The organism is Aminobacter niigataensis, from assembly GCF_014200015.1.
GTDB lineage: Bacteria > Pseudomonadota > Alphaproteobacteria > Rhizobiales > Rhizobiaceae > Aminobacter > Aminobacter niigataensis.
Window position 1 is genome coordinate 501,404 of sequence record NZ_JACHOT010000001.1, and the last position, 55,363, is coordinate 556,766.

55 protein-coding genes, 1 tRNA gene and 1 riboswitch (2 of these 57 cut by a window edge) are annotated in these 55,363 nt (G+C 64.5%); of the genes, 31 read left to right on the plus strand and 25 right to left on the minus strand.

Translation table 11 applies throughout. The features are described from left to right. The 4 genes from GGQ99_RS02500 to ilvC form a co-directional block, all read left to right on the plus strand. Positions 1-786, plus strand: the 3' portion of a protein-coding gene (locus GGQ99_RS02500) for an FAD-dependent oxidoreductase (protein WP_183260462.1). It extends 477 nt beyond the left edge of the window; only the last 786 of its 1,263 coding nucleotides appear in the window; its start codon lies beyond the left edge, outside the window; it ends in the stop codon at positions 784-786. 52 nt (positions 787-838) lie between these two features. Then, entirely contained in the window at positions 839-1,942 is a 1,104-nt protein-coding gene (locus tag GGQ99_RS02505) for an OmpA family protein (RefSeq protein ID WP_246389385.1), read from the plus strand. A gap of 243 nt (positions 1,943-2,185) precedes the next feature. Further along, positions 2,186-2,839, plus strand: a complete 654-nt coding sequence (locus GGQ99_RS02510; RefSeq protein WP_183260465.1) for a TetR/AcrR family transcriptional regulator — start codon at positions 2,186-2,188, stop codon at positions 2,837-2,839. 25 nt (positions 2,840-2,864) lie between these two features. Beyond that, the gene (gene ilvC, locus GGQ99_RS02515) at positions 2,865-3,884 is read left to right on the plus strand and encodes a ketol-acid reductoisomerase (RefSeq protein WP_108607697.1); all 1,020 of its coding nucleotides are present in this window, start codon (positions 2,865-2,867) and stop codon (positions 3,882-3,884) included. An 87-nt stretch (positions 3,885-3,971) separates the two neighbouring features. Here ilvC and GGQ99_RS02520 read toward each other — a convergent pair whose 3' ends face one another. Further along, complete coding sequence (locus GGQ99_RS02520) at positions 3,972-4,265, minus strand: PilZ domain-containing protein (protein ID WP_183260466.1); 294 nt, start codon at positions 4,263-4,265, stop codon at positions 3,972-3,974. A 115-nt stretch (positions 4,266-4,380) separates the two neighbouring features. Then, positions 4,381-4,896, minus strand: coding sequence for a BA14K family protein (locus tag GGQ99_RS02525; RefSeq protein ID WP_183260468.1), 516 nt, complete (start codon positions 4,894-4,896; stop codon positions 4,381-4,383). Between the two features lie 168 nt (positions 4,897-5,064). On the opposite strand from GGQ99_RS02525, the gene GGQ99_RS02530 reads away from it, so the two are divergent. The 3 genes from GGQ99_RS02530 to GGQ99_RS02540 are packed head-to-tail and all read left to right on the plus strand — an operon-like array spanning position 5,065 to position 7,430. Further along, positions 5,065-6,177, plus strand: a complete 1,113-nt coding sequence (locus GGQ99_RS02530) for an endonuclease/exonuclease/phosphatase family protein (RefSeq protein ID WP_108609843.1) — start codon at positions 5,065-5,067, stop codon at positions 6,175-6,177. A gap of 11 nt (positions 6,178-6,188) precedes the next feature. After that, positions 6,189-6,917 carry an NUDIX hydrolase gene (locus tag GGQ99_RS02535; RefSeq protein WP_183260470.1) on the plus strand — a complete coding sequence of 243 codons (729 nt, stop codon included), beginning with the start codon at positions 6,189-6,191 and terminating at the stop codon, positions 6,915-6,917. A gap of 60 nt (positions 6,918-6,977) precedes the next feature. Further along, the gene (locus tag GGQ99_RS02540) at positions 6,978-7,430 is read left to right on the plus strand and encodes a cupin domain-containing protein (protein WP_183260472.1); all 453 of its coding nucleotides are present in this window, start codon (positions 6,978-6,980) and stop codon (positions 7,428-7,430) included. A 2-nt stretch (positions 7,431-7,432) separates the two neighbouring features. Here the strand turns inward: GGQ99_RS02540 and GGQ99_RS02545 are convergent, their stop codons facing one another. Genes GGQ99_RS02545 through GGQ99_RS02555 form a run of 3 tightly spaced genes read right to left on the minus strand, consistent with a single transcriptional unit; the run spans position 7,433 to position 10,659 of the window. Beyond that, positions 7,433-8,644, minus strand: a complete 1,212-nt coding sequence (locus GGQ99_RS02545; protein ID WP_183260474.1) for an ABC transporter permease — start codon at positions 8,642-8,644, stop codon at positions 7,433-7,435. 3 nt (positions 8,645-8,647) lie between these two features. Next, the gene (locus GGQ99_RS02550) at positions 8,648-9,352 is read right to left on the minus strand and encodes an ABC transporter ATP-binding protein (protein ID WP_108607702.1); all 705 of its coding nucleotides are present in this window, start codon (positions 9,350-9,352) and stop codon (positions 8,648-8,650) included. Between the two features lie 8 nt (positions 9,353-9,360). Continuing rightward, positions 9,361-10,659: an efflux RND transporter periplasmic adaptor subunit gene (locus GGQ99_RS02555; RefSeq protein ID WP_183260476.1), complete on the minus strand. Its 1,299-nt coding sequence runs from the start codon at positions 10,657-10,659 to the stop codon at positions 9,361-9,363. A gap of 173 nt (positions 10,660-10,832) precedes the next feature. Here GGQ99_RS02555 and GGQ99_RS02560 point away from each other — a divergent pair, with 173 nt between their 5' ends. The 7 genes from GGQ99_RS02560 to GGQ99_RS02590 all read left to right on the plus strand — a co-directional run bounded on the left by GGQ99_RS02560 (position 10,833) and on the right by GGQ99_RS02590 (position 17,173). Further along, the gene (locus tag GGQ99_RS02560; protein WP_183260478.1) at positions 10,833-11,747 is read left to right on the plus strand and encodes a PhzF family phenazine biosynthesis protein; all 915 of its coding nucleotides are present in this window, start codon (positions 10,833-10,835) and stop codon (positions 11,745-11,747) included. Between the two features lie 102 nt (positions 11,748-11,849). Beyond that, positions 11,850-11,925: transfer RNA gene (locus tag GGQ99_RS02565), tRNA-Lys, on the plus strand. 208 nt (positions 11,926-12,133) lie between these two features. Then, positions 12,134-13,072 carry a glutaminase gene (locus GGQ99_RS02570; protein WP_183260480.1) on the plus strand — a complete coding sequence of 313 codons (939 nt, stop codon included), beginning with the start codon at positions 12,134-12,136 and terminating at the stop codon, positions 13,070-13,072. 119 nt (positions 13,073-13,191) lie between these two features. Further along, the gene (locus GGQ99_RS02575; RefSeq protein WP_183260481.1) at positions 13,192-15,180 is read left to right on the plus strand and encodes an AI-2E family transporter; all 1,989 of its coding nucleotides are present in this window, start codon (positions 13,192-13,194) and stop codon (positions 15,178-15,180) included. A gap of 209 nt (positions 15,181-15,389) precedes the next feature. After that, entirely contained in the window at positions 15,390-15,662 is a 273-nt protein-coding gene (locus tag GGQ99_RS02580) for a glycine zipper domain-containing protein (protein WP_108609844.1), read from the plus strand. A gap of 308 nt (positions 15,663-15,970) precedes the next feature. Then, entirely contained in the window at positions 15,971-16,123 is a 153-nt protein-coding gene (locus GGQ99_RS02585; protein ID WP_183260483.1) for a hypothetical protein, read from the plus strand. Between the two features lie 132 nt (positions 16,124-16,255). Next, positions 16,256-17,173: an LLM class flavin-dependent oxidoreductase gene (locus tag GGQ99_RS02590; protein WP_183260485.1), complete on the plus strand. Its 918-nt coding sequence runs from the start codon at positions 16,256-16,258 to the stop codon at positions 17,171-17,173. Positions 17,174-17,191: 18 nt separating this feature from the next. Here GGQ99_RS02590 and GGQ99_RS02595 read toward each other — a convergent pair whose 3' ends face one another. The 9 genes from GGQ99_RS02595 to cobA form a co-directional block, all read right to left on the minus strand. Continuing rightward, the gene (locus GGQ99_RS02595; protein ID WP_108607708.1) at positions 17,192-17,641 is read right to left on the minus strand and encodes an RrF2 family transcriptional regulator; all 450 of its coding nucleotides are present in this window, start codon (positions 17,639-17,641) and stop codon (positions 17,192-17,194) included. Positions 17,642-17,813: 172 nt separating this feature from the next. Further along, the gene (locus GGQ99_RS02600; protein WP_183260487.1) at positions 17,814-18,836 is read right to left on the minus strand and encodes a sulfate/molybdate ABC transporter ATP-binding protein; all 1,023 of its coding nucleotides are present in this window, start codon (positions 18,834-18,836) and stop codon (positions 17,814-17,816) included. Beyond that, a complete protein-coding gene (cysW, locus tag GGQ99_RS02605; protein ID WP_183260489.1) occupies positions 18,833-19,741 on the minus strand; it encodes a sulfate ABC transporter permease subunit CysW in 909 nt (302 codons plus the stop codon). Before cysW ends, GGQ99_RS02600 begins: the two co-directional genes overlap by 4 nt. Before the next feature lies 1 nt (position 19,742). Continuing rightward, entirely contained in the window at positions 19,743-20,564 is an 822-nt protein-coding gene (gene cysT / locus GGQ99_RS02610) for a sulfate ABC transporter permease subunit CysT (RefSeq protein ID WP_183260491.1), read from the minus strand. An 82-nt stretch (positions 20,565-20,646) separates the two neighbouring features. Beyond that, positions 20,647-21,633: a thiosulfate ABC transporter substrate-binding protein CysP gene (cysP, locus tag GGQ99_RS02615; protein ID WP_183260493.1), complete on the minus strand. Its 987-nt coding sequence runs from the start codon at positions 21,631-21,633 to the stop codon at positions 20,647-20,649. Positions 21,634-21,822: 189 nt separating this feature from the next. Then, positions 21,823-22,833, minus strand: coding sequence for a nicotinate-nucleotide--dimethylbenzimidazole phosphoribosyltransferase (gene cobT / locus GGQ99_RS02620; RefSeq protein WP_183260495.1), 1,011 nt, complete (start codon positions 22,831-22,833; stop codon positions 21,823-21,825). Positions 22,834-22,857: 24 nt separating this feature from the next. Beyond that, positions 22,858-23,616 (minus strand): adenosylcobinamide-GDP ribazoletransferase, encoded by a 759-nt coding sequence (cobS, locus tag GGQ99_RS02625; protein ID WP_183260498.1) that lies wholly within the window; start codon positions 23,614-23,616, stop codon positions 22,858-22,860. Positions 23,617-23,619: 3 nt separating this feature from the next. After that, positions 23,620-24,933 carry a cobyrinic acid a,c-diamide synthase CobB gene (locus GGQ99_RS02630; protein WP_108607715.1) on the minus strand — a complete coding sequence of 438 codons (1,314 nt, stop codon included), beginning with the start codon at positions 24,931-24,933 and terminating at the stop codon, positions 23,620-23,622. Then, the gene (cobA, locus tag GGQ99_RS02635; RefSeq protein WP_108607716.1) at positions 24,930-25,715 is read right to left on the minus strand and encodes a uroporphyrinogen-III C-methyltransferase; all 786 of its coding nucleotides are present in this window, start codon (positions 25,713-25,715) and stop codon (positions 24,930-24,932) included. Before cobA ends, GGQ99_RS02630 begins: the two co-directional genes overlap by 4 nt. A gap of 53 nt (positions 25,716-25,768) precedes the next feature. Here cobA and GGQ99_RS02640 point away from each other — a divergent pair, with 53 nt between their 5' ends. Beyond that, complete coding sequence (locus tag GGQ99_RS02640) at positions 25,769-26,884, plus strand: cobalt-precorrin-5B (C(1))-methyltransferase (protein WP_246389387.1); 1,116 nt, start codon at positions 25,769-25,771, stop codon at positions 26,882-26,884. Here GGQ99_RS02640 and cobM read toward each other — a convergent pair. From cobM to cbiE, 3 genes are read right to left on the minus strand one after another with little or no spacing between them, the layout of a single operon-like run. Continuing rightward, positions 26,851-27,615, minus strand: coding sequence for a precorrin-4 C(11)-methyltransferase (gene cobM, locus GGQ99_RS02645; RefSeq protein WP_108607717.1), 765 nt, complete (start codon positions 27,613-27,615; stop codon positions 26,851-26,853). The two genes, GGQ99_RS02640 and cobM, sit on opposite strands and share 34 nt — an antisense overlap. Beyond that, positions 27,612-27,998, minus strand: coding sequence for a cobalamin biosynthesis protein (locus tag GGQ99_RS02650; RefSeq protein ID WP_108607718.1), 387 nt, complete (start codon positions 27,996-27,998; stop codon positions 27,612-27,614). The genes cobM and GGQ99_RS02650 overlap by 4 nt, the downstream gene beginning before the upstream one ends. Further along, positions 27,995-29,227 (minus strand): precorrin-6y C5,15-methyltransferase (decarboxylating) subunit CbiE, encoded by a 1,233-nt coding sequence (cbiE, locus tag GGQ99_RS02655; RefSeq protein WP_183260499.1) that lies wholly within the window; start codon positions 29,225-29,227, stop codon positions 27,995-27,997. Before cbiE ends, GGQ99_RS02650 begins: the two co-directional genes overlap by 4 nt. A gap of 1 nt (position 29,228) precedes the next feature. Between cbiE and GGQ99_RS02660 the strand changes: the two genes are divergently transcribed. Continuing rightward, positions 29,229-29,996, plus strand: a complete 768-nt coding sequence (locus tag GGQ99_RS02660; RefSeq protein ID WP_183260501.1) for a cobalt-precorrin-6A reductase — start codon at positions 29,229-29,231, stop codon at positions 29,994-29,996. Here the strand turns inward: GGQ99_RS02660 and GGQ99_RS02665 are convergent. The 8 genes from GGQ99_RS02665 to GGQ99_RS02700 all read right to left on the minus strand — a co-directional run bounded on the left by GGQ99_RS02665 (position 29,960) and on the right by GGQ99_RS02700 (position 40,399). After that, complete coding sequence (locus tag GGQ99_RS02665) at positions 29,960-30,724, minus strand: precorrin-3B C(17)-methyltransferase (RefSeq protein WP_183260503.1); 765 nt, start codon at positions 30,722-30,724, stop codon at positions 29,960-29,962. The genes GGQ99_RS02660 and GGQ99_RS02665 overlap by 37 nt on opposite strands. Continuing rightward, entirely contained in the window at positions 30,721-31,473 is a 753-nt protein-coding gene (locus GGQ99_RS02670; RefSeq protein ID WP_108607722.1) for a precorrin-2 C(20)-methyltransferase, read from the minus strand. Before GGQ99_RS02670 ends, GGQ99_RS02665 begins: the two co-directional genes overlap by 4 nt. Continuing rightward, positions 31,470-32,102: a precorrin-8X methylmutase gene (locus GGQ99_RS02675; RefSeq protein ID WP_108607723.1), complete on the minus strand. Its 633-nt coding sequence runs from the start codon at positions 32,100-32,102 to the stop codon at positions 31,470-31,472. Before GGQ99_RS02675 ends, GGQ99_RS02670 begins: the two co-directional genes overlap by 4 nt. Positions 32,103-32,104: 2 nt before the next feature. Next, a complete protein-coding gene (gene cobG / locus GGQ99_RS02680) occupies positions 32,105-33,640 on the minus strand; it encodes a precorrin-3B synthase (RefSeq protein WP_425486773.1) in 1,536 nt (511 codons plus the stop codon). Positions 33,641-33,684: 44 nt separating this feature from the next. Next, entirely contained in the window at positions 33,685-37,443 is a 3,759-nt protein-coding gene (locus GGQ99_RS02685) for a cobaltochelatase subunit CobN (protein ID WP_183260508.1), read from the minus strand. A gap of 14 nt (positions 37,444-37,457) precedes the next feature. Then, positions 37,458-38,495, minus strand: coding sequence for a cobalamin biosynthesis protein CobW (cobW, locus tag GGQ99_RS02690; protein ID WP_108607726.1), 1,038 nt, complete (start codon positions 38,493-38,495; stop codon positions 37,458-37,460). Next, positions 38,492-38,902, minus strand: coding sequence for a DUF1636 family protein (locus tag GGQ99_RS02695; RefSeq protein WP_425486787.1), 411 nt, complete (start codon positions 38,900-38,902; stop codon positions 38,492-38,494). The genes cobW and GGQ99_RS02695 overlap by 4 nt, the downstream gene beginning before the upstream one ends. A gap of 69 nt (positions 38,903-38,971) precedes the next feature. After that, a riboswitch (cobalamin riboswitch) is annotated at positions 38,972-39,177 on the minus strand. Beyond that, a complete protein-coding gene (locus GGQ99_RS02700) occupies positions 39,173-40,399 on the minus strand; it encodes a winged helix-turn-helix domain-containing protein (RefSeq protein WP_183260510.1) in 1,227 nt (408 codons plus the stop codon). It overlaps the preceding riboswitch by 5 nt. A gap of 342 nt (positions 40,400-40,741) precedes the next feature. On the opposite strand from GGQ99_RS02700, the gene GGQ99_RS02705 reads away from it, so the two are divergent. The 15 genes from GGQ99_RS02705 to GGQ99_RS02775 form a co-directional block, all read left to right on the plus strand. Then, positions 40,742-41,107 carry an NADH-quinone oxidoreductase subunit A gene (locus GGQ99_RS02705; RefSeq protein ID WP_108607728.1) on the plus strand — a complete coding sequence of 122 codons (366 nt, stop codon included), beginning with the start codon at positions 40,742-40,744 and terminating at the stop codon, positions 41,105-41,107. After that, positions 41,098-41,679, plus strand: a complete 582-nt coding sequence (locus GGQ99_RS02710) for a NuoB/complex I 20 kDa subunit family protein (RefSeq protein ID WP_108607729.1) — start codon at positions 41,098-41,100, stop codon at positions 41,677-41,679. The genes GGQ99_RS02705 and GGQ99_RS02710 overlap by 10 nt, the downstream gene beginning before the upstream one ends. A gap of 6 nt (positions 41,680-41,685) precedes the next feature. Beyond that, complete coding sequence (locus GGQ99_RS02715; protein WP_108607730.1) at positions 41,686-42,291, plus strand: NADH-quinone oxidoreductase subunit C; 606 nt, start codon at positions 41,686-41,688, stop codon at positions 42,289-42,291. Positions 42,292-42,300: 9 nt separating this feature from the next. Then, a complete protein-coding gene (locus GGQ99_RS02720; protein ID WP_183260512.1) occupies positions 42,301-43,491 on the plus strand; it encodes an NADH-quinone oxidoreductase subunit D in 1,191 nt (396 codons plus the stop codon). Positions 43,492-43,520: 29 nt separating this feature from the next. Further along, positions 43,521-43,865: a hypothetical protein gene (locus tag GGQ99_RS02725; protein WP_183260514.1), complete on the plus strand. Its 345-nt coding sequence runs from the start codon at positions 43,521-43,523 to the stop codon at positions 43,863-43,865. Between the two features lie 21 nt (positions 43,866-43,886). After that, entirely contained in the window at positions 43,887-45,011 is a 1,125-nt protein-coding gene (locus GGQ99_RS02730; RefSeq protein WP_183260516.1) for an NADH-quinone oxidoreductase subunit E, read from the plus strand. Positions 45,012-45,022: 11 nt separating this feature from the next. After that, entirely contained in the window at positions 45,023-46,330 is a 1,308-nt protein-coding gene (gene nuoF, locus GGQ99_RS02735; protein ID WP_108607733.1) for an NADH-quinone oxidoreductase subunit NuoF, read from the plus strand. A gap of 86 nt (positions 46,331-46,416) precedes the next feature. Beyond that, positions 46,417-47,124 carry an NADH-quinone oxidoreductase subunit E gene (locus GGQ99_RS02740; RefSeq protein ID WP_246389389.1) on the plus strand — a complete coding sequence of 236 codons (708 nt, stop codon included), beginning with the start codon at positions 46,417-46,419 and terminating at the stop codon, positions 47,122-47,124. A gap of 78 nt (positions 47,125-47,202) precedes the next feature. Then, positions 47,203-49,284 carry an NADH-quinone oxidoreductase subunit NuoG gene (gene nuoG, locus GGQ99_RS02745; protein WP_183260518.1) on the plus strand — a complete coding sequence of 694 codons (2,082 nt, stop codon included), beginning with the start codon at positions 47,203-47,205 and terminating at the stop codon, positions 49,282-49,284. 8 nt (positions 49,285-49,292) lie between these two features. Further along, entirely contained in the window at positions 49,293-50,336 is a 1,044-nt protein-coding gene (gene nuoH / locus GGQ99_RS02750; protein ID WP_108607736.1) for an NADH-quinone oxidoreductase subunit NuoH, read from the plus strand. Next, positions 50,336-50,827 carry an NADH-quinone oxidoreductase subunit NuoI gene (gene nuoI / locus GGQ99_RS02755; protein ID WP_108609847.1) on the plus strand — a complete coding sequence of 164 codons (492 nt, stop codon included), beginning with the start codon at positions 50,336-50,338 and terminating at the stop codon, positions 50,825-50,827. The genes nuoH and nuoI overlap by 1 nt, the downstream gene beginning before the upstream one ends. 128 nt (positions 50,828-50,955) lie before the next feature. Continuing rightward, positions 50,956-51,576, plus strand: a complete 621-nt coding sequence (locus tag GGQ99_RS02760) for an NADH-quinone oxidoreductase subunit J (RefSeq protein ID WP_108607737.1) — start codon at positions 50,956-50,958, stop codon at positions 51,574-51,576. A 2-nt stretch (positions 51,577-51,578) separates the two neighbouring features. Beyond that, positions 51,579-51,887: an NADH-quinone oxidoreductase subunit NuoK gene (gene nuoK / locus GGQ99_RS02765; protein ID WP_108607738.1), complete on the plus strand. Its 309-nt coding sequence runs from the start codon at positions 51,579-51,581 to the stop codon at positions 51,885-51,887. Positions 51,888-51,897: 10 nt separating this feature from the next. After that, positions 51,898-53,886, plus strand: a complete 1,989-nt coding sequence (gene nuoL / locus GGQ99_RS02770; protein WP_183260520.1) for an NADH-quinone oxidoreductase subunit L — start codon at positions 51,898-51,900, stop codon at positions 53,884-53,886. Then, a protein-coding gene (locus GGQ99_RS02775) for an NADH-quinone oxidoreductase subunit M (protein WP_108607740.1) crosses the window boundary here: on the plus strand, positions 53,886-55,363 show its 5' portion. Its footprint extends 28 nt past the window's final position; only the first 1,478 of its 1,506 coding nucleotides appear in the window; the start codon lies at positions 53,886-53,888; the stop codon falls past the right edge of the window. Before nuoL ends, GGQ99_RS02775 begins: the two co-directional genes overlap by 1 nt.

Below are 55,363 nucleotides of genomic sequence, written 5' to 3' on the forward strand. Positions count from 1 at the left end.
GGCTCGCGCTCCAAGTTGCGCCGCAGCGCGGGCCTCGAAGGCGAGCCGAAACCGCTCGCCTATGGCGCGTTCTGGGCGTCGCTCGACTGGTGTGGCGAAGGATTCGACGAAAACGCACTGACGCAGCGCTATCGTCGCGCCAGCGTGATGATCGGTGTCTTGCCCATCGGCCGCGCGGAACCGGACGGGCGCAAGATGGCGGCGTTCTTCTGGAGCCTGAAGCCGGCTGAGTCCGAACGCGTGCAAGCCCAAGGACTGGCTGCCTGGAAGGCCGAGGTGGCAAGGCTGTGGCCTGAGTGCCAGGCCTATCTCGACCAGATCGAGGATTTCGATCAGCTGACGCTGGCCCGCTATGGCCACCACACGTTGGCACAACCTGCGGCACGCGGCTTTGCCGTCATTGGCGATGCCGCGCATTCGACCAGCCCGCAACTGGGGCAGGGCGCGAACATGGCTCTGCTCGATGCGGCGGCACTCGCCCATGCATTGAGGCAGGCAGGCGACATGGATGCGGCGCTTGCGTTCTATGTTCGGGCGCGACGCTGGCACGTCAGGCTGTTCCAGGCGCTGTCCTTGGCCTTCACGCCTTTCTACCAGTCGGACTTGCTGCTGTTGCCACTCCTGCGCGATCGGCTGGTGGCGACAGTTGCCAGGATCCCGCCGGCGCCGCAGCTTCTGGCTTCGATCGTTGCCGGCACGCTGATCGACCCGTTTGGCCCCGCCGGCCTCAAGGAGACGGATTGGATGAATAGCGGCGAAGAAAGAGCTGTCCGGATCCCGGCTTGAGCCGCGCTGCGGTTGTGGTTACGTTGCGTCACATTCAACCGAGGGGGCTGTGATGTCGGGACTCATGCTGCGTGGAATTCGAAAGGCGGTGGCGGCCATGGCTCTGCTCGCCCTGGGCTGCATGCCGGTGCTGGCGGATGCGACGGTTCCCACCGCCGACATCGAGGGAGCCGCCGACAATGCGCTTGCCAAACGCTATGAAGGCTCGTTCATCGTCTACCACCAGAAGCTCGACTATACGGATTTCAGCGTGCCGCTGGCGCCGCTGAAGGCGGACCCAGATCCGGAAAAGCGCGACAAGAACAACAACCGGGTGTTCAAGCCGGAGAAGGCGGAAGAGGTCGAGGGATCGCTCACCCGCCTGTTCTATGTGCTGCCGGACGGCCGTTCGCCGCTCGAGGTGCTGCGCAACTACCAAGACGTGGTGCAGGCCGCCGGCGGCGAGGTGGTGTTCGAATGCAAGAAGGAGGAATGCGGTGGCGACGCCTCGCGCTCGGCTTCCAGCGGCGGCGGCGACATGAGCCTGATGATGAACTTCTTCTACGACAGCGACCTCGGCGTCGACGCGTTCTCGAACGCCGCCTGTGTGGCGTCGTCAGGGGTCGCCGACCAGCGCTATTTCACCGCCAAGGTTCCGCGCGACGGCGGCGACGCTTATGTCACGGTGCAGACCTTCCAGCTGCTCGATGACCTCTACTGCAAGGAGCTGAATGCGCGAACGGTTGCCATTGTCCACGTGCTGGAGCCCAAGGCGCGCGACAAGAAGATGGTGCTGGTGGAAGCCGCCAAGATGGCGGACTCATTGTCGACCAGCGGCGGAATTGCGCTCTACGGCATCTTTTTCGACACCGACAAGGCCGACATCAAGCCCGAGTCGGAGCCGACGCTGAAGGAGATCGCCAAGCTGCTGGGCGACGATCCGGCACTTGCGGTGGCCGTGGTCGGCCACACCGACAACCAGGGCAAGTTCGACTACAACATCGACCTGTCCAATCGCCGCGCCGCTGCGGTGAAAGCGGCTCTTGTTTCGCAATTCGGCATCGACGGCGGACGTCTGACGGCGGCAGGCGCCGGCATGATGGCGCCGGTCGCCAGCAACGACAATGACGAAGGACGGGCCAAGAACCGCCGCGTGGCGCTGGTCAAGCTGAACTAGTTTTCGGCACTGCTGAGCAACGTCGGATAGAGGCTGGCGCATAAACGCAGCGTTGTGCGATTGCGCTGTCACCCGTCTTGCTGGTGGCGGACGGGTGTATCCAAATTTCGTGGCCGACGACAAAATTCGGACATGGGCGAACTTGCCCATTGCGAGGCCATGAAATTTACGGCATAAGCCGAACCGTAACGTACGGTACGGCTCTTGTGAGGATAGCCGGACCGAGATCCACGGCAGGCGAAGATGCTGCAGGCAGTCACCGAGATGATGGAAGGCGAGGGGCCGACGGCGCGTCAGCAGGACGTGCTCGATGCGGTGCTGCGCCTGCTCGTCGAAGAGGGTGACCGGCTGACCATGACCGCCGTTGCCCGGCGTGCCAGCTGCTCCAAGGAAACGCTCTACAAATGGTTCGGCGACCGTGACGGACTGCTGACGGCCACCGTGCAATGGCAGGCCTCGAAGGTGCGCGTGCCGCCGGTGGACCGCAAGGGCCTTGACCTCGTCTCACTGACCGCCAGCCTCGAGCGCTTTGCCTCCGATTGGCTTAGGGTGATTTCAAGCGACACGTCGGTCGCGCTCAATCGCGTTGCGGTCGTGCATGCGGGCTCGGACAAGCGCGACCTTGGCGCCATCGTGCTCGAGCGCGGCCGTTTTGCGCTTGGCCGCAGGCTCAAGCCGGTGTTGGAAGCCGGCCGCGAGGCGGGGCTTCTCGAATTCGACGACGCCGAAGAGGCGTTCCGGACCTTTTTCGGGCTGGTTGCGCGGGACGTGCAGATACGTCTGTTGCTCGGCGACCGGCTGGAATTGACTGATGCGGGGATCGACGGCGATGCCGCGCGCGCAACGCAGCAGTTTCTTGCTCTCCACGGAGCGAAAACCGGGCCCAAGGCCCTCTAATCTAAACCGGGAAGGAACCCACCCAATGCGTGTCTATTACGATCGTGATGCCGATCTCAATCTGATCAAGGGCAAGAAGGTCGCCATCATCGGCTATGGCAGCCAGGGCCGCGCGCACGCGCTGAACCTCAAGGATTCGGGCGCCAAGGAACTCGTCGTCGGCCTCAAGGCCGGCTCGGCGACCGCCAAGAAGGTCGAGGCCGACGGCCTCAAGGTGATGACGGTCGCGGAAGCCGCCAAGTGGGCCGACCTGATGATGATGGCGACGCCTGACGAACTGCAGGCCGACATCTATCGCGACGAGATCGCTCCGAACATCCGTGACGGCGCTGCGATCGCTTTCGCCCACGGCCTCAACGTGCATTTCGGCCTGATCGAGCCGAAGAAGACCGTCGACGTGCTGATGGTCGCGCCGAAGGGCCCGGGTCACACCGTGCGCGGCGAATACCAGAAGGGCGGCGGCGTGCCGTGCCTGGTTGCCGTTCACCAGGACGCTTCGGGCAATGCGCTCGACCTCGGCCTCAGCTACGCCTGCGGCGTCGGCGGCGGCCGCTCGGGCATCATCGAGACCAACTTCAAGGAAGAGTGCGAGACCGATCTGTTCGGTGAGCAGGTCGTGCTCTGCGGCGGCCTGGTCGAGCTGATCCGCGCCGGCTTCGAGACGCTGGTCGAGGGCGGCTATGCCCCCGAGATGGCCTATTTCGAGTGCCTGCACGAAGTGAAGCTGATCGTCGACCTGATCTATGAAGGCGGCATCGCCAACATGAACTACTCGATCTCGAACACCGCCGAGTGGGGCGAGTACGTGACCGGTCCGCGCATCATCACCGACGAGACCAAGGCCGAGATGAAGCGCGTCCTCAAGGACATCCAGACCGGCAAGTTCACCTCGGAGTGGATGCAGGAATACCGTTCGGGTGCTGCCCGCTTCAAGGGCATCCGCCGCAACAACGACAGCCACCAGATCGAGGAAGTCGGCGCCAAGCTGCGCGCGATGATGCCCTGGATCGCCAAGAACCAGCTGGTCGACAAGGCCAAGAACTAAGAAGCCCTGCAGCGACAGCTGCAAGGAAAAGGCCGGCGGAGCGATCCGCCGGCCTTTTTTTATTGCTGGTGCCCATGAATTGGTTGTTCAGCCGTAGTGCCAGGCCGGTTTCGGCTCGGTGCCCTCGAACTGCACGCCGACGCGGTCGTTCTTGCGCCAGCGCACGACGGCGCGGTAGCCGATGCCGTCCACCGGAACATAGAGCAGGAAGCGCTCGGGGACGCGTGCGTCGGCACTGATGCGCAACTCGGCGCCGTTCTGGTGCATGTTGCGCACCGTGACGCTGATTTCGGAATTGGCGACACCGGTAATGATGGTGGCGCCCTTGAGCACGCGATTGCGATGCTCGCGCCGGTTGTTGTTTTCTGCGTCGTCGCTCATTCGTCAGGTCCATGCGTGTGCGGTCAACGACCGCGCGCTGCGGACGCCGTAGCACGGACGTGTAAATATGAGGTTTGCCGCGGCGCCGATCTGGCTGGCGCCGCAGCCGAGTGCGTCAGCTGTAGGGCGACCAGCACTGCTGGCGTGGCCCGTTATAGGGCTGGAACGTGTTGTCCCAGGCGCGGTACGAGCGGTAGCGGTCGTAGCACCACCGGACATGCACCGAAGACAGTCCGCCGCGATAGACACGGCGCGGCTGGACATAACGTGGCTGGTAGTAGCGCGGCTCGTAGTAACGGTAGGCCGGAATGCCGAAATTCAGATAGATCCCGGTGCCGCCGCGCCAATGGCGCCTGTGCGGACGATTCCGCCAGCGCCAGTCATCACGCCAACGATCACCGCGCCAGTTGCCGTGGCGTCCCCTGTCTCCGCGCCAGCCGTCGCGGCGCGCGTAGCAGCCAGTGCCGGGCGGGCAGAAATGGCTCTGGGCGGGGATGACATTCGGCACGGCCTGCGGGGCGGTCGAATGCACCTGGCCGAAGTTGATGGGGCCGGCCGAAGCCGCCAAGGGCAGGCCGGTGACGAGCCCGAGTGCCACAAGCCCTGAACGTGCGAAGGATGAGAGTTTCATGGTGGTCTCCTGATATCCGAATCCCAAAGGCTCCATGCCCCCAAATTTCGATGGAGATAGGGCATTTTCTGCCTTTCAGCCTGAACGGGAAATGAACAATGCAGCTTCCCTGTGGGCTTGTGATTGGGCTCTTGTGTTTGACCCGACATGAAGGCAATGCTCGCGGTCATGTCGCTGCGCCTTGCCACCTTCAATGTCGAGAACCTGATGAACAGGTTCGATTATTCCGGCTACCGCAACCAGCTCAACGAGGATCGGACGCTCGCCCTGTTCGAGATACGCAGCGAGGCCGAGTACCGGCTGCTGGAGCAGGCGCGGGCCATCGCGCATGCCGACGACATGCGCCAGCTGACTGCGCTGGCGATCGCCGAGACCCGCGCCGATATCATCTGCCTGCAGGAGGTCGACAACATCGAAGCGCTGAAGGCGTTCGAATACGGCTATCTCTTCAAGATGGTGGGGCAGGGCTACCAGCACAAATACACGACCTCGGGCAATGATTCGCGCGGCATCGACGTGGCGGTGATGATGCGGGCGGAGACCGCGCATGGGCAGCCGATCGAATTCGTGCGCATGACCAGCCATGCCCATGTCACCTTCGAGGAATTCGGGCTGCACACGCCGGAACTGGCAAGCCTCGGCCAGGAGCCCTTCGAACGGATCTTCCGGCGCGACTGCCTGGAGATCGACGTCAAGATCGGCGGCAAGCCGCTGACCATCTACTCGGTGCATTTCAAGTCGATGGGCTCGCCGCGGAACGGGCTGAACGGCCGCGATGCGACGATGCCGATCCGCGTTGCCGAGGCCAAGGCGGTGCGGCGGATCATCGAGGACCGTTTCGGCAAGGACCATGTCGGCGAGCGACGCTGGGTGATCTGCGGCGACATGAACGACTATCGTGAGCGGCTGGTCATCGGCGGCGATGCCTATCAGGGCTACAGTTTCACGCCGGTCCACGAGACGGCCTCATGCCTCGACGTGTTCCTGGCCGACGGTTTTGCCGAGAACGTCGTCGAAAGGCGGCCCGAAATGGAGCGCTGGACGCTCTACCATACGCGCGGACCGCTGGAGCGGCACCTGTGCCAGCTCGACTACATCCTGTTGTCGCCGGCGCTGGCGAAGACAAACGCCCAAGTCGTGCCCGACATCGTCCGCCGCGGCCAGCCCTGGCGCACCATCTTCCCGCCCGGGCAGGAGGTGGAACGCTATCCGCGTGCCGGCTGGGACAGGCCGAAGGCCTCGGACCATTGCCCGGTGGCCGTGACCCTCGACATCACCTGAGAGGCCAAGCCTTGGCATTCGACATTCCGCGCAACCAAATCCTGCCGGTCGACGTGGTCGACGTGCGCCTCGATCCGGAGCCTCATCCGTTCGAGCGCGACAATGCCGAAGCCATCGTGGCAAACTGGGCAGAGGAGAAGGCAGCGCGGCCAGCCCTTTTCGACGGCACGGTGATGCTGTTGTCGGAACTCGCCTATGGCGACAACCGGCTGACCGGCCGCTGCCATGCCATCCGCTACTCGACCTTCATGCTGTGGCGCAAGCTGAAGCCGGTGACGAGCGCCGAGCACGCCTTCGCGCATGCCATGCTGATCTCGAGCGACAACGCGCTGGTGGCGATCCGCATGGGCGCGCACACGGCCAATGCCGGCAAGGTCTATTTCGCCGCTGGTTCCTTCGAGCCGGAGGATTTTCGCGACGGTCTGGTCGACCTCGACTACAACATGGCGCGCGAGGTGCGCGAGGAAACCGGACTCGACCTTGGCACGGCCAGCCGCGAGGCGCGCTGCCATGCGCTTTCGGTAGAAAGCGGCACGGCGATCGTGCGGTGCTACCGTGCCGCCGAGACAGCCGACGAACTGGCTGCTCAGATAACGAGGTTCGTCGCGGACGATCCCGATCCTGAGATCGAAGGTCCGGTGATCATTCGTGGCATGGACGACCTGCCCGAAGGCCTGATGCCGCATATGCGCCCGCTGGCGGAATGGCATTTCTCCAATGGCCAAGTCCGTCTCGCCTAGAACCCCTTGATGCCGGCTTGCCCCAGGCGCACTGTCGGCGCAATTTCAGGGGGAGATTTCATGATCAGATCTATTGTCCGCAATGGCCTGTTGGCGGCCGTTTGTACGGTCGTGCTGTTTTCAAGCAGCAGTTCGGAGGCGCTCGACAGCAGTCCTGCCGCCGCAAAGGTTGTGGTGACGCCCTTAGCGTCGGTTACCACCACGGCGAGCGGCCAACCGATCGTGCTGCCGCAGAAGAACGTGCAGGTGCTGGTCTCTTCCTTCGAGATACCGCCGGGCGCCACGCTGCCGGTGCACAAGCACCCGTCCGCGCGCTACGCCTATGTACTCGAAGGGCAATTGCAGGTGACCAATGTCGATACCGGCAAAGGCACCAGCTACAAGGCCGGCGACTTCATCGTCGAAATGATCGGCGAGTGGCACCAGGGCGCAAATGTCGGCGCGGAGCCGGTCAAGCTTCTGGTCATCGACCAGGTGGAGGAAGGCACCTCAAACACCGTGCTGAAGGAATAGCCCTATTCGTGGCGCAGTGCCTCGATCGGATCGAGGCGGGCGCCACGCAGTGCCGGGAAGAAGCCGAACACCATGCCGATCAGTGCCGAGAAGCCGACTGCGAGCAGCACCACAGCCAGGCTGGGCACGAACGGAATGGACAGCGCCAGGGATGCAGCACCCGCCAGAGCCAAGCCGATGGCGATGCCGATCAGCCCGCCGAGCAGCGACAGTACCGTGGCTTCGACCAGGAACTGGATCAGGATATGCTTTTCATGCGCGCCGATGGCGAGGCGGATGCCGATCTCGCGAGTACGCTCGGTGACCGACACCAGCATGATGTTCATGATGCCGATGCCGCCGACAAGCAGGCTGACACCGGCGACGGCACCCAGCATGCCGGTCATGGTGGCGGTGGCGCTGGCCATGGCGTCGGCGATCTGGGTCATGTCACGGACCGAGAAATCGTCCTCCCGGTCGGCGGTGACGCGCCTGACGTCGCGCATGATGTCTTCGATGCGGGTCTGCACCACCTGGGTCGGCGTGGCGTCGTCGGCGGCGACATAGATCGTTTCGATGTCGCGATTGCCGGCGATGCGGCGCTGGAAGGCGGAAAGCGGCATCAATACGACATTGTCCTGGTCCTGGCCGAACCCGGAATAACCCTTGGGTTCGAGCAGGCCGACGACCTTGCAACTCATGCGGCCGATGCGGATGCTGGCGCCATCGGGATCGCCCGCACCGAAGAACTGGCGGCGCACGGTTTCACCGATCAGGCAGGCATTGATGCCGCCACGCACCTCTGATTCGCTGAACGATCGGCCCGAGGTCACCTTCCAGTCGCGTGCGTCGAGATAGGCATTGTCGGTGCCGGTGATCGAGGAGGTCAGGCTCTCCGTGCCGAACACGACGCGCACCTGCTTCTGCGACGCCGGCGAGACCGCGCGGACGCCTTCGAGATGGGCTGCGAGGGCCGCGACTTCTTTTTCGCCGAGCGGCCGGATTGTCTGCTGCGGTCCCGAGCCGGGGGCGGCGGGGCGGCCGGAGCGGACGATGAGCAGGTTGCTGCCGAGTTGCGAGATGTCCGCCTTGACCTTTTGCGTCGTACCGCTGCCGATGGTCAGCATGGCGATGACGGCGGCGACGCCGATGACGATGCCGAGCAGGGTCAGGAACGAACGCAGCGCGTTGCGGCGGACCGAACGAAGGGCGAGGCGGACGGTTTCCCAGATCATCGCCTATGCCGCCTCGAGCTTCTTGGTGTCGGAGGCGACATGGCCGTCGCGGAAGGAGATGGTGCGGCCGGCATAGGCGGCGATGTCGGCCTCGTGGGTGACCATGACGATGGTCAGCCCGTATTCCTCGTTGAGGCGGGTGAGCAATTGCATGATCTCGTGGCTGCGGGCGGTGTCAAGATTGCCGGTGGGTTCGTCGGCGACAAGCAGCGTCGGCCGCGTGACGATGGCGCGGGCGATCGCGACGCGCTGCTGCTGGCCGCCGGACAGTTCGGCCGGGGTGTGGTGTTCGCGGTCTTCGAGGCCGACTTCGGCAAGCGCCTTCATGGCCAGCGCGCGCCGGTCCTGGGCCGGCACACCACGATAGATCAGCGGCAGCTCGACATTTTCCACCGCTGTTGTGCGCGGCAACAGATTGTAGCCCTGGAAAACGAAGCCGATGTAGAGATTGCGCAGTTCCGCACGGCGGTTGCGGTCGAGCCGGCCGGCGTCGACGCCCATGAAGCCGTAGCGCCCGGAGGTCGGCGTATCGAGGCAGCCGACGATGTTCATTGCAGTTGACTTGCCTGAGCCGGACGGGCCCATGATGGCGACGAACTCGCCCTGGCCGATGGCAAGATCGATGCCGGCGAGCGCGCGCACCTCGGCCTCGCCCTGGCCGTAGGTCTTCCAGACCTTGTCGAAGACGATGAGCGGAGCCGGGCTCATATCAGTTCTCAGTTCGCCCGGGATGAGGTCGAGGCGGTGATGACCTTGTCGCCGGCGCTGAGCCCGGAGATGACCTCCGTGCGGTCGCCGTCAGTGGCTCCGGTCTTGACCCTGACTGCAACCGGGGCGCCGTCCTTGAGCACATAAAGCGTGCGCGAGCCGTCGGCAGGCGTCGAAGCAGGGCGGCTGCGATCGGTCGGCCCGCGCGAAGGCCGGCCCAGGAACACGTTCTGCAGGCTGAAGCCGGCGTTGCGCGCAGTCGGGGTCGGCCGGTAGCGGAATGCGGTCGCCGGAACGGTGAGTACACCCTTGGCCTCGCGCGTGACGATCGACACGGTGGCGGTCATGCCTGGACGCAGCAACAACTCGTCGTTGCCGACATCGAGCCACGCATTGTAGGTGACCACGCCGTCGGTGGTGACCGAGGCATAGGCGATGTCGCGGATCGAGGCATCGAAACTGCGGTTGGGGAAGGCATCGACGGTGAAGCGCGCGTGCTGGCCCTTGGCCACCGTGCCGATATCGGCCTCATCTACGGCCGCCTTGAGCTCCATCTTGGACAGGTCGGCGGCGAGCACGAACAGCACCGGCGCCTGCATGGAGGACGCGACCGTCTGGCCCGGGTTGACCGAGCGTGTCAGCACGACGCCGTCGATGGGGGCATAGATGCTGCTCTTGGCGAGGTCAGCCTGCTGCAGCTTGAGGTCGGCCTCGGCGATGGCAAGGTTGGCCTCTGCCATATCGAGCGCGCTCTGGGCGCGGTCGCGCTCGGCGGTGGCGGCTTCGAGCGCCTGGGTGGTGGCCATGCCGCGCCGTGTCAATTCCTGCGCCCGGGTCAACGCCTGCGTGTTCTGCGACAGTGTCGTGCGGGTGTCTTCGACCTTGGCGGCAGCGGCTTTTGCCGAAGCTTGGGCACGCTCGATCTGGGCGGAAAGCCGGGTAGTGTCGAGTGCGGCCAGCACGTCGCCTTTCTTGACCTGCTGGTTCTCGACGACGGCGACCGAACGGACGACGCCTGAAAGCTCGCTCGAGATGTCGACCTGGGTCAGGGGCTGCAGATTGCCTGTCGCCGAGACCTCGACGGTGATGTCGCCGACCTCGGCCGGCTGGCTGGTGTAGATGACGCGCTCGGAAGGTGCGCCGAGCCAGGAGTAGCCGGCATAGGCGCAGCCGGCGGCAATCAAAGCCAGAATCAGCCAAAGCCAGCCCTTGCGCCGGCGCGTGGTTCGGCCCTTGCCGTCGAGGCCGAGTGCCGTCTCGATGGATGGCGCGGTTGCCTGATCCTGACGATTTACCAACTGGTCCAAGCCAGACCCCTTTGATGGCTCGAGAAAACCCACTTAGAGCCTGTTGCTCGAGCACGATCTCTCCGAAACCGGTTCCCACCGTTCGGGGTCATGCTCTAGGATCACAGATCGGCCGTGTTGTCCCGGAATTCAAATTAAATTTCGCTCATGTTGCCGGCGCAGAAGGAGCAAACATGACGATCGGACGCAAGTATTTTATTTACGACGTCTTCACGCAGGACAGACTGGCAGGCAATCCGCTGGCGGTCGTTGTCGATTCGAAGGGGCTCGATTCCGCCGCGATGCAGGCGATAGCCCGGCAATTCAACCTGTCAGAGACGGCGTTCGTGCTGCCACCCGACAATCCCAAGCACAAGGCGCGGGTGCGCATCTTCACGCCCGACTACGAGATGCCCTTTGCCGGGCATCCGACGGTCGGTACGGCCATCGCCTTGTCGGAGATGGGGCAGAGCAGCGATCTGGCCGGCATTTTCGTGCTTGAAGAGAACATCGGCCTGGTGCGTTGCGCCGTCGACAAGGTCGGCAGCGGGCTGTTCGCCGAATTCGACCTGCCCAAGCTGCCACAACAACTGCCACTGTCGGCCGATGCCGAGGCGATCGGTGCAGCACTCGGGCTCGGGCCGCATGAAATCGGCTTCGAGAATCACCGCGTCTCGCTGTGGTCGGCTGGCGTGCCCTACATCACCGTGCCGGTCGCAGACATCAAGGCAGCATCAAGGGTACGGTTCAACAACGAGGCCTGGTTCGAGTTTTCGCCGAAGAAAAGCGAATCCGCGGTGGCCAGCGCCTATGTCTACTGCCGCGAGACGATCGACCATACCAGCGCCTTCCATGCCCGAATGATCGTGCCGGGCAGCCCGTCCTACGAGGATCCGGCTACGGGTTCGGCTGCGGCGGCCTTTGCCGGAGCGATCATGCTGTTCGACAAGCCGACCGACGGCGGGCAGCGATTCTGGATCGAACAGGGAATCGAAATGGGCCGACCGTCGAGAATCAGGCTCGAACTGGACGTATCGGGTGGAAATCTTGTCGCCGCGCGCATCGGCGGGCATGCCGTAAGGACCGCGGAAGGCGTTCTTCTGGTCTGAAGCGAAGGAATTTTTGCCGACTTGAAGAAAAAGCGACCGGTGGGGTGGACAGCGCAAAAGGGCTTGGCTATATGCCGGCCACGGTCGGTTCACCGGTCGTGTGGGTGCGTAGCTCAGTTGGTAGAGCAGCTGACTCTTAATCAGCGGGTCACAGGTTCGATCCCTGTCGCACCCACCAAGTCTTCTCAAAGACTTCCGCTGAATTCTTCATGCAAGACGAGGCGAAATCCTTATGCCGGTTCCCGGCAAGAGGCTGTTTCTTTCCCGAATGCCGTAAACGCAATTCCAGCCTTGTCCGCTGGCGCCGGCAAGCTTGTCTTGCTTTCGCGGAGCGCCGATTGTCGAACACGAGCGCGATTCGGGCCGGGAAGATTTCGGGATAAAAGATGCCTAGTTTGAGAGAGGTCCTCGACGAGATCGTCGCGGAGATGGCCGGACATCCGGACCGCGGCGAGGTCGCATCCTACATTCCGCAACTCGGCAAGGTCGATCCGAACAAGTTCGGCATAGCCGTCACCTTGACCGACGGCGAAGTGTTGGTGGCGGGTGACGCCGACGAGCCTTTCTCTGTCCAGAGCATTTCCAAGGTATTCACGCTGGCGCTGGCCCTGGGGCGTGTCGGCGACACCTTGTGGAAGCGCGTCGGAAGGGAGCCCTCCGGCACGCCCTTCAACTCCATCGTCCAGTTGGAGCGGGAGGAGGGCATTCCGCGCAACCCGTTCATAAATGCCGGGGCAATCGTCGTATCCGACGTGCTCCTGGCCGGGCATCAGCCGCGCGAGGCGATCGGCGAGATCGTGAGTTTCGTACGCTCGCTTGCCGACGACGATTCGATCGTGGTCGATGGCGATGTCGCCAGTTCCGAGCGTGCCACCGGCTACCGCAACTTTGCCCTGGCAAACTACCTCAAGGGTTTTGGCAACCTCAATCACGCGCCGGAATTGACCCTGGGCGTCTATTTCCACCACTGCGCCATCGCGATGAGCTGCCAGCAACTGGCGAATGCGGGCCGTTTCCTGGCAAATGCCGGCCGTATTCCCTCGTCGGGGCACACGGTCATTTCGAGCGAGCGCGCCAAGCGCATCAATGCCCTGATGCTGACCTGCGGCCATTATGACGGTTCTGGCGAATTCGCCTTCCGCGTCGGCATTCCGGGCAAGAGCGGCGTCGGCGGCGGCATCTTGGCGATCGTACCCGGCGTGGCGTCGATTGCTGTCTGGTCGCCGGGATTGAATGCACGCGGCAATTCGATGCTTGGCTCGATCGCCCTGGAGCAACTGACCAAAAGGATGAACTGGTCGATCTTTTCGCCTAAACCGGCCTGACCCACGGTTTGGCTGTTGCGGCGAGGCCTCCGACTAAGGGGTATCTGCGCCTCTGATAAGGGCGAACCTCCAAGGGTAGGTTTGCTGCCCATTGCAAAAGCCGCCGCTCTTCCGCGACTATGGGGTGCGCGTCGTCGGTACGCGGCAACTCAGGGCCAAGGAGATCGCAGGTGGTCGAGGCAATTCCGAAGGGCCGAAGCCTGAGTTCCCGAAACCAGGTTTCGCTGCAGCCCAATTCCCGGACGGCCCTGCCGACCTTTGCCGCGACGGCCGCCGTCGTCGCAATCCTCTACTTCGCCCGCGACGTGTTCCTGCCGCTGGCGATCGCCGTGCTGCTGACATTCGCCCTGGCGCCGATCGTCGCCTGGCTGAGGCGGATCGGCGTTCCCAGGCTGGTCTCGGTGATCGCCTGCGTCCTGGCCGCGTTCGGGCTGGTCGCCGTGTTCAGCTTCGTGGTGGTTTCCCAGGTCGGCGAGGTTGCCCGGAACGTTCCGACCTATCAGGCCAACATCCTGGAAAAGGTGCGCTCGCTCAAGGAAAGCGGCAGCGGGGGCGGGATCATCGACAGGCTGAGCGGCGTCATCGAGCGCGTCGGCCAGGAGCTCGACAAGCCGGAATCGGTGACAGTGCCAGCGGCGCAGCCATCGCGGCCGGACCCGTTGCTGGTCGAGATCTTCACGCCGCAGAGGCCGATCGAGACGCTGAAGAACCTGATCGGACCGCTGATCGGACCACTCGCCACGGCTGGCCTGGTCATCGTGGTCGTCATCTTCATGCTTCTCGAGCGCGAGGACCTGCGCGACCGGTTCATCCGCCTTGTCGGCTATGGCGACCTGCACCGAACGACCGAAGCACTGCAGGATGCCGGCCGAAGGGTGGGGCAGTACCTGTTGATGCAACTGGTGGTGAATGTCGCCTATGGCGTCCCCATCGGCATGGGCCTGTGGCTGCTGGGCATACCGAACGCGATCCTGTGGGGCCTGTTGGCCATCGTGCTGCGCTTTGTGCCCTATATCGGCCCGGCAATAGCGATGATCCTGCCGTTGTTCCTGGCGCTCGCCGTGGCGCCCGGCTGGTCGCTGGTGCTGTGGGCGGCAGCGCTGTTCATCGCGATGGAACTGGTCATCAACAACGTCATCGAGCCTTGGCTGTACGGCTCGCGGACCGGACTCTCGCCGCTCGCCATCATCGTTGCCGCGATCTTCTGGACCTGGCTGTGGGGGCCGGTGGGCCTGGTGCTGTCGACGCCGCTGACGGTGTGTCTTGTGGTACTCGGCAAACATGTACCGCAGTTCGAGTTCCTGGAGGTGCTGTTCGGCAACGAACCGGTGCTCGATCCCAAGGAGCGTCTGTACCAGCGCCTGCTGGCGGGCGACCCGGACGAGGCGACCGATCATGCCGAAGAGATGCTGGAGTCCGAATATCTGGTCGACTTCTACGGCAAGGTGGCAATCCCCGCTTTGCTGCTGGGCGAACTGGACCGGGCGCGAGGTGCCCTGACCGACGAACAGCGGACACGGGTTGCGGCAAGTGCCGTGACGCTGGTGGCCAATTTGAACGAGATCGCCGACGAAGAGGCCGATGAAGAGGACGACGCGACCGAAGACGCTGCGCAGGACGATGACGCGCAGGAGGAGGAACTGCCGGATGGAGCCGGCAAGACGGTTTTGTGCATTGGCGGTCGTGGCGACCTCGACAATGCGGCCGCGGCGATGCTGGCGCAGGTGCTGACGGTGCAGGGAGCAACTGCCTCGACGGCGAGCCACGCCGACGTGGAGCCGTCCAGCATCAGGAGCCTGCCACTGGAGGGCGTCCAGACAGCCGTGGTGGGGTTCCTGAATGCCGATTCCCTGAACCACGGCCGTTTCCTGGTGCGACGCCTGAAGCGCGCTAGGCCATCGCTCAGGGTGGGCGTCGTCTTGTGGACCGACACCGCCGCTGGGGATGCCGGGAAACTCGCAGGCGACCTGAATGCCGATTTCGCGGCCTTCGGCATGACCGGTGCCGCAATCGGCGCATTGACCGATGCGCCCGCAGTTCCCCTCAAGGCTGCCAAAAGAAAGGTTCGCCGTCCGTCGCAGGCCGGTCGGAAGAGCAAGGCTGCCTAGGTCGGCAGGTTCGATGAACCGGAACAGGCCGACGTCGAGGCCTTGGGTGGGTGGTTGGCTACGTCGCCCGATTGCTGCCGCAGTGCGTGTGCATCTCAGGAGTTGAAGGGATTCGAGCGATCCGCCGTCCAGAAGGCGATGGATCGATTCTGCTCGTTGCGCATTGTTAGATTCGGACGGGCGTTTAAACCTTTTTCGGAGTGATGTTGATGAAGAAACTGCTCTCGTGTCTGGCACTGCTGGTGACGCTGGCGGCATGCTCGCAGACGGAACAGGGTGCCGCGATCGGCGGTCTCGGCGGCGCGGCGATCGGCAGTGCGGTCGCCGCACCCGGAAATCGCGCGGAAGGCGCGCTTGTCGGCGGTGCCGTGGGTGCCGTCGCCGGTGCCCTGATCGGCCGGGCGAATGAGCCGAATCGTTGCCGCTATCGCGACCGCTATGGCCGCACCTATCTCGCAGCGTGCCCGCGCGGTTATTACTGAGCCGGCTATCTTGAATACGATGTCCTGAGGGTGCTGATGCGCCCTCGGGACATTCTTTCTTGCAGGAGTCGTGCGGCCCATTCGGGCGCGCAGGCAACGGCGTGGCGCTTCTATCCAATTGTAATTGTTTGTTTTTCCCCGAAGGATCGATGTCCTCGGGCTCCCTCGGTTGCCGGTCCGGAGAACTCCGAGGGGAAAATATGCTCTCTCCGGCGGAGTTGTCGGCAAAGCCGTTCCACAATCTTGCCAAAATTAGCAATCGACAAAGTCTATTAGTTTTATAGACTAAGGGCATGATGGAGATTGCGATGGCACAGACCCAGTATCTCTCGAACGGCCGCATTGCGCAGGCTGCGGCTTCGACCGTACGGCCTGGAGCATTGGCCAGGCTCGGCTCCTACCTCGTCTTTGCGGTTTCGTTCGGCTTCACCGCAGCCGTTGTGGTCGGCCTGGTCCACTAGGCCTTTCCCAAATGGGCGCCCGGGGGCGGTGCCATTTCCTTTCAACCCAGATGATGAAGGTTTTCCCGAGTAGCGCGTGAACCGGCGCGGGCGGCGCCAAAGACTGTTCCTGACAAGATGAAGGAGTTTGCAATGCAGATCGACTTCACCCATTGCCCGGGCGGCGTTGCCGACAAGGACGAACTTCACACTTCCTTCTTTTCCGACACGGCACTGGCCGTACAGAGGCTGCGGCAGCTTGAAAAGGCGAGCTTCAGCCGCGTGTTGATCGACGATGCCGGCGGGCTGCTCGCCAACATGGATCTGGCGTCGCTGACGTTGCGCAGCACGCAATCGATCGGCGTCCTGGTGTCCCACTGGCCGGGCATTGTCGCGCCTGTGGTGGCAGCACGGCAATTCGCGGCTCTCGATCAGCTTGGCGCTGGCCGACTGGCGCTACGCGTGCCGCCGAGCCGCGACCTGCGCGAGACGAATGACGATAGCGGCCTGGTCGCCACGCTGGGGCGGACGGACGAGTACCTGACGCTGCTCAAGCGACTCTGGAGCAATGCACAACCCTTCGAGCATGAGGGCTTGTTCTATCGCATCCATGGCGGCTTCGTGCCGATGAAAGCCGCCGACGGCGCCGATATTTCGCTGCAACTCGGCGGATTGTCGGGCACTGCGCTCAAGGTCGCTGGCCGGCATGCCAACCAGTTCGAGCTGCCGGTCGGCAGCTTCGACGATACGCGACGGCTGATCGAACGCGTCAAGGCGGCAGCGGAGCCATTCGGCCGGGCGCAGCGCATCCGCTTTTCTCTGCCGGTGCTTGTTGGAGAAGGCGAACAGGCCTGGCAACTCGGCGGTGCATCGGAAAGGGCCGTCGCTGCGCTGGCCGGCTTCGTCGAACTCGGCGTCACCGACTTCATCGTTCACGGCTTGGACGATGCCGACGCGATCGCAGCGTTCGGACGCGAGGTGATCGCCGTGGTGCGCAAGGCATTCAGACGGCATGAGCCGACGGTCGCGCAGCGACGGAACCAGAAGGTGGTGCTTCGCCAGGTCGTGTGAAGTCGTATGCATCACGCCTCAGGCGTGATGCATAGCCTCAGCCAGGATGTCGTCATTGGCGGCATCCCGGACCTGCGCGAGGCTGCGGTTGTCGAGCACGCCGGCAATGGCCTGGCGTACTTCGAGCATCATGTGCCTGATCTGGCAGGTCGCCTCGTCGCAGTCGTCGCAAGGCTGGTACTGGGTGCGGCTGGCGCAGGGGATGGGCGCCAAGGGCCCGTCGAGCACGCGCACGACATGGCCGATCTTGATCTCCGACGCCGGCTTGGCGAGCCGGTAGCCGCCGTCCTTGCCCTTGCGGCTCTGGACGAAGCCGGCATTGCGCAGCTCGCCCAGGATGGCGTCGAGGAACTTTTTCGGGATCTTGTTGGCGGTGGCTATGTCGCCGACGAAGGCGAGCTGGCCTGCGGGGAGTTGGGACAGATGGACGAGGGCCTTGAGCCCGTATTTGCCTTTTTTAGTCAGCATGGCGAACGCGTGTCATCGGCTTCCGCTGCCTGTCGCAGCATGAGGTTGCATGCCGAGGATAACGATTCGTCCCCATCGCATTCCGGCTCTCCTCAGAGATAAATTCCAGCGACTTGATATACAAGCCGAAACGCGTTGATTTTCCGTAAGTTTCGCGTGTTTTGGGCCAGAATCAGGCTGCGGCGTAGACCCTGGCCCGTTCGATGGTGATCACGCCCTTCTGCTGGGCACTGACCACCGTCTCCGGGGCGACGTCGAGCTCCACCGCTTCGCCTGTTGCCGTCAGCGCCAGGATGCGCCGTCCCGCCGGCCTGTCGATGACACGGGCGACGGTTGCCGCGATGCCTTCGCCCGCATGGCTCCAGCCGAGATCGCTGGGGCGCAGGAAGATCTCGACCGGCCCGTCGGCAAAACCGGGGGCAGGAATTTTAGCGTCGCCAAGGCGGGCGACGCCGCCGGAGACCGCGGCGGAGAAGCGGTTGGTGTCGCCCAGGAAGTTCATGACGAAGGCCGATGCCGGGTTGCGGCAGACCTCCTCGGGCGTGCCTTGCTGGACGATACGGCCCTTGTCGAGGATGACGACGCGGTCGGCGAGATCGAGCGCCTCTTCCTGGTCGTGAGTGACGAACAGCGTGGTGATGCCGAGTTCCTGGTGGATCTCGCGCAGCCAGCGGCGCAGGTCGCGGCGGACATTGGCATCGAGTGCGCCGAACGGCTCGTCGAGCAGCAGAACCTTGGGGTCTACGGCAAGCGCGCGGGCAAGCGCGACACGCTGGCGCTGGCCGCCGGAGATCTGGCCGGGGAAGCGCTGACCCAGGCCATCGAGCTGGACGAGGCGCAAAAGTTCGGTGACGCGCGTGTCGATGGCGGCCTTGTCGCGGCGGACCTTCGATACCTTCATGCCGAAAGCGATGTTTTCGGCCACCGTCATGTGCGGGAACAGCGCGTAGTGCTGGAAGACGAAACCGACGCTACGGTCGCGCACCGGAATGTCGGTGGCATCTTCCGCGCCGAAATAGATGTGGCCGGCATCGGCATATTCGAGGCCGGCGACCATGCGCAGGATGGTGGTCTTGCCCGAGCCGGACGGCCCGAGCAGGGCTACCAGTTCGCCGCTTTCGATCTCCAGCGACACGCCATGGACGGCACGGAAGGTCTCGAAGGTCTTCATGACATTGTCGAGGCGGATTTTCATGACGAAACCTCAGCGGAAGCGGTTTTGGGGGCGGCACGTGGTGCGGCGAGGGCCGGGCTGCGGCGCGCGCGCCCGGCACCCTGGCGTTCAAGCAGGACCTTCGCCACCAGCGTGACGACGGCAAGCAGCGCCAGAATGGAGGCGGCGGCAAAGGCGCCGGCGGTCTGGTAGTCGTGGTAGAGCAGTTCGATGTGCAGCGGCAGCGTGTTGGTCTGACCGCGGATGTTGCCCGAGACGACCGAGACAGCACCGAATTCGCCCATGACGCGGGCATTGCACAGCACCACGCCGTAGAGCAGCGCCCAGCGGATGTTGGGCAGAGTGACCGAGAAGAAGGTGCGCCAGCCCGAAGCGCCGAGCGAGGTGGCGGCCTCCTCGAGGTCGCGTCCCTGTGCCTGCATCAGCGGGATCAGTTCGCGGGCAACGAAGGGCGCGGTGACGAACATCGAGGCGAGCACGATGCCGGGCAGGGCGAACAGGATCTTGATGTCGGCCGATTCAAGCGCCGGGCCGAACAGGCCCTGCAGTCCGTAGACGAAGAGATAGGCGACGCCGGCGACGATGGGCGAGATCGAGAACGGGATCTCGATGACGACGAGCAGGAAGCGGCGGCCCCAGAAGTCGAATTTTGTGATCGCCCAGGCGGCAGCGACGCCGAAGGCTGTGTTGATCGGCACGGCGATGAGCGCGGTGACCACCGTCAGCCCGATGGCGTGCAGCGTATCGGGATGGGCGATCGCCGCGGCGTAGACCTGCAGTCCCTGCGAAAAGGCCTGGTAGCCGATGATGGCCAATGGCGCGATGATGACGATGGCCACCAGCGACAACACGATGCCGATCAGGGCACGGCGGAAGGCTGGAGCGTCGCCGACGCGGGGCGGGCGGCCATTGACATGAGCGCTCATCTCAGCCCCTCGCCGTGTAGCGCAGGGCGCGTGCCTGCAGGATGTTGGTGACGGCCAGCATCAGGAAGGCGGCGATGAGCAGCACCGAGGCTATGGCTGCCGCAGCCTGGTAGTCGTATTCCTCGAGCCGGATGAAGGTGAGCAGTGCGGTGATCTCGGTGGACATCGGCTGGTTGCCGGCAATGAAGATGATGGCGCCGAACTCGCCGAGGCTGCGGGCGAAGGACAACGACAGGCCGGCGAGCAAGGCGGGCGCCAGAAGCGGCAGGATGACACGCAGGAAGATCGAGCGGTCGCTGCCGCCAAGCGTCTGAGCGGCTTCCTCCAGGGCTGGGTCCAGGTCCTCCAGCACCGGCTGCACCGTGCGCACGATGAAGGGCAGGCTGGTGAAGGCCATGGCGACCATGATGCCGAGCGGCGTATAGGCGACCTTGATGCCGGCCTGGGCGAGCACCGAGCCGAACCAGCCGTTTTCGGCAAACAGAGTGGTCAGCGCGATACCGGCGACGGCTGTCGGCAATGCAAAGGGCAGGTCGACGAGCGCGTCGATGAAGCGGCGGCCGGGAAAGCGGTAGCGCACCAGCACCCAGGCGAGCGCCATGCCGAAGACGAGGTTGAAGACGGTTGCTGCAAGTGCCGAAAGTGCCGTGACGCGGTAACTGGCGACGGCGCGCGGCGAGGAGACGATGCGCCAATAGTCCTCGAAACCGAGGCTGGCCGCCTTGAAGACCAGCGCGCCGAGCGGCAGCACGACGATGATCGAGACGTAGACGAGGGTTATCCCCAGCGCCAGGGGGAACCCTGGCAGAATGCGGCGCGCCACTGAAATGCCTTCCTGGATACGTCAATGCGGAAAGCCGGCATCGACCGGCTTTCCAATTCTCAACAGCAATGGGGGCTTGCGGTCAACGCTCGCCGTAGATCTCTTCGAGAAGGCCGCCCGAACCGAAATGTTCCTTCTGGACCTTGTCCCAGCCGCCGAAGACGTCCTCGACGGTGACGAGGCGAACCTCGGGGAACTGTTCCTTGAATTCGGCAGCGACCGACGGCTCGTGGACGCGGTTGCCGTGCTCGGCGGCAATGCGCTGGCCTTCCGGTGTGTAGATGAAATCGAGATAGGACTTGGCGAGATCGCGCGAGCCGCGCTTGTCGACCACCTTGTCGACGATGGCGACCGGGAATTCGGCGAGCAGGCTGACCGAGGGGATGACGCTCTCGACCTTGTCTGCGCCGTATTCCCTGGCGATCGAGCGGGTTTCGGCTTCGAAAGTGATCAGAACGTCGCCGATGTTGCGCTCGACGAAGGTGGTGGTGGCGGCGCGGCCGCCGGTGTCGAACACCGGCACGTTGTCGAACAGTTTTGTCACGAACTCCTTCACCTTGGCCTCGTCGCCCTTGAAGACTTCCTTGGCATAGGCGGTTGCCGCGAGATAGGTGTAGCGCGCATTGCCAGAGGTCTTGGGGTTGGGGAAGATCACCTTGACGTCGTCGCGGACGAGATCGGACCAGTCCTTGATGCCCTTGGGGTTGCCGGCGCGGACGAGGAAGGACGGTAGCGAATAGAAGGGTGAGGCCTGGTTGGCGAAATCCTGCTTCCAGTCGTCGGAAACGAAGCCGTTCTTGACCAGGAATTCGATGTCGGTGACCTGGTTGAAGGTGACGATGTCGGCTTCAAGACCCTCGACGATGGCGCGCGCCTGCTTGGAGGTGCCGGCATGTGACTGGTCGACGGTGATACCGGCATTCTTGGCGATGAACGCAGCGTTCTCGGCGGCGAACAGTTCACGGGCGACGTCGTAGGAGGCGTTGAGCAGCTTGTCGGCGGCGGAAGCCTGCAGCGGGCCGGCGAGGATCGCGGCCAGCGCTGCACCGACGAGAAGGAAACGTTTCATGGGGCATTCTCCTGAGACAAGCGGCAAATTGCTGAAGTAGGCCGCAAGATAGTCGGGAGGCTGTGCCAGGAGGAGGCAGAGGCTGGTTGCCTCTGCGTGCGTGGTGAGAATTTTCTTCTATCTTGCACTCAATCGAAGAAATCGTTTTCCGAAGCCAAGTTTTTGAACCGTTGCTAGGGGAATGGCCGACTATTTGTCGGTGACGCCGGCCTCGGCGAAGCTCGCCATACGGGCATGGCATTCGAGGGCAGAGCGAACAATGTTGACGGCAAGGCAAGCGCCGGAGCCTTCACCCAACCGCATGCCGAGATCGAGCAGCGGTGCGAGCTTCAGCGCTTCGAGAAGCTGGCGGTGGCCCGCCTCAGCAGAGACATGGGCGGAGAGCGTGTGGGCGAGGCCTTCGGGGTGAAGTTTCGCCAATGGCGCAGCGGCGGCCGTGACGACAAAACCGTCGAGCAGCACCGGAACGTTGCGATGCCTTGCGGCGAGCGTGGCGCCGAGGATGGCGGCGAGTTCGCGGCCGCCGAGATTGGCGGCGACGGCCAGCGGATCTGCAAGGGTGGCTGCGTGACGGGCGAGGCCGGCATCGATGGCGGCAAATTTCCGCGACAGGCCCGAATCGTCGACGCCGGTGCCGCGGCCGGCCCAGTCGCGCCCGGTGCCGCCGAACAAGCCCGCGGCGATAGCTGCAGCCGGGGTGGTGTTGCCGATGCCCATCTCGCCGAAGCAGATCAGGTCGAGGTCCTCGTCGACCGATTCATAGCCCGTGGACACGGCGGCGAGGAACTCTGCTTCGTTCATCGCCACGGTCTGAGTGAAGTCGCCGGTGGGGTGGTTGAGGTCGAGCGGGATCACCGAAAGCTCTGCGCCGGCAAGGCGGGCGAGTTGGTTGATGGCAGCCCCGCCACCGGCGAAATTTGCCACCATCTGCACCGTAACCTCCGAGGGGTAGGCCGACACGCCTTGCGCGGTAACGCCGTGATTGCCGGCGAAGACGATGACCTTGACACGATCGAGCCTGGGCATGTCGCGGCCTTGCCAGCGCGCCAGCCAGGCGGCGATGGATTCGAGCTTGCCGAGGCTGCCGCGTGGCTTGGTCAACGTGTCCTGGCGACGCGAGACGGCGTCGGCGGCGGGGTCGCTGCCGACCGGAAGATCGAGGCAGACTGCACGCAATTCATCAAGCGATTTGAAGGCCATGGCTGCGAATACTCCAGAACTGAATCATGCGAGGATGGCGGATGCGGCGAAGAGGAGTGTGATCTCGGCAAGTTGCTGCAGGGCGCCGATGGTGTCGCCGCTCTGGCCGCCGATCTGGGCGAGGCAGAGTTTCCGAAATGCGACAAACAGCAACACGAGGCAGAGCGCCGCAACGACGGCACCCTTGAGCCCGAGCAGCAGCAGCGCCACAGCGCCGATAGCGAGCGCCGTCAGGACAACGTTGTCGGACACGGTGCCGACACCGGCCGACAGGCCGTCGATGCGCGCTTGCGGCAACATCTGCATGAAAGCCGGGATCAGCGCTCGCGAAGCGATGTGGGCGACGACCAGGCCGACAAGCACGTGGCCGGGCGAAGCCAGATCGGCAATCGCGCTCCAGCGCGCGAGTATCGACAGTGCCAGGGCGCAGGCGCCATAGGTGCCGATGCGGCTGTCGCGCATGATCTCGAGTTTTTTCTCACGCGTTCGCCCGCCGCCGAAACCGTCGGCGGTATCCGACAGGCCGTCCTCATGCAGGCAACCCGTGACCAGCATAGCGGCCGCCAGGGCGAGGGCCGCGGCGAGGTTGGGCGAAAGTCCAAGCAACGTGGCTATGGCGTAGGCGGCCCAGGCAACAACAGCCACGACCAGCCCGACCAGTGGCGCCGTCCAGATGGCGTCGGCGAGCGACCGGTCCTTGACCTCGAAATGCCGCAGCGGCAGGCGCGTGAAAAAGACGAGGCCGAGGCGTATGTCGTCGAAGATGCGGCTCGACGCATTCATCGCTCAGCCCTTCGCAATGGCGTGGAAGAAGGTGCCGGTGACATGGCCGCGTCGGCCGCCGAAGCTGCCGAGCGGATTGCCCTGGCCATCTGATATCTCGCCCAGCGGCGTGTCGTCGCCACGCTCGATGGTCTGGGCGTAGTGGAACTCGTGGCCACGGATGACGCTGCCTTCGGCTCCAAGCGGGCAGGGAGCCGCAAGCCGTGCCTGGCGGTAACCGAGGTTCATCTTGCGCCTGGCGAAGCTGGTGGCATGGCCGAGCAGGCCGAGCATTTCGTGGGTGACGCCGTCGGCGTCCTCGATGGAGCGGCCGAGCACCATGAACCCGCCGCACTCGCCATGGACCGGCTTGGTTTCGCCGAAACGACGGGTGCCCGCAAGGAAGTTTGCGGCAGCCGCGAGGCGGCCGGGATGCAGCTCGGGATAGCCGCCCGGCAGCCAGCAGACATCGCAGGTGGTGTCGGGCGCCTGGTCGGCGAGCGGCGAGAACGGCACAAGCTCTGCCCCCTTGGTGCGCCAGTGGGCGGCGACATGCGGGTAGAGGAAGGTGAAGGCGGCGTCCCGGGCAAGGGCGATGCGCTGTCCCGGTGGCGGCAAGGCGGAGGATTGGTCGCCAGCCGTGGGCGCCAGCGGTGTCGCCAGCTCGATGATGGCGTCGAGGTCGAGCGATCGCTCGACCATGTCGGCGAGCCTGTTGATATGGGCGAAGAGGTCGGCGTGTTCCTCGGCCTGGACCAAGCCAAGATGGCGTTCGGGGATGGACAGCGTCGGGTCGCGCAGAATGCCCCCGACGACGGGCAGGCCGAGCGCTTCGATGGCGTCGCCGGCAAGCTTGCGGTGACGGTCACTGCCGAGCCTGTTGAGCACCACGCCGGCGATACGAACGTCGGGGTCATAGGTGGCAAAACCCTTGGCGATGGCCGCCGATGTCTGCGACTGGCCTGAAACGTCGAGCACCAGTAGCACCGGCAGGCCGTAGAGCCGGGCCAGGTCGGCGGCGGCGCCGGAGCGGCCTTTCTCGGCTGGGATGCCGTCAAACAGACCCATGGCGCTTTCGACGATGACCAGATCGGTGTCGCTTGCCGCGTCCGCTGCGAGGCGGTTGAGCAGCGACGGCGGCATCGCCCAGCTGTCGAGATTGACCCCGGGCAGGCCGGTGGCCGCTTTGTGGAAGCCGGGATCGATGTAATCAGGGCCGGATTTCGCGCCGCGAACGCGCAGGCCGCGGCGGGCAAGTGCGCGCAGCAGGCCGATGGTGACGCTGGTCTTGCCCGAGCCGGAGCGCGGCGCGCCGATGATTAGCCCACGCGCCGTCATTTTTGCCCCAAAAGTTCAGCGCGCAGCGAAACGATGCCGCCGACAACGATGAGGGCGGGCGAAATTACCTTTTCGCGCTCGGCGGTGGCAACCAGCGTGCCGAGCGTCGCGGTGATCGTGCGTTCCTCGGGCGTCGAGGCGTTCTCGACGAATGCGGCCGGCGTGTCCGCCAACAGTCCGCCGCGCAGAAGCTCGGCGACTGTTTCGGGCATGTGCGTCAGACCCATATAGATGACGATGGGCTGGCCAGTGCGGGCAAGGGCTGCCCAGTCGGGCCGGTCGTCGCTGACAGCCGCAAAGCCCGTGGCCAGGATGATCGCGCCGTTGACGCCGCGCATGGTCGCGGGAATGCCGGCCGAGGACAGGCCGCCGAAGGCCGAGGTGATGCCCGAGAGCACACGCCAGGGAATGTTCTCGCGGGTCAGAACCAGCGCTTCCTCGGCACCACGCCCGAAGACGAAGGGATGGCCGCCCTTGAGCCGCACGACCTTGCGGCCCTCGCGCGCCAGCTTCACAAGCAGCGCGTTGATGTCGCCCTGCGGGATCGACAGCCGGCCGCCGCGCTTGCCGACGAAGAACTTTTCGGCCTGCTCGGCAACCGCGACGATCTCGGGCGACACCAGCGCATCATGCACCAACGCATCGGCCTGCGCGAGCGCCGAGAGCACATCGAGCGTCAGCAGGCCCGGGTCTCCCGGCCCAGCGCCCGCAAGCCAGACTTGGCCGGGCTCAAGCACGCGCTGCTTGTAGTTCAAACGTGCGATAGCGTTTTCGAGTGTCATGCGTGTCGCTTTCGCCGATGACGCACAGGCTCGGCAAGCCTATAGATCGCGTCATGAATGAAGAAGATCGTCCGCTCAAGCGCGGCTGGACCACCGGCGCCTGCGCCACCGCCGCCACCAAGGCGGCGTGCCTGGCGTTGAAGACGGGGCAGTTTCCCGATCCGGTGGAAATCACCTTGCCGGGCGGCCTGAACGTGGCCTTTGCGCTCGCGAAAAGCGAGCGCGGCGACGGCTGGGCCATGGCTGGCATCGTCAAGGACGCCGGCGACGACCCTGACGTCACGCACGGCGCGCTCGTGATGAGCACGGTGCGGCCAAGCGCTGTCGGCAGCGGTATTGTCTTCAAGGCGGGCAAGGGCGTCGGCACGGTGACGCGGCCGGGCCTGCCGATCCCGCCGGGAGAAGCCTCGATCAACCCGGTGCCGCGCAAGATGATCGCCGGCGTCGTGACTGAAGTTCTCGGCGAGGGCGCCGATGTCGAGGTCGAGATTTCCGTCGCCGGCGGCGAGGAGATGGCGCTGAAGACGCTCAATCCGCGTCTCGGCATCCTCGGCGGCATCTCGATCCTGGGAACGACGGGGATCGTCATTCCCTATTCCTGCTCGGCCTGGATCCATTCCATCCATCGTGGCGTCGACGTGGCGCGCGCCATGGGCTTCGAGCATGTCGCGGGCTCCACCGGCAACGCCTCCGAGATTGCGGTCCAGAAATTCCATGGCCTGCACGAGGTGCAACTGATCGACATGGGTGACTTCGTCGGCGGCATGCTGAAATACGTCCGCGCCCATCCGGTGCCGAAGGTCACCATTGCCGGGGGCGTCGCCAAGATGACCAAGCTGGCGCAAGGTCTGCTCGACCTGCATTCGAGCCGTGGCTCGGCCGATCTCGACGGGTTGGCTGCGGTCGCTGTCGAGGCCGGGGCGGACGCCGCGCTCGAGGCTCGCATCAAAGGTGCCAACACCGTCGCGGAAGCCTTCATCGAGGCCAATAAGGCGGGCATCGCCATCGGTGACGCGGTGGGAAGCGCTGCCTGGCGCACGGCAGCGGCGGTATTCGACAATCCCGATATCGCCGTCGAGATCCTGGTCTTCAACCGTGAGGGTGAACTGATGGGGCATGCGCCCTTCGCCGCCTCTCATAGCCCGTCGCGGCCCCTGAAGCGGCGCTGATAATAGGCGTCGTAGAGCGAGCTTTCGCGAAAGTCCTCCGCCGCCAGCGACTGGCCGACGAAGATGATGGCGGTGCGCTCGATCGGGTCCTTGGCCAGTTCGGCCGCAATCGTCGACAGTGTGCCCCTGACGATGCGCTCGTCCGGCCAGGAGGCGCGGAAGACGACCGCGACCGGGCAATCCGGACCGTAATGTGGTGTCAGCTCCGTCACGACCTGGTCGATGGCGTGGATGGACAGATGGACGGCCAGCGTCGCGCCGGTGCGAGCAAAGCCCGAGAGGGTTTCGCCAGGCGGCATCTTCGAGGCGCGGCCGGACGTGCGGGTCAGCACCAGACTCTGGGCGATTTCCGGGATGGTCAGCTCGCGCTTCAGCGCTGCCGCGGCCGCGGCGAAGGAGGGAACGCCGGGGGTGAGCGTGTAGGGGATACCGTTTCTGTCCAGCCGGCGGATCTGCTCGGCGACTGCGCTCCATACCGAAAGATCGCCCGAATGCAGGCGCGCCACGTCATGGCCCGCCTTGTGGGCGGCGACATATTCGGCCTCGATCTCGTCGAGCGACATCGGCGCGGTGTCGACCAGCCGCGCTTCGGCGGGGCAATAAGTCAAAAGCTCCGGCGAGACGATGGAGCCGGCATAGAGGCAGACCGGGCAGGAGCCGAGCAGGCGGCTGCCGCGCACGGTGATGAGGTCTGCCGCGCCCGGGCCGGCGCCGATGAAATGGACGGTCAAGCAGGGGCTCCAGAGGTAGCGATGGCGCAGGTGGCGGGGCCGACGATTATGCGCGGGCCGAGCAGGCTCGAGCCTTCACCGGCGGCGGCGAGGGCTGACGCTTCCGAAACGGACGGCGTGCCTGCGGCCTGCTGCGAGGCCTGCGAATGGCTGAGCGTACGTGGCGCCGCGGAGCCGAGCGCCGCGTCGTCGATGACAAGCAGAGGAAGGTCGAGCCGCCGGGCGGCGGCCAAAATGCCCAGTTCGTCGCGCTTCAGTGTTGCGGTGGCGAGCGCAGTCAGTGCTGTAACCGCGAGGCCATGCGCTTCGAGCGCGGTTTCGATTGCCGAAAGGATGTCTTCGTGCGCCGCGCCTTTGCGGCAGCCGATGCCTGCGACCATCATGGCTTGACCCAGCTCCACTGCGTGACCGGCATCGCCGGCCGCCAGCCGGTCATCGTGCCAACAGGGGCGGCGCGGGAGACTTGAAGGCGCAGAAGCTCACCGCCGAGCGCGGCATGGCGGGCGAGCAGCAGCGTTTCCATTTCGAGCGTGACGGCGTTGGCGACGAGGCGGCCGCCGGAACGAAGGGCTGCGATGGCCGTATCGAAGACGCCTGCATTCGAACCGCCGCCGCCGATGAAGATGACGTCAGGCGTCGGCAGGCGGGTCAAGGCGTCCGGTGCAGCACCCCGGACAACCTTCAGGCCCGGCACGCCGCAGGCACTGGCGTTGCGCTCGATGCGGTCGGCGCGCTCGGCATTGTGCTCGATGGCGATGGCGCGCAGCGAGGGATGGCAAAGCATCCACTCGATGGAGATCGAGCCCGAGCCGGCGCCTATGTCCCACAACAGCTCGCCACGGCGCGGGGCGAGGGCCGACAGCGTCATGGCGCGGATATCGCGCTTGGTGATCTGGCCGTCATGCTCGAACAGATCGTCTGCAAGGCCCGAGGCCAACGGCAGGGTTCGTGCCTGCGGACTTGATTCAAGCTCCAGCGCCAGGACGTTGAGCGGGTTGATGTTTTCGAGATCGAAGCCACCGGCGGTCGTGACACGGATGCGCTCATTTTCACCGCCCAGCGCTTCGAGCACTGTCAGGCGCGATGCGCCGAAGCCGCTGTCGGCGATGAGTGCTGCGATCTGTGCGGGCGCTTCGCCGTCGGAGGTCAGCGCGATGACGCGCCCGCTCGGTTGCAGCAGCGGTCGGATCAGGTCGATAGCGTGGCCATGAAGCGACACCGTCTCGATGTCCTGCAGGGCCCAGCCAAGCCGCGACGCCGCCAGCGAGAAGGCCGACGGGGCGGGCAAGACACGCATCTCGGTTGATGGCACGACACGCGAGAGCGTGACGCCGACGCCATGGAGGAACGGATCACCCGAGGCCAGCACGCAGATTTTTTGGCCGCGCAGGGCAACGACATCGCGCATTTCGCTGTCGAAGGGCGTCGGCCAAAGCCGCGCTGCGCCGCGGATCAGTTCGGCGGCGAGCGTCAGATGGCGCTTGCCGCCGAAGACGTGGGCAGCGCCTGATATCGCGCGCTTGGCCTCGTCGCCGAGACCCGCTACACCGTCCTCGCCGATGCCGACGACGGTGAGCCATTTTTGCGTCGGTGCGTCGAACTCAGCAGGCATGATGACCCACCGCATTCTGATCCTGGGCGGAACCACCGAAGCGCGACAGCTGGCGGCGAAGCTTGCTATGCGTGGCGATCTCGACATCACCCTTTCGTTGGCGGGCCGGACTGAAAAGCCGGTCGAGCAACCTGTGCCCGTGCGCGTGGGCGGGTTTGGCGGCGCGCAGGGGCTGACAGACTGGCTGGCCGAGCACAAGACCGACCTTCTGATCGATGCCACGCATCCCTATGCGGCGCGCATCTCGGCCAATGCGGCGGAGGCGGCGCGGATTGCCAGTGTGCCGATTTTCGCCCTGCGCCGCGCGGGCTGGGAGCCCGTCGAAGGCGATCTCTGGACGCTGGTCGACAATGCCGAAGAGGCCGTAGGTGCGCTGGGCAACAAGCCGTGCCGGGTTTTCCTGGCGCTCGGCCGGCAGGAAGTCGCGGCCTTCGAGACCGCCCCCCAGCATGCCTATGTCATTCGCAGCGTCGATCCGATCGAGCCGCCGCTCGGCGTGCCTGAAGCGACCTATATCCTGGCGCGCGGGCCGTTTCGCGAAGCGGATGAAAGGGCACTGCTCGAGGCGCAAAAGATCGACGTCATCGTCGCCAAGAACAGCGGCGGGCAGGCGACCTACGGCAAGATCGCGGCGGCCAGGCAGCTCGGCATCGAGGTGATCCTGTTTTGCCGGCCGCAGCTGCCCGAGGTGCCGTCGGCTCCCAGCGTCTCTGCGATGGCCGAGATGGTCGATCATTTCGCTGCCCCGGCGGAAAAGCGCGGTGTGTAGACCAGCGGTGGCTTGCCGTCGCGCTCGATCAGGCGCGTCTCGGGCGAGCCGATGATGACGCAGGTCGCCATGTCGGCATTTTCCGCAGCGGCTTCGCCGAGCGTGAAAATCTGGATGCGCTCGTCGGGCCGGCCGGCGGCGCGGCCGAAGATGATGGGCGTCGCGGCTGGCAGGTGAGCGCGCAGCGTCTCCAACGCGCTACCGAGCTGCCAGGGACGAGCCTTGCTGATCGGGTTATAGAGCGAAATGACGAAGCCGGCCTGGGCGACCGCCGCCAGGCGGCGCTCTATCAGTTCCCACGGCTTCAGATTGTCCGACAGGTTGATGGCGCAGAAGTCGTGGCCGAGCGGCGCGCCGACACGAGCCGCGACGGCCAGCATCGCAGTGACGCCGGGAACGACCGCCAGATCGATGTCGCGCCATTCCCTGGGGCCGGCTTCAATCGCCTCGCAGACCGCAGCTGCCATGGCGAAAACGCCGGGGTCGCCGCCGGAGACGACAGCCACATTGTGACCGGCGGCGGCCATTTCGAGGGCGGCGTTGGAGCGGGAGATCTCCTCGCGGTTGTCGGAGGCGACGCGCGTATGGTCGGGGCGCAGGTCGAGCCGGTCGAGATAAGGCTTGTAGCCGAAGAAATGGCTGGCCTCTGATACCGCGCGGCTGGCTTCCGGCGTGACCTGGTCCGGATTGCCGGGGCCGAGGCCGATGACGACGAGGCGGCCGCTCAATTGTCCGCTCCCGGCTTGCCGGCCCAGCCGGGCACCAGCACGATGGCGAAGTAGGGCGCCTTGTCATCGGTCTTGTCGACCAGCTTCATGTGCTGCGTGTTCGGCATGGTGCCGCGCTCGACATAAAGGGCGCGGCCGAGCTTGCCGGTCGCTTCCAGGGCCTTGCGGATCTTGGGCAGGTTGCGGCCGACCTTCATGATGACGGCGGCGTCGGTGTCGGCGAGGCGGCGGGTGAGCTCGAACTCGCTCATCGTGCCCGGCAGCACCGACAGAACGTCGTCGCCCTGGACGATGGGCACGCCGGTCTGCGACCAGCAGCCGGACATGGCGGTGACGCCCGGGATGACCTCGGTCGGATAGAGATGCGACAGGCGCGCATGCAGATGCATGTAGGAGCCGTAGAACAAGGGGTCGCCCTCCGACAGGATCGCCACGGTGCGGCCTTCGTCGAGATGGGCGGCCACGGTCTGGGCCGACTCTTCGTAGAAGCCAGTGATCGCTGAGCGGTAGTCGTCGTGATCCTTGTCGATCTCGGTGGTAACGGGATAGACGAGCGGCAGCTCGATCACGCCGTCGCGGAAATGCGCATCGGTGATGGTGCGGGCGTTGCCGTTGGCGCCGCGCTTGGCGAAGTGCGCGATCACGTCGGCCTCGGCCAGCGCGCGCACGGCCTTGACCGTCAAAAGCTCGGGATCGCCGGGTCCGGTGCCGACGCCGATCAGGCGGCCCTTTGCAGTGGCAGCGCTCATACGCCCGGCCTCGCCAGGGAGTTGAGGGCTGCAGCCGTCATGGCGCTGCCGCCGAGGCGGCCGCGCACGATGGCATAAGGCACGCCATAAGAATTCTCGGCCAGCGCGTCCTTGGATTCGGCAGCACCTACGAAGCCGACCGGCATGCCGATGATGGCGGCGGGTTTTGGTGCGCCGTCGCGCAGCTTTTCGAGCAGGTAGAACAGGGCGGTCGGCGCGTTGCCGATGGCGACCACAGAACCAGCCATCCGGTCACCCCACAGGTCAATTGCCGCAGCCGAACGGGTGTTGCCGACCTTTTGTGCGATCTCGGCCGTCTGCGGGTCGCGCAAGGTGCAGATCACTTCGTTGTCGGCGGGCAGGCGGGTGCGGGTGACGCCGCGCGCTACCATCTCGGCGTCGCAGAAGATCGGCGCGCCGGCCTTCAGAGCGCTGCGTGCTGCGGAGACGAAGTCCTCCGAGAAGACGAAGTGCTCGGCGGCCTCGACCAGGCCGCAGGCATGGATCATGCGCACGGCGACATCGGCCTCGGCCTCGGAGAAGCGCGATAGGTTGGCCTCCGAGCGGATGATGGCGAAGGAGCGTTCGTAGATGGCCGTGCCATCATGGATGTAGTCGTAGGCGGCCATGTTCATTCCTGTGCCAGAGCTTGCGCGAGGCGCTTTGCGCCCAACCTTGCGAGGCAAGCGGCGGCATTTTCGTCCGGCTTGCGCGCTTGGGCGAGCAATTTCGTGAGGCGGCCCATGCCGCGCGCGGCTTCATATCCTGCGGTGTAGGCGGCCGGAAGGCCCTTCGCCGTTCCGCCGACGACAAATGCCGCGCCTTTTTCGTCACCGACGATGGTCAGCGCCGCTGGGCCGGGATGGGCGCAGCCCTTGGCGCAACCGGAGACGTGGAGCGAGAGTGTGGGGTCGAGGCCTGAGCCGAAGTCTGCTGCAATCTCGGCGGCGACGTCGCGGGCGGCGATCATGCCCGACGCGCAGGCCGGCGCGCCAGGACAGGCGGCAATGCGGATGCGGGGATCGGTGGGCGAGGTGACGAGGCCGAGGGTTTTGGCAGTGGCGGTGAGCGTGACGGCGGCGGCGCGGTCGAGGCCCATGATGAGAAGGGTTCGGCTCGGGGCAGGGCGGATGCCGGTGGCGCCGTGTTCGGTCGCGGCAATGCAGAAGTCGATCAGGGTGGCGGCGTCGATGCTGCCGAAGGGCAGGGCGATGCCGAGCGCGATTCGGCCATCGGTGAGCGGCAGGATTCCGATTGGGGATGAATCGGTTGCGCGGGAGTGTTCAGAATTTGAATCATTTGCGCTGACAGCATCTGACGAGAGGTTGCGTTTCTTCGCGCCCCCCTCTGTCCTGCCGGACATCTCCCCCACAAGGGGGGAGATTGGCAGCTTCGGCGCTTCCGTTCGTTCTGCAACCGTGTCGGTGGTCGAAAGTACGACGTTCCCAGGCGAGGCTTCGTGCTTCGCTTCCCCCGCGAGCGCAGGCGCCGATGCAGGCCTGATCTCCCCCCTTGTGGGGGAGATGTCCGGCAGGACAGAGGGGGGTGGGAAGGAATGAGAGGCTTCCGGTCCTTTGGTGGCGACACGCACCGTCTCAAGGTCACGTGCGCGGCCTTGCCGGCCGAGCGCCGCAATTGCGCGCAGGATGCCGAGCGTGGCCACGCAGGCAGCACCTGCATCAAACTCACCGACCAAGCGCGCTGTAGTCTCATCGCCAGCCGCCGACAGGCGCCAATGTTCGCCATCCACTGCGACAAGCCTGACGTCGCCCATGATGGCGCCAAGCTCGATCTGGCCACGGTCGTCAACGACGACAGATACCTTGGGGCCGAGGCGCCTGGCGAGGCCAGCCTCAGCTATGGCCAAACGTATGGCTGCGGCCAACGGTGCGGGATTGGCAATTTCCATCGGATCAATCCCGGCGAGCGGGCTTGTATCGACCGGCACGCCGCTACGCACCGCGATGCCGAGCGAATCGACTTCCTCGGCCAGCAAGCAGGCGCTCGCCGCCGTCAGGCCCCTGATCTGGATGCTGCCGCGCGCGGTGACCTCGACGATGCCGTTGCCATGGCGCTGGGCGGATTCACAGAGTCCGATCAAGGTGTTGGGCGCGAGTTCTCCAGCGAGCGGATTGATCCGGACCAAAAGGCCGTCGCCGGTCTGCATCGGCGCGGACAAAGCGGGGCAGGCGCCGCGACGGGAGAAACTCGTCATGCCGCGACCTCCCGGGCCTGCGCCTCGGCGATCAGGGCGGTGAGATCGTCGTCGATCGAGTTGCGCAACGGATGCCAAAGGCCGCGCCGGCGTGCGGTGGCAAAACGCTCGGCGATGAATTTTGCTGCCGCCGGATTCTCGCGCAGCATGAAGGCGCGAACCGCGTCGTCGCCGACATAGGCGTCGTGGACGGCCTCGATCAGTGCGCCCGGAATGGCGTTGGTGGTCTCGGCAAAGCCGATCAACCGGTCGACGGTCTCGGCGAATTCCGATGCGCCGCGCGGGCCGTGGCGCATCTGGCCGGCGATGAAGCGGGCGTTGGTGGCACGCGCGCGGACGACGCGGCCGACGGCTTCGGTGACCGAGCGCGTGCGCGGCTTGTGCGGGTCGGATGTGTCGAGCACGATGACGTCGGCGTTCCTGCCGAGCATTGCCAATGCTGCCGAAAAACCGCCGATGAAGGCGACATCGGCGGAGCCTTCGAGAATGTCGCGGCCGGGGTCGTCGCCGGTGTGGACGAGAAGATCGGCCTCGGCGATGCGGCCGGCAAAGGCGCCGGGTGCGGAGAAGCCTTCGCCGTCGCTGCCGCCATAGGCGTGCGAGGCGGCGTCGAGATAGGCGCGGCCGAGTTCGTCGCGCGTGGCCCAGTCACCCGTCGACAGAAGGTCTTCGAGGCCGGCGCCATAAGTGCCCGGCGATGAACCGAAGATGCGCGGCTCAACCTTTCCCGCCGCGCGGGTGCTGGCAGCAAGCGGGTTTTCCGAATCGTCCTCGTCGCGGGTGGCAACCGCGCGGGCAGCGGCGTCGATCAGCGCGATCTGGGTCGGGAACATGTCGCGGAACAGGCCCGAAATGCGCCAAGTGACGTCGACGCGCGGGCGGCCAAGGGCGGCTGGCGGCAACACCTCGATGCCGGTGACGCGGCCGGTTGCGGCATCCCATTGCGGTCGGCAGCCCATCAGCGCCAGGCCCTGCGCGATTTCCTCGCCGCCGGTGCGCAATGAAGCGCTGCCCCACAGGTCGATGACCAGCGCGCGCGGCCAGTCGCCATGGCTCTGGAGATAACTGCGCATCACCTCGTCGGCCGCAGCCTTGCCGAGATCGAAGGCGGTTGGCGTCGGCATGGTGCGCGGGTCGGAGGTGAACAGGTTGCGGCCGGTGGGCAGAACATCGGTACGGCCACGCGCCGGCGCGCCCGAAGGGCCAGCCTTGACGTGGTAACCATCGAGGGCGGCGATCAGGTTTTTTCGCTCGGCCTCGGCGCTTTCGCAGCGGACGCCATCCTGCTCGTTTTCGGCCGCGCGGCCGTAGATATGCAAGCCGTCCTTGATGGCGAAATCCTTGAGGTCGCAGAGCCAGGCGTCGATGCGGCGCAACGCTTCGTCCGGCGCGTCGGTGTTGGCGACGCCGGCCTCGGCGGCAAGGCCAGTCTGCGACGCCGTCTCGACGATCAGCTTGGCCAGCCGGTCGCGTCGGCGGCGGTCGAGACCATCGGCCTGAGCGTATTCGTCGACCAGACGCTCGAGCTTGTGCTGGTTCTCGTCGAGACCTGCGGCAGCAAGCGGCGGCGGCAGATGGCCGAGCGTGACCGCCGAAATGCGGCGCTTGGCCTGGGCTGCCTCGCCCGGATTGGAGACGATGAAGGGATAGACGACCGGCAGCGAGCCGGTGACGATCTCGGGGAAACAGGCTTGGCTCAGCGCGACCGTCTTGCCCGGCAGCCATTCGAGCGTGCCATGGGCGCCGACATGGACGATGGCATGGATGCCAAGCGACTTCTGCATCCACAGCCCAAAGGCAAGCAGCGCGTGGCGGGGCGGCAGCGTCGGGTCGTGATAGTCGGCTCGGCGATCGGCGGAGCGGCCACGGTCGGGGGCGAGGGCGACGGTGACATTGCCGAAGGTTGCGGCGCGGAAGGGGAAGGATTGCGTGCTGCGAGCAGAAGCGGATGTCTCTTGCTCTACGTTGGCCCCCTCTGTCCTGCCGGACATCTCCCCCACGAGGGGGGAGATCAGGCCGGCATCGCGACCTGCGTCAATCTTTGGCGTTGCCGGGTGGGCGAGGTCGACGAAGCTGCCAATCCCCCCCCTTGTGGGGCAGATGTCTGGCAGGACAGAGAGGGGCAACGTAGACCGCTGACGTTGTCTTGCGTCTGCCGCTTCGTCGTCCGGCGTTCCCCAGGCGGCGGCAACAGAATCGCGCGCTTCGGCCGGCAAACCGGCGGACAGTTCGACATACTCGGTCAGCGAGAGGCCCTGGCCGCCTTTTTTGATCAGGTCGAGCAGCGCGCGTGGCGATTCCGGAATCGATTCAACGCCGTAGCCCGCGTCCTTGAGGTCGTGCAGCATGGCGAGCACGCTGTTGGGTACGTCGAGGCCGACGGCATAGCCGGTGCGGCCGGGCGCACTGGGATAGTCGGGGACGAGGATCGCGAGCTTGCGTTTTTCGCGCGGCGTCTCGCGCAGCCTGAGGTGTGCTGAGATGCGGCGGGCGACCTGCTCGACGCGGTCGGGCTCGGGCCGGTTGGCGAAGGCGCGGAAGCCGAGTGCCGGGTCGACCTCGCTTTCTGCCTTGAAGGAGATGGCGCCGGCGAGGATGCGGCCGTCCAATTCTGGCATCACCACATGCATGGCGAGATCGGCAGGCGCCAGCCCGCGCAGGCTGCCTGCCCAGGCTTCGCGGCGTGTGGTGGCAACGATGACCTGGAACACCGGCACGCCGGCGCGGTCGAACAGCGTTTCCGTGCCCGGCTCGGCGCCGGCGGCGAAAGCGGTGGCGGTGACGATGGCTGCGGGGGTCAGCTGCGCCAAAGCCGTCTCGACGAAGGCAAGCGATTCCCTGTCCTTCAGGCTCGACACGAAGATCGGGGCGGGGTGCAGGCCCTTTGCCCTCAGTGCTTCGACCAGAGCGTCGACGGGCGCGACGTCGGCAGCCAGAAGCATCGAGCGGTAGAAGAGGATGGGCACAACTCGGGCGAGGTTGCGATCCTTCCCGCCCCCCTCTGTCCTGCCGGACATCTCCCCCTCAAGGGGGGAGATTGGCGGTTTGGCCGACAGCGCCTCTCTTGCAGCATTGGCGATTGGCGAAAGCCGTGCCTCAGCTGATCTCCCCCCCTGAGGGGGAGATGTCCGGTAGGACAGAGGGGGGCGCGACAGAGCGCTATCGTTTCTGGGTAAGTAGGCTTCCAAATCACCTACAATACCAAACTCCGGATAATAGACCCCCGCCTTCGGCACTGCGACCGGTGCTGCGACGGCACCTTTGCTGCCCGCCAGTCCGGCCAGCCGCGCCACCAGCGCCTTCATGTTTTCCGGTCCGCCCTCGCGGAAGTAGCCGAGCAGCGCGTCGAGTTCTGTTCGGGGCAGCGTCGACGCCTCGATCAGCCGCAAATCCTCGTCGTGGCTTTCGCCCGGCAGCAGCGCCAGCGCGATACCCCTTTCACGGGCCACCGCCGCAAGCCGGTCGCAGCCGTAGCGCCACCAGTCATGGCCGCCGAGGATGCGGACGAGGATGACCTTGGCGTGGCTTGCGACACTGTCGATCCAAAGGTCGACCGACATCGGGTGCCGGAGGTCGCGCAGGCTGGCGAGCCGCATCGACGGCAGGTTTGCCGCATCCGCCTTCCAGGCGTTGGCGAGGCCCGCCAGGTCGCTGTCGGTGAAGGACAGCGCCACCACATCCGCAGGCTTCTGCCTGAGGTCGACCGGCTCGATCAAATCGTCGAGCGAGGCGGATGTGGTGGTGAGGATGTGCATCCAGGCTGTCCGGTTCAGCCGACCAGGATACGCTCGATGGCCGGGCGGTCGAGGCCCTTGAGGCCGATCACGACCAGGCGCGAACGGCGGTCGTCGTCGGCGGTCCAGGCGCGGTCATAGTAGTGGTTGACGCGCGGGCCGACGGCCTGGACCAGCAGGCGCATCGGCTTGCCGCCGACGTCGACGAAGCCCTTTACGCGCAGCACGTTCTCTTCCTCGGCGGCGGTAGCCACGCGCTTCGCCAGCTCATCCGGATTGGCGATCGACGGAATCTCGATGACGAAGGTGTCGAAGTCGTCGTGCTCGTGGTCAAAGGCGCCATCGTGGTGGGTCTTGCGGTTTTCGATGTCGTCCTCGACGGCGAGGCCGAGGCCGAGCAGCACCGAGGGGTCGACCTTGCCGTGCGCCGACGGCACGATCTTGACGGCACGTGCCAGGTGCTCGCCGACGATGGCGGTGGCGCGGGCGTGGCCGGCTTCGTCGAGCAGGTCGCTCTTGGACAGGATGATGAGGTCGGCGCAGGCGACCTGATCTTCGAATACCTCCTCGACCGGGTCGTCGTGGTCGAGCGAATCATCGGCGCGGCGCTGGGCGGCGAGCGCCTCCATATCGGAGGCCACCTTGCCGGCGGCGAGAGCGGGGCCGTCGACCACCGCAATGACGCCGTCGACGGTGACGCGGCTTTTCACGCTCGGCCACTGGAAGGCTTGGACCAGCGGCTTGGGCAGCGCCAGGCCCGAGGTTTCGATCAGGATGTGGTCGACCTTCGGCGAAAGCGACAGGATCTGGTCGAGGGCGGGCACGAAGTCGTCGGCGACGGTGCAGCAGATGCAGCCATTGGCCAGTTCGACGATGTTTTCTTCGGGACAAGCTTCAACGCCGCAGCCCTTCAGGATCTCGCCGTCAATGCCGACATCGCCGAACTCGTTGACGATGATGGCGAGGCGCTTGCCCTTGGAGTTCTCGAGGATGTTGCGGAGCAGGGTGGTCTTGCCGGCGCCGAGAAAGCCGGTGACGACGGTGCAGGGAACGCGTTCGACGGAGGCGGTCATTTGTCTTCCTTGATAAGGGCGAGGGGAGGAATGCGCGCGACGAGGCCGCGCTTGAGGCTGTCGGGACGGCCGCGCCAGGGGATGAGGCCGTCGGTCGAGGTGGCGAAAAGCTTTGCGCCGGTGACGAGGTCTTCGCCCGACGTCGTGCTGAGGTCGCCGAAGATGTAACTCCATGCGCCGTCGCGGATCAGTGCTGCGCTCAGGCGTCGCTTGCAGTTGCCGAGGCATTCGACAGTGAGGACGTTGATGCCTTCGCTGGCCGCAGTTCGGCGGGCGGATTCGGCAAGTCTTTCTCCTGCGCGCGGATGGGCGTCCGACCCGGTTTCGTCGCGGCAGGAGGAGCAGACGAGGATGGTCACTTCCGCGGAGCGCGCGTCGTCGGCAGCATCGCAGGATGCGTCCAGAATTTCGACCGAGAGATTGCCGTCGAGTTCCAAAATACCAGGCTCCTTGCCTGGGACACCCGCCAGGCGATCGGATCAATGTTTGAGACGGCAGGTCTCCTGGCTCGCGAGTCGTCGCCTTCGCACCGCCTTCCCGGGAAGACATCCCAGTGGTTACCGGCCTTGGCTCGTCGCTTACAGTTGCGGGGACAGCCGCGGATTTGACGCCAAAGCGCCGCACCGCATTCCCTCTTAGCCTCCGCCGTTGCGGGCGAAGGACCGTCTGTCGGCGATTTAGGCTTTCGCGTGGGGTGGAGTCAACGCAATGGAACGACCAACAATGTCGCTCAGATCAGGTCCGAGGTCGCCGGCAGGTGTCACCTCGATGCGTTCGAGGCGGAGCCAGTCGCGCATCTGCTTCAGTTCTTCGTGGAGTTCGCTTGCCGTGTCCGCAGGCGCGCAAGGCTCGGCATAGGCGGCATGGACACGCAGCACGCCCGCCGGACGGTCGGCTTTGAGGTCGACGCGGGCGACGATGCGCTCGCCAAGCAGGAAGGGCAGAACGTAGTAGCCGTACTGGCGCTTCTCCGCCGGCGTGTAGATCTCGATGCGATAGCGGAAGTCGAAAAGCTGCTCGGCGCGCGTGCGCTCGAACACAAGCGGGTCGAAGGGGGCGAGGAGGGCGCGTGCGTGGACCTTGCGCGGGATGCGGGCCTCGGCATGGAGATAGGCCTGTCGATCCCAGCCCTCGACACGCACGGGAATCAGTTCGCCCATCTCGACCAGTTCTTCGAGGCGGCCCTTCATGTCGGCAGGCGACAGGCGGAAATAGTCGCGCAGGCAGATCGCGGTCGCCACGCCATGGGCGCGCGCCGAGATGCGCAGCAGTTCGCGATGCGCATCAGCCGGAGCCGGGACCGGAAGTGCGTGAATTTCCGAAGGCAGGACGCGTTCGGGCAGATCGTAAAGGCGCTCGAAGCCACGGCGCGAATGGGTGGTGATGCGGCCGGCCCAGAACAGCCATTCGAATGCATGCTTCTCCTGGCTCCAGCCCCACCAGCCGCCGGAACCCTTGGCGCCTTCGATGTCGGACGCGGCGATCGGACCGCGGTCGACAACCTGGCGAAAGATCTCTTCTATGTAGGGCCTGTTCGCACGGCCGAACTTGGAAAGCCCGCCATACATCCCGTCCTCGGCCCGCGCCATGCGCCAGCGCAAAAGCGGAAAGGTCTCCAACGGCAGCAGGGAGGCTTCATGCGCCCAGTACTCGAAAAGCATGCGCTTCTTTGGCTGCATAGCATCGTCGAGCAGCGCCATGGGGTAGGGGCCGAGGCGCGAATAGAGCGGCATGTAGTGGGCGCGCACGACGGCGCTGACCGAGTCGATCTGCAGCAGGCCGATGCGGCCGAGCACGCGTTGCAGGTGGCGCCGGGTGATCGTACCGGTGGGGCGCGGATCGGCAAATCCCTGGGCCGCGAGTGCAATGCGGCGGGCGGTAGGAAGCGAGAGTTTTTCCTTCATTGCGGCAAGCTATCGCAGTCTCCGGATGAGTGACGCAAGGGCATCAGAATCGGTCTTTGCTGCAAATGCTAGCAGAACCGCGGTTCCGGTCTTGTCAGGAGTGTAAACTTGAGTAAAAGACGAAGGAAATCAAACAGGAGCCACACGCGCAGGATTTTGGTCCAGTGGTGGGCTTTGCCCCGTTTTGGACAAGGTTGGGCTTGCTTCGCCCGACCGGCTGCGCTAACCGTCGCCGCATTGCAGCACGACCGTTTCGTCAGGGCAGGCGAGAATTCGTCGCGCTTCCGGAAACGGACACCGTGCTGTAAATCTGGTGGATAGGCCACCAACGGAATTCGCAGCATGAACGCTCTCTTGAGTTCGTATCTGCCCATCGTCATCTTCATCGGTGTGGCGCTACTCGTCGGCATCGCCCTTATCGTGGCGCCCTTCCTTGTCGCCTACCGAAATCCGGACCCGGAGAAGCTTTCTGCCTACGAGTGCGGCTTCAACTCGTTCGACGATGCGCGCATGAAGTTCGACATTCGCTTCTACCTGGTCTCCATCCTGTTCATCATCTTCGATCTCGAAGTGGCGTTCCTGTTCCCGTGGGCGGTGTCCTTCGGCGAGATCGGCATGCTCGGCTTCTGGTCGATGATGATCTTCCTGGCCGTGCTGACCATCGGCTTTGTCTATGAGTGGAAAAAGGGAGCGCTGGAATGGGATTGAACGAAGCCTCCGGCACCCTGATCGCGCCGAAGCCGAAAGGCATCATCGATCCCAACACCGGCAAGCTCATCGGTTCCGACGACGCCTTTTTCGGCGACCTGAACAACGAGCTTTCGGACAAGGGCTTCATCGTCACGTCGTCCGAAGCGCTGATCACCTGGGCGCGCACCGGCTCGCTGATGTGGATGACCTTCGGTCTGGCCTGCTGCGCCGTCGAGATGATGCACATCTCGATGCCGCGCTATGACGCTGAGCGCTTCGGCATCGCACCGCGCGCCTCGCCGCGCCAGTCCGATGTGATGATCGTCGCCGGCACACTGACCAACAAGATGGCGCCCGCCTTGCGCAAGGTCTACGACCAGATGCCGGAGCCGCGCTACGTCATCTCGATGGGCTCGTGCGCCAATGGCGGCGGCTACTATCACTATTCCTATTCGGTGGTGCGCGGCTGCGATCGCGTCGTGCCCGTCGACATCTACGTGCCCGGCTGTCCTCCGACCGCCGAAGCACTTCTCTACGGCATCCTTCTTCTCCAGAAGAAGATCCGCCGCACCGGCACGATCGAGCGGTGATCCCAGATGAGTGAAGCCCTGAACGACCTTGCCGCTTACATTGCGGAAAAGCTCGATGCGGACATCGAAGAAAGCGTTGTCGCCTATGGCGAGCTGACGCTGACGGTGAAGGCCGCCGACATCGTCGACGTGATGACCTTCCTGCGCAGCGACGTGCAGTGCCAGTTCGTCTCCTTCATCGATGCCGCAGGTGTCGACTATCCGCAGCGCCGCAAGCGTTTCGACGTCGTCTACCACCTGCTGTCGCCGCGCCAGAACCTGCGCATCCGCGTCAAGATCAGCACGGACGAGGACACGCCGGTGCCATCGATCACGTCGGTGTTTCCCGGCGCGGATTGGTTCGAGCGCGAAGCCTACGACATGTACGGCATCCTGTTTTCGGGCCACCCCGACCTGCGCCGCCTCCTGACCGACTACGGTTTCGAGGGCCATCCGCTGCGCAAGGACTTCCCGCTCACCGGCTTTGTCGAGGTTCGCTACGACGACGAGCAGAAGCGCGTCGTCTACGAGCCGGTCGAGCTCAAGCAGGAATTCCGCAATTTCGACTTTTTGTCTCCCTGGGAAGGCACCGAATACGTGCTGCCGGGCGACGAAAAAGCCAAGACGAATTGAGGCGCCGAAATGGCTGAAACCTCCGTCCGCAATTTCAACATCAACTTCGGCCCGCAGCATCCGGCGGCGCACGGCGTGCTGCGCCTGGTGCTCGAGCTCGACGGCGAAGTCGTCGACCGCGTCGATCCGCATATCGGCCTGCTGCATCGCGGCACCGAAAAGCTGATCGAGCAGAAGACCTATCTGCAGGCGATCCCATATTTCGACCGGCTCGACTATGTCGCGCCGATGAACCAGGAACATGCGTTCTCGCTGGCCGTCGAGCGCCTGCTCGGCATCGATGTGCCGAAGCGTGGCCAGATCATCCGCGTGCTCTATTCCGAGATCGGCCGTATCCTGTCGCACCTGCTCAACGTCACGACGCAGGCGATGGACGTCGGTGCGCTGACCCCGCCGCTGTGGGGCTTCGAAGAGCGCGAAAAGCTGATGGTGTTTTATGAACGCGCCTGCGGCGCGCGCATGCACGCGGCCTACTTCCGGCCGGGCGGCGTCCACCAGGACCTGCCGCAGAAGCTGGTCGAAGACATCGGCAAGTGGATCGATCCGTTCCTGCAGACGGTGAAGAACCTCGACGATCTGCTCACGCCGAACCGCATCTTCAAGCAGCGCAACGTCGACATCGGCGTGGTGTCGCTCGATGACGCCTGGGCCTGGGGTTTTTCGGGCGTGATGGTGCGCGGTTCGGGCGCTGCCTGGGACCTGCGCAAGAGCCAGCCCTACGAGTGCTATTCGGAGATGGAATTCGACATTCCGATCGGCAAGAACGGCGACTGCTACGACCGTTATCTCATCCGCATGGAAGAGATGCGCCAGTCGGCAAGCATCATGCGCCAGTGTGTCGATCTGCTGCTTGGCAAGGAAAGCGTCGGTCCTGTTTCGAACATGGACGGCAAGGTAGTTCCGCCGAAGCGCCAGGCGATGAAGCGCTCGATGGAATCCTTGATCCATCACTTCAAGCTCTACACCGAAGGCTACCGCGTGCCGGCCGGCGAGGTCTATGCGGCCGTCGAAGCGCCGAAGGGCGAGTTCGGTGTGTTCCTCGTCGCCGACGGCACCAACAAACCATACCGCTGCAAGCTGCGCGCGCCGGGCTTCGCCCATCTCCAGGCGATGGATTTCCTGTGCCGCGGCCACATGCTGGCGGATATCTCGGCCGTTCTCGGCTCCCTCGACATCGTGTTTGGTGAGGTCGACCGCTAATCATGGGACGGATGTTAACCACAGCGCTCATGTCGATGCTGGCGCCCTGTGCAGCCTCAGCAGGCGAGCCCGCGTCTTCATCTGTTGTGTCGTCGAAGGCCCTGCTCGTTGATGGTTTTCGCCCGATTGCCAATGGCGAGTTGTTGGTTGAGAGGTCCTTCGGTGTTGACCGGATGGAGACATCCCGGGTTTCCGTGATGGCGGAGGAGTTCGTCGCCCAGGTGCCGGGCATGCCCCGTCCTCGCGCCGAGGTCGTGCGCTGGCTCGGCGATCGCTACGAAAGCTACGTTCGCCTTGCTCTCGGCAAGGAAGAGTTTGTGTGTATTTTGGCGCAGTCCGAGCGGTGTTACCGCGCGGATAGCTCAAGAAACTAAGAGACAAGCAAAGCGAATATCATGTCAGTCCGCCGTCTCGCAGAAGCCAGCGTCCAGCCAGCGTCATTCGCCTTCAACAAGGCGTTTACGGCGCAGGCCAAGACCTGGATCAAGAAGTACCCAAAGGGCCGCGAACAGTCCGCCGTCATCCCGCTGCTCATGCTGGCGCAGGAGCAGGACGGCTGGGTGACGAAGGCTGCCATCGAGCATGTCGCTGACATGCTCGATATGCCATACATCCGCGCGCTGGAAGTCGCGACCTTCTATACGCAGTTCCAGCTCAAGCCGGTCGGCACGCGCGCCCATATCCAGGTCTGCGGCACCACACCGTGCATGCTGCGCGGCTCGGAAGAGCTGATGGAAGTGTGCCGTTCGAAGATCCATCACGACCAGTTCCACACCAATGAGGCGGGCACGCTGTCGTGGGAAGAGGTCGAGTGCCTTGGCGCCTGCGTCAATGCACCGATGGTCATGGTGTTCAAGGATACCTACGAGGACCTGACGCCGGAGCGTCTGGCCGAGATCATCGACCTGTTCGAAGCCGGCAAGGGCGACCAGGTCAAGACCGGTCCGCAGACCGGCCGCGTTTTCTCCGCGCCGTTGACCGGGTTCACCTCGCTCAGGGATGAGAAGGGCGTTCTCAAGACGACCCGCGACAAGGAAGCCAAGGCCGCTTCCAAGGCTAACAAGGCAGCTGCCGTCGAGGCCGTCGTTCCGCCGTCCAATGCGGCCAAGCCCAAGACCGACGCGATCGAGACCAGCCCGGCGGTGAAATCGCCGTCGAAGGTCAAGGCAGCACCTGCCGCCGAGAAGGCTGCAAGCGTCGCTGCGCCGACGGCTGCTGTCGTGGCCAAGCCGTTGCTGGAAGACAAGAACCGCCCGGCCGGCATCGCCAAGCCTGCTGCTGTCGACGACCTCAAGCTGATCTCGGGCGTCGGCCCGAAGATCGAGGGCACCCTGCACGAGCTCGGCATCTTCACCTTTGCCCAGGTGGCATCGTGGAAAAAGGCCGAGCGCGAGTGGGTCGACGGCTATCTGAATTTCAAGGGTCGCATCGAGCGTGACGACTGGGTCAAGCAGGCCAAGGCGTTCGCCAAGGGTGGCGTGGCCGAATACATCCGCGTCTTCGGCAAGAAGCCGGTCTGAGGAGCAAGAACATGCTTGAAGACAAGGATCGCATCTTTACCAACATCTACGGCCGCTTCGACCAGTCGCTGGCTGGGGCGATGTCGCGCGGCCATTGGGATGGCACCGCCGGCATCATCGAAAAGGGCCGCGAGTGGATCATCAACGAGATGAAGGCGTCGGGACTGCGCGGTCGCGGCGGCGCCGGATTCCCGACGGGTCTCAAGTGGTCGTTCATGCCCAAGAGCAACCCTGACGGCCGTCCGTCCTATCTCGTCATCAATGCCGACGAATCCGAGCCGGGCACCTGCAAGGACCGCGACATCCTGCGCCATGACCCGCATACGCTGGTCGAAGGTTGCCTGCTCGCCGGTTTCGCCATGGGTGCTGTTGCTGCCTACATCTATGTGCGTGGCGAATTCATCCGCGAGCGCGAAGCGTTGCAGCGCGCCATCGACGAGGCCTATGACGCCAAGCTGATCGGCAAGAACAACAAGAACGGCTACGATTTCGACATCTACGTCCATCACGGCGCAGGTGCGTATATCTGCGGCGAAGAAACCGCGCTGCTCGAAAGCCTCGAAGGCAAGAAGGGCCAGCCGCGTCTCAAGCCGCCGTTCCCGGCGAATGTCGGCCTGTATGGATGCCCGACGACGGTCAACAACGTCGAGTCGATCGCTGTAGCGCCGACAATCCTGCGCCGTGGCGCTGCCTGGTTCTCCGGCATCGGTCGTCCGAACAACGTAGGCACCAAGCTGTTCATGCTCGTCGGCCACGTCAACACGCCCTGCACGGTCGAAGAGGCCATGGGCATCAGCTTCCGCGAACTGGTCGAAAAGCACGGTGGCGGTATTCGCGGCGGCTGGGACAATCTGCTGGCCGTCATCCCCGGCGGTGCGTCGTGCCCGTTGGTCAAGGCCGAGGACATCATCGACTGCCCGATGGATTTCGACGGACTGCGCGAGCGCAAGTCGTCGTTCGGCACGGCCGCCGTGATCGTCATGGACAAGTCGACCGACATCGTGAAGGCGATCGCGCGGCTCAGCTACTTCTTCAAGCACGAGAGCTGCGGCCAGTGTACGCCGTGCCGTGAAGGCACCGGCTGGATGTGGCGCGTCATGGAACGCCTGGTGCGCGGCGAAGCGCACAAGCGCGAGATCGACATGCTGCTCGACGTCACCAAGCAGGTGGAAGGCCACACGATTTGCGCGCTGGGCGACGCGGCCGCATGGCCGATCCAGGGCCTGATCCGCAACTTCCGCCCGGAGATCGAGCGGCGCATCGACGAGTTCTCGCGCAATTCGCATCGCGCCGAGCCGGTGCTGGTGGCGGCTGAGTAGAGGTTAAGTCAGAAAGTGCGGGCCAAAGGTCCGAAATAGGAAACGACGAGGCAGAGGCGAACGGCGAAGGCGACAAGGAGCTACCAATGTCGACATTTCCCATTCCCGAAAGTGCAGTGCCTGAGATGGAACGTTTGGAGCAGATGAACAGGGACTTCGTGGCGATGCTGCCCAAGGAGTTTGCCGGTAAGGCAAACCTCATGGTGCACCCCGCCGCTGGAATCGCTGCTGCTTCGGCGCTGAGTGTAGGCCTCGCCAGTCACGCCATGGGCGTCTGGATCGGGGCCGTGACTGGTGCGTCAGAGGCTGCGCAGCGGCTGTTTTCGCCCGACTTCGGCGATTTCACCGGTGCGACGCGGGCCAAACCGGCTGGTGTGGCGGCCAAGCGGGCGGAAGCTGAGACTGCTTCGTTGATCGCCGAGGTGAAAACCCTGGCGCGCAAGCTGGAGAAAGCCGAGGCCGAGCCGGTGGCTGCTGCTGCGACCGATCCGGTGGTTGTCGAGGCTGCTGTTGTCGAAGAAGCGCCGGTGGGGCTTCAGCCTGAGGATTTCAGGCAGCCTGCATCGATCGAAAGGCCGGAAGCGCCTGACGATCTGAAGGCCATTTCGGGCATCGGTCCGAAGCTGGAGCAGGTGCTGAACGGCCTCGGCATCTGGACCTACGGCCAGATCGCCGGCTGGACGGCGGAAGAGGTGGCCTGGGCGGACGACTATCTCGGCTTCAAGGGCCGGATCGGCCGTGATGAGTGGATAGGGCAGGCGGCGACGCTTGCCGGCGGCAAGACCGCCGCGTGAATTGAGGATTTCGGGGCGCAGCGCAGGCCGCGCCCCTTGCAGGACGGAATGCGGATCATCCGCGGGATTTGAGGCGCTATGGCAAAGCTTAAGGTCGACGGGAAAGAGATTTCGGTACCCGACCACTATACGCTGCTGCAGGCTGCGGAAGAGGCGGGCGCGGAAGTGCCGCGCTTCTGCTTCCATGAGCGGCTGTCGATTGCCGGCAACTGCCGCATGTGCCTTGTCGAGGTAAAGGGCGGACCGCCCAAGCCGGCGGCTTCCTGCGCCATGGGCGTGCGCGACCTGCGCCCAGGCCCGAACGGCGAAACGCCCGAGATCTTCACCAACACGCCGATGGTCAAGAAGGCCCGCGAAGGCGTGATGGAGTTTTTGCTCATCAACCATCCGCTCGACTGCCCGATCTGCGACCAGGGCGGCGAGTGCGACCTGCAGGACCAGGCGATGGCCTTCGGCCTCGACGGTTCGCGCTACAACGAAAACAAGCGCGCTGTCGAAGACAAGTACATCGGCCCGCTGGTCAAGACGATCATGACGCGCTGCATCCACTGCACACGCTGCGTCCGCTTTACCACCGAGGTGGCCGGCATCTCCGAGCTCGGCCTGATCGGCCGTGGCGAGGACGCTGAGATCACCACCTATCTCGAGCAGGCGATGACCTCCGAGCTGCAGGGCAACGTCATCGACCTGTGCCCGGTCGGTGCGCTGACCTCGAAGCCCTACGCCTTCCAGGCGCGTCCGTGGGAACTGACCAAGACCGAATCCATCGACGTGATGGATGCCGTCGGATCGGCCATCCGCGTCGATACGCGTGGCCGCGAAGTGATGCGCATCATGCCGCGCATCAACGAGCAGGTGAACGAGGAGTGGATCTCCGACAAGACCCGCTTCATCTGGGACGGCCTGCGCACGCAGCGTCTCGACCGTCCTTATGTCCGCAAGAATGGCAAGCTCGCTCCGGCGACCTGGCCCGAGGCGTTCTCGGCGATCAAGGACGCTGTCTCCAAGACTTCGGCTGACCGTATCGGCGCGATTGCCGGCGATCTTGCGACCGTTGAGGAAATGTACGCGCTCAAGCAACTGGTCTCCTCGCTCGGCTCGAAGAACATCGATTGCCGCCAGGACGGTGCCGCGCTCGATCCGTCGCTCGGCCGCGCCAGCTACATCTTCAACCCGACCATCGAAGGCATCGAGCAGGCCGACGCCATCCTGATCATCGGCGCCAACCCGCGCTTCGAGGCTTCGGTGCTCAATGCCCGCATCCGCAAGCATTGGCGCGCAGCCAATGTGCCGGTTGCCGTCATCGGCGAGGTCGGCGACACGCGCTATGACTACGAGCAGCTCGGTTCCGGCCCGGATACGCTCAAGGACCTGGCCGAAGGCAATGGCAAGTTCTTCTCGGTCCTCAAGAAGGCTTCGCATCCGCTGATCATCGTCGGCCAGGGCGCAGTCGCCCGGTCCGATGGTGCCGCCGTGCTCGGCCAGGCCGCCAAGCTCGCGACCGCGGTCAAGGCGAGCCGCCCAGACTGGAACGGCTTTGCCGTGCTGCACACCGCAGCGGCCCGCGTCGGCGGCCTCGATGTCGGCTTCGTGCCGGGCGAGGGTGGCAAGAACGTTACCGGCATGCTCGGCGATAGCGACGTGCTGTTCCTGCTCGGCGCCGACGAGCTCGACCTGAGCAAGGCCGGCGACGCGTTCGTGGTCTATGTCGGCACCCATGGCGACGCCGGCGCGCACCGCGCCAACGTCATCCTGCCTGGCGCTGCCTACACCGAGAAGTCGGGCACCTATGTGAACACCGAAGGCCGCGTCCAGGTGACCGGTCGCGCCGGCTTCGCGCCGGGCGAGGCCAAGGAAGACTGGGCGATCCTCAGGGCGCTGTCCGATGTGCTCGGCCATAAGCTGCCTTTCGACTCGCTGCAGCAGCTGCGCGCCAAGCTCTATGCGGAGCTTCCGCATCTGGCGCGCATCGACCAGATCGATGCCGGCGACAATGACGACATCGCCAAGGTCGCCAAGCTCGGCGGCCGCCTGAACAAGGCAGCCTTCACCTCCGTCGTGAAGGACTTCTACCTCACCAACCCGATCGCACGCGCGTCGGCGGTGATGGCCGAGTGTTCGGCACTGGCCAAAAACGGCTTCAAGCAGGCGGCGGAGTAAAGGCTGTCATGGATACCTTTTTCTCCTTCTACGTCCTGCCGGCGTTGATCATCCTCCTGAAGTCGGTCGTGCTGATCGTCGTCCTGCTGATCTTCGTCGCCTACATCCTTTATGCCGACCGCAAGATCTGGGCGGCGGTGCAGCTGCGCCGCGGCCCGAACGTCGTCGGTCCCTGGGGCCTGCTGCAGGCCTTCGCCGATCTCCTGAAGTTTGTCTTCAAGGAGCCGGTGATCCCGTCAGGCGCCAACAAGGGCGTGTTCCTGCTTGCACCAGTCGTCTCGGCGGTGCTGGCGATCTCGGCATGGGCGGTGATCCCGGTCAGCGAAGGCTGGGCGATCGCCAACGTCAACGTCGGCATCCTCTATGTCTTCGCCATCTCCTCGCTCGAGGTCTATGGCGTGATCATGGGCGGCTGGGCCTCGAACTCCAAGTATCCCTTCCTCGGCGCGCTGCGTTCGGCGGCCCAGATGGTGTCCTATGAAGTCTCGATCGGCTTCGTCATCGTCTGCGTGCTGCTCACCGTCGGTTCGCTGAACCTCACCGACATCGTGCTGTCGCAGGGCGATGGCATCGGCACGCGCCTGGGCCTGCCGAACACCTTCCTCGACTGGAACTGGCTCGTGCTGTTCCCGATGTTCGTGATCTTCTTCATCTCGGCACTCGCAGAGACCAACCGTCCGCCCTTCGACCTTGTCGAAGCCGAGTCGGAACTCGTTGCCGGCCACATGATCGAATATTCGTCGACGCCGTTCCTGCTGTTCTTCCTCGGCGAGTACGTCGCCATCGTGCTGATGTGCGCGCTGACGACGATCCTGTTCCTTGGCGGATGGCTGCCGCCGTTCGACTTCGCACCCTTCACCTGGGTGCCCGGCGTGATCTGGTTCGTGCTCAAGGTCTGCATGGTGTTCTTCATGTTCGCCATGGTGAAGTCCTTCGTGCCGCGCTACCGCTACGACCAGCTGATGCGCCTGGGCTGGAAGGTGTTCTTGCCGATCTCGCTGGCAATGGTCGTGATCACCGCTGCTGTCCTCAAGCTTTCGGGAGCCGCATGATGTCCGCGCTAACCCAAGCCGCCAAATCGCTGCTGCTGCAGGACTTCGTCGGCGCGTTCTTCCTGTCGATGCGCCAGTTCTTCGCGCCCAAGGCGACGCTGAACTATCCGCATGAAAAGGGACCGGTCAGCCCGCGCTTCCGCGGCGAGCATGCGCTGCGCCGCTATCCCAACGGCGAAGAGCGCTGCATCGCCTGCAAGCTGTGCGAGGCGATCTGCCCGGCGCAGGCCATCACTATCGAGGCCGGCCCGCGCCGCAACGACGGTACGCGCCGTACGGTGCGCTACGACATCGACATGGTGAAGTGCATCTATTGCGGCTTCTGCCAGGAAGCCTGCCCGGTCGACGCCATCGTCGAGGGGCCGAATTTCGAATTCGCGACGGAAACGCGCGAGGAGCTTTACTACGACAAGGACAAGCTGCTTGCGAATGGCGACCGGTGGGAGCGCGAGATCGCGCGCAACATCGCGATGGATTCGCCGTATCGCTGAGGCTTGAACAATGGACGGGCCAAGTCGGCTCGTCTAAGGAACGCGCGACCTGCACCGGAGGCGGAGCAAGGACGTGAACAGGGCAGGGCGCAGGCGCGTTCGGCCCGAAAGGAAAACCGGGGGAACCCATGCTCAACGGACTTGAAGCGGTATTTTTCTACCTCTTCGCCTTCATCGCGGTGGCGTCGGCCTTCATGGTCATTTCGGCGCGCAACCCGGTTCACTCGGTGCTCTACCTGATCCTGACGTTCTTCAACGCTGCGGGTCTGTTCCTTTTGACCGGCGCCGAGTTCCTGGCGATGATCCTGCTTGTCGTCTATGTCGGCGCGGTGGCGGTGCTGTTCCTGTTCGTGGTCATGATGCTCGACGTCGATTTCGCCGAGCTCAAGTCAGGCGCGCTGCAATATGCGCCGATCGGCGCGCTGGTCGGCCTGATACTGGCGGCCGAGCTGATCGTGGTGACCGGTGGCTACGCGTTCTCGCCGAAGCTCGCGACGGCGGTTGCCCAGCCAACGCCTGACATCGCGGTGCGCCACAACACGGCAGCGCTCGGCGACATCCTCTACACGGATTACATCTACTTCTTCCAGATCGCCGGCCTTGTGCTTTTGGTCGCCATGATCGGCGCCATCGTGCTCACGCTGCGCCACAAGCCGAACGTCAAGCGCCAGAGCATCCCCGCTCAGGTCGCCCGCACGCCGGCCACCGCGATCGAGGTCAAGAAGGTCGAGACGGGCAAGGGAATCTGACCATGGTTGTCGGTATCGGACACTATCTCACCCTTTCGGCGGTGATGTTCACACTCGGCGTGTTCGGCATTTTCCTGAACCGCAAGAACGTCATCGTCATCCTGATGTCGGTCGAGCTGATCCTGCTCGCCGTCAACATCAATTTCGTGGCTTTCTCTGCCCATCTCGGCGATCTCGTCGGTCAGGTTTTTGCGATTTTCGTTCTGACGGTCGCCGCCGCTGAAGCGGCAATCGGGCTTGCCATTCTGGTCGTATTCTTCCGCAACCGCGGCTCCATCGCGGTCGAAGACGTGAACATGATGAAGGGCTGACGGGACAAAAATGTATCAGCTAATCGTCTTCCTTCCGCTTCTCGGCTTCCTGATCGCCGGCCTGTTCGGCCGTTCGATCGGCGCCAAGGCGTCCGAATACATCACCTCCGGCCTGCTGGTCGTGTCGGCTGTCCTGTCCTGGGTCGCCTTCATCACCGTGGGGCTCGGCGACGTCGAAGTGTTCACCGTGCCGGTGCTGCGCTTCATCGACTCCGGCGGGCTGCAGGCCAACTGGGCGCTGCGCATCGACACGCTGACGGTGGTCATGCTGGTCGTGGTCAACACGGTGTCGGCGCTCGTCCACATCTACTCGATCGGCTATATGCACCACGATCCGCATCGGCCGCGCTTCTTCGCCTACCTGTCGCTGTTCACCTTCGCCATGCTGATGCTGGTGACGTCGGACAACCTCGTTCAGATGTTCTTCGGCTGGGAAGGGGTGGGACTCGCGTCCTATCTGCTGATCGGCTTCTGGTACAAGAAGCCGTCGGCGAATGCCGCCGCCATCAAGGCGTTCGTGGTCAATCGTGTCGGCGACTTTGGCTTCCTGCTCGGCATCTTCGGCCTGTTCGTTCTGTTCGGCTCGGTCGAATTCAGCACGATCTTTGCCGGCGCCGCTTCCTATCTGCCGGCCGAAGGCGCTGCCGCAAGCAGTGAAACCGTCCTGACCTTCCTCGGCTATGCGCTCGACAAGCAGGGCGCGCTGACCATCGTCTGCCTGCTGCTGTTCATGGGTGCCATGGGCAAGTCGGCGCAGGTGCCCCTGCACACCTGGCTGCCGGACGCCATGGAAGGCCCGACGCCGGTGTCGGCGCTGATCCACGCGGCCACCATGGTGACCGCCGGCGTGTTCATGCTGGCGCGCATGTCGCCGGTGTTCGAACTGTCCGCCTCCGCGCTTACCGTCGTGACCTTCATCGGCGCCTTCACTGCCTTCTTCGCAGCGACCGTCGGCCTGGTGCAGAACGACATCAAGCGCGTCATCGCCTATTCGACCTGCTCGCAGCTCGGCTACATGTTCGTGGCGCTGGGCATGGGCTTCTACTCAGCCGCCATCTTCCACCTGTTCACGCACGCCTTCTTCAAGGCGCTGCTGTTCCTGGGCTCGGGCTCGGTGATCCATGCCGTTTCCGACGAGCAGGACATGCGCAAGATGGGTGGTCTCAGGAGGCTGATCCCGACTACCTACTGGATGATGGTCATCGGCACGCTGGCGCTGACCGGCGTCGGTATCCCGGCGACGATCATCGGCACGGCCGGCTTCTTCTCCAAGGACGCCATCATCGAAGGCGCGTTCGTCGGCCACAACGCGGTCGCCGGCCTTGCCTTTGCGATGCTCGTGGTCGCTGCCTGCTTCACCAGCTTCTATTCCTGGCGCCTGATTTTCATGACCTTCCACGGCAAGCCGCGCGCCACCGCCGACGTCATGCACCATGTGCATGAATCGCCGCCGGTGATGCTGGTGCCGCTGTTCGTGCTGGCTGTCGGCGCGCTGTTTGCGGGCGTGGTGTTCCACGACCAGTTCATCGGCGAGGCCTACAACGAGTTCTGGAAGGGCGCGATCTTCACGCTCGAGACCAATCACATCCTGCACGACTTCCACGGCGTGCCGATGTGGGTGAAGCTCGCGCCGTTCGCAGCGATGATCAGCGGCTTTCTGGTGGCCTACCTGTTCTACATCCGCTCGCCGGAGATGCCGAAGGTGCTGGCTGAACGCCATCGCGGGCTCTACGCCTTCCTGCTCAACAAGTGGTACTTCGACGAACTGTACGACTTCCTGTTCGTGCGCCCGGCCAAGTGGCTCGGCCGCTTCCTGTGGAAGAAGGGTGACGGCTGGCTGATCGACGGGTTCGGCGCCGACGGCATCTCGGCCCGCGTCGTCGACGTGACCAACCGTGTCGTCAAGCTGCAGACCGGTTACCTCTATCACTACGCCTTCGCCATGCTGATCGGCGTGGCGGCCCTCGTTACCTGGATGATGCTCGGGAGCTCCTTCTGATGTCTGGCGTTCCCATTTTGTCGCTAGTCACCTTTCTGCCGCTGGTCGGCGCGTTCCTGATCCTTCTGATCAGGGACGACGGTGATGCTGCGCGTCGCAATATCCGCAATGTCGCGCTCCTGACCACGGTCTTCACCTTTGCGGTGTCGCTGCTGATCTGGATCTATTTCGACAACGCCGAGACCGGCTTCCAGTTCGTCGAAAAGGCCGCGTGGCTCGATTCCGGCATTTCCTACCACATGGGCGTGGACGGCATCTCGATGCTGTTCGTCATCCTGACGACCTTCCTGATGCCGCTCTGCATCCTGGCCAGCTGGGAGTCGGTGGAAAAGCGCGTCAAGGAATACATGATCTCGTTCCTGGTCCTGGAAACGCTGATGATCGGCGTGTTCTGCGCGCTCGACATCGTGCTGTTCTACGTCTTCTTCGAAGCGGTGCTAATCCCGATGTTCATCATCATCGGCGTCTGGGGCGGCAAGCGTCGCGTCTATGCCAGCTTCAAGTTCTTCCTGTTCACGCTGCTCGGCTCGGTGCTGATGCTGCTGGCGGTTATGGCGATGTTCTGGCAGGCCGGCACGACCGACATTCCGACGCTGCTTTCGCATGGCTTCCCAGCCAACATGCAGACGTGGCTGTGGCTCGCCTTCTTCGCCTCGTTTGCGGTGAAGATGCCGATGTGGCCGGTCCACACCTGGTTGCCGGATGCGCACGTCGAGGCGCCGACGGCAGGTTCGGTCATTCTGGCCGGCATCCTGCTGAAGATGGGCGGCTACGGCTTCCTGCGTTTCTCGCTGCCGATGTTCCCGCTGGCATCCGAATTCTTCGCGCCGCTGGTTTTCGCACTGTCGGTCGTCGCCATCATCTACACCTCGCTGGTGGCGCTGATGCAGGAGGACATGAAGAAGCTGATCGCTTATTCATCGGTCGCCCACATGGGCTACGTCACCATGGGCATCTTCTCGATGAACCAGGAAGGCGTGCAGGGCGCGATCTTCCAGATGCTGAGCCATGGCCTCGTCTCCGGTGCGCTGTTCCTCTGCGTCGGCGTCGTCTACGACCGCATGCATACGCGTGACATCGCGGCCTATGGCGGCCTGGTCAACAACATGCCGAAATATGCGGTGGCGTTCCTGATCTTCACCATGGCCAATGTCGGATTGCCCGGCACCAGCGGTTTCGTCGGCGAGTTCCTGACGCTGTTCGGCATCTTCAAGGTCAACACCTGGGTGGCGCTGCTCGCCGCAACCGGCGTGATCCTGTCGGCGGCCTATGCGCTGTGGCTCTATCGCCGTGTCGTCTTCGGCGCGCTGACCAAGGAAAGCCTCAAGGGTCTGTTCGACCTGTCGGGCCGCGAGAAGGTGGTGCTCTACCCGCTCGTCATCCTGGTCATCTTCTACGGTGTCTACCCGGCACCGGTGTTCGACGCCACGGCGGCTTCCGTGAAGGCGTTGGTCAATAACGTAACCGTATCGATCGA

Coding starts and splice junctions, on each gene's coding strand:
- cobS (WP_183260498.1), bottom strand. CDS start 23,616: ATGAATGCGTCGAGCCGCATCTTCGACGACATACGCCTCGGCCTCGTC.
- GGQ99_RS02740 (WP_246389389.1), top strand. CDS start 46,417: ATGTCGACATTTCCCATTCCCGAAAGTGCAGTGCCTGAGATGGAACGT.
- GGQ99_RS02685 (WP_183260508.1), bottom strand. CDS start 37,443: ATGCACATCCTCACCACCACATCCGCCTCGCTCGACGATTTGATCGAG.
- GGQ99_RS02585 (WP_183260483.1), top strand. CDS start 15,971: ATGGCACAGACCCAGTATCTCTCGAACGGCCGCATTGCGCAGGCTGCG.
- cobT (WP_183260495.1), bottom strand. CDS start 22,833: ATGGCCTTCAAATCGCTTGATGAATTGCGTGCAGTCTGCCTCGATCTT.
- GGQ99_RS02545 (WP_183260474.1), bottom strand. CDS start 8,644: ATGATCTGGGAAACCGTCCGCCTCGCCCTTCGTTCGGTCCGCCGCAAC.
- nuoH (WP_108607736.1), top strand. CDS start 49,293: ATGGATACCTTTTTCTCCTTCTACGTCCTGCCGGCGTTGATCATCCTC.
- GGQ99_RS02725 (WP_183260514.1), top strand. CDS start 43,521: ATGTCGATGCTGGCGCCCTGTGCAGCCTCAGCAGGCGAGCCCGCGTCT.
- GGQ99_RS02510 (WP_183260465.1), top strand. CDS start 2,186: ATGCTGCAGGCAGTCACCGAGATGATGGAAGGCGAGGGGCCGACGGCG.
- GGQ99_RS02580 (WP_108609844.1), top strand. CDS start 15,390: ATGAAGAAACTGCTCTCGTGTCTGGCACTGCTGGTGACGCTGGCGGCA.
- GGQ99_RS02505 (WP_246389385.1), top strand. CDS start 839: ATGTCGGGACTCATGCTGCGTGGAATTCGAAAGGCGGTGGCGGCCATG.
- nuoL (WP_183260520.1), top strand. CDS start 51,898: ATGTATCAGCTAATCGTCTTCCTTCCGCTTCTCGGCTTCCTGATCGCC.
- GGQ99_RS02575 (WP_183260481.1), top strand. CDS start 13,192: ATGGGGTGCGCGTCGTCGGTACGCGGCAACTCAGGGCCAAGGAGATCG.
- GGQ99_RS02595 (WP_108607708.1), bottom strand. CDS start 17,641: ATGCTGACTAAAAAAGGCAAATACGGGCTCAAGGCCCTCGTCCATCTG.
- GGQ99_RS02550 (WP_108607702.1), bottom strand. CDS start 9,352: ATGAGCCCGGCTCCGCTCATCGTCTTCGACAAGGTCTGGAAGACCTAC.
- nuoK (WP_108607738.1), top strand. CDS start 51,579: ATGGTTGTCGGTATCGGACACTATCTCACCCTTTCGGCGGTGATGTTC.
- GGQ99_RS02570 (WP_183260480.1), top strand. CDS start 12,134: ATGCCTAGTTTGAGAGAGGTCCTCGACGAGATCGTCGCGGAGATGGCC.
- GGQ99_RS02650 (WP_108607718.1), bottom strand. CDS start 27,998: ATGATGGTCGCAGGCATCGGCTGCCGCAAAGGCGCGGCGCACGAAGAC.
- GGQ99_RS02630 (WP_108607715.1), bottom strand. CDS start 24,933: ATGACGGCGCGTGGGCTAATCATCGGCGCGCCGCGCTCCGGCTCGGGC.
- GGQ99_RS02590 (WP_183260485.1), top strand. CDS start 16,256: ATGCAGATCGACTTCACCCATTGCCCGGGCGGCGTTGCCGACAAGGAC.
- GGQ99_RS02705 (WP_108607728.1), top strand. CDS start 40,742: ATGAACGCTCTCTTGAGTTCGTATCTGCCCATCGTCATCTTCATCGGT.
- cysP (WP_183260493.1), bottom strand. CDS start 21,633: ATGAAACGTTTCCTTCTCGTCGGTGCAGCGCTGGCCGCGATCCTCGCC.
- GGQ99_RS02520 (WP_183260466.1), bottom strand. CDS start 4,265: ATGAGCGACGACGCAGAAAACAACAACCGGCGCGAGCATCGCAATCGC.
- GGQ99_RS02675 (WP_108607723.1), bottom strand. CDS start 32,102: ATGGCCGCCTACGACTACATCCATGATGGCACGGCCATCTACGAACGC.
- GGQ99_RS02640 (WP_246389387.1), top strand. CDS start 25,769: ATGAATGAAGAAGATCGTCCGCTCAAGCGCGGCTGGACCACCGGCGCC.
- nuoF (WP_108607733.1), top strand. CDS start 45,023: ATGCTTGAAGACAAGGATCGCATCTTTACCAACATCTACGGCCGCTTC.
- GGQ99_RS02715 (WP_108607730.1), top strand. CDS start 41,686: ATGAGTGAAGCCCTGAACGACCTTGCCGCTTACATTGCGGAAAAGCTC.
- GGQ99_RS02530 (WP_108609843.1), top strand. CDS start 5,065: ATGTCGCTGCGCCTTGCCACCTTCAATGTCGAGAACCTGATGAACAGG.
- cbiE (WP_183260499.1), bottom strand. CDS start 29,227: ATGCCTGCTGAGTTCGACGCACCGACGCAAAAATGGCTCACCGTCGTC.
- GGQ99_RS02700 (WP_183260510.1), bottom strand. CDS start 40,399: ATGAAGGAAAAACTCTCGCTTCCTACCGCCCGCCGCATTGCACTCGCG.
- cobA (WP_108607716.1), bottom strand. CDS start 25,715: ATGACACTCGAAAACGCTATCGCACGTTTGAACTACAAGCAGCGCGTG.
- GGQ99_RS02730 (WP_183260516.1), top strand. CDS start 43,887: ATGTCAGTCCGCCGTCTCGCAGAAGCCAGCGTCCAGCCAGCGTCATTC.
- GGQ99_RS02670 (WP_108607722.1), bottom strand. CDS start 31,473: ATGAGCGCTGCCACTGCAAAGGGCCGCCTGATCGGCGTCGGCACCGGA.
- nuoI (WP_108609847.1), top strand. CDS start 50,336: ATGTCCGCGCTAACCCAAGCCGCCAAATCGCTGCTGCTGCAGGACTTC.
- cysW (WP_183260489.1), bottom strand. CDS start 19,741: ATGAGCGCTCATGTCAATGGCCGCCCGCCCCGCGTCGGCGACGCTCCA.
- GGQ99_RS02540 (WP_183260472.1), top strand. CDS start 6,978: ATGATCAGATCTATTGTCCGCAATGGCCTGTTGGCGGCCGTTTGTACG.
- nuoG (WP_183260518.1), top strand. CDS start 47,203: ATGGCAAAGCTTAAGGTCGACGGGAAAGAGATTTCGGTACCCGACCAC.
- GGQ99_RS02720 (WP_183260512.1), top strand. CDS start 42,301: ATGGCTGAAACCTCCGTCCGCAATTTCAACATCAACTTCGGCCCGCAG.
- cobG (WP_425486773.1), bottom strand. CDS start 33,640: ATGCAGACCGGCGACGGCCTTTTGGTCCGGATCAATCCGCTCGCTGGA.
- GGQ99_RS02660 (WP_183260501.1), top strand. CDS start 29,229: ATGACCCACCGCATTCTGATCCTGGGCGGAACCACCGAAGCGCGACAG.
- GGQ99_RS02525 (WP_183260468.1), bottom strand. CDS start 4,896: ATGAAACTCTCATCCTTCGCACGTTCAGGGCTTGTGGCACTCGGGCTC.
- ilvC (WP_108607697.1), top strand. CDS start 2,865: ATGCGTGTCTATTACGATCGTGATGCCGATCTCAATCTGATCAAGGGC.
- GGQ99_RS02560 (WP_183260478.1), top strand. CDS start 10,833: ATGACGATCGGACGCAAGTATTTTATTTACGACGTCTTCACGCAGGAC.
- GGQ99_RS02710 (WP_108607729.1), top strand. CDS start 41,098: ATGGGATTGAACGAAGCCTCCGGCACCCTGATCGCGCCGAAGCCGAAA.
- GGQ99_RS02600 (WP_183260487.1), bottom strand. CDS start 18,836: ATGAAAATCCGCCTCGACAATGTCATGAAGACCTTCGAGACCTTCCGT.
- cobW (WP_108607726.1), bottom strand. CDS start 38,495: ATGACCGCCTCCGTCGAACGCGTTCCCTGCACCGTCGTCACCGGCTTT.
- GGQ99_RS02760 (WP_108607737.1), top strand. CDS start 50,956: ATGCTCAACGGACTTGAAGCGGTATTTTTCTACCTCTTCGCCTTCATC.